53 protein-coding genes, 1 pseudogene and 1 riboswitch (1 of these 55 only partly in view) are annotated in these 56,526 nt (G+C 71.4%); of the genes and pseudogenes, 23 read left to right on the forward strand and 31 right to left on the reverse strand.

The features are described 5' to 3' along the window. Positions 1–163: 163 nt before the first annotated feature. The 4 genes from ABCR83_RS16415 to ABCR83_RS16430 are packed head-to-tail and all read right to left on the reverse strand — an operon-like array spanning position 164 to position 2,365. Positions 164–595, reverse strand: coding sequence for a GNAT family N-acetyltransferase (locus ABCR83_RS16415; RefSeq protein WP_462695756.1), 432 nt, complete (start codon positions 593–595; stop codon positions 164–166). Continuing rightward, positions 582–1,004 carry a cupin domain-containing protein gene (locus ABCR83_RS16420; protein WP_462695757.1) on the reverse strand — a complete coding sequence of 141 codons (423 nt, stop codon included), beginning with the start codon at positions 1,002–1,004 and terminating at the stop codon, positions 582–584. Before ABCR83_RS16420 ends, ABCR83_RS16415 begins: the two co-directional genes overlap by 14 nt. Positions 1,005–1,019: 15 nt before the next feature. Further along, a complete protein-coding gene (locus ABCR83_RS16425; RefSeq protein WP_462695758.1) occupies positions 1,020–1,856 on the reverse strand; it encodes an alpha/beta fold hydrolase in 837 nt (278 codons plus the stop codon). Positions 1,857–1,885: 29 nt separating this feature from the next. Continuing rightward, positions 1,886–2,365, reverse strand: coding sequence for a DUF2269 family protein (locus ABCR83_RS16430; protein ID WP_462695759.1), 480 nt, complete (start codon positions 2,363–2,365; stop codon positions 1,886–1,888). Positions 2,366–2,533: 168 nt separating this feature from the next. On the opposite strand from ABCR83_RS16430, the gene ABCR83_RS16435 reads away from it, so the two are divergent. The 3 genes from ABCR83_RS16435 to ABCR83_RS16445 all read left to right on the forward strand — a co-directional run bounded on the left by ABCR83_RS16435 (position 2,534) and on the right by ABCR83_RS16445 (position 5,711). Beyond that, complete coding sequence (locus ABCR83_RS16435) at positions 2,534–2,989, forward strand: MarR family winged helix-turn-helix transcriptional regulator (protein ID WP_462695760.1); 456 nt, start codon at positions 2,534–2,536, stop codon at positions 2,987–2,989. A 140-nt stretch (positions 2,990–3,129) separates the two neighbouring features. Continuing rightward, positions 3,130–3,930 carry a carbon-nitrogen hydrolase family protein gene (locus ABCR83_RS16440; RefSeq protein WP_462695761.1) on the forward strand — a complete coding sequence of 267 codons (801 nt, stop codon included), beginning with the start codon at positions 3,130–3,132 and terminating at the stop codon, positions 3,928–3,930. Positions 3,931–3,995: 65 nt separating this feature from the next. Further along, entirely contained in the window at positions 3,996–5,711 is a 1,716-nt protein-coding gene (locus ABCR83_RS16445) for a flavin monoamine oxidase family protein (protein WP_462695762.1), read from the forward strand. Positions 5,712–5,718: 7 nt separating this feature from the next. Here ABCR83_RS16445 and ABCR83_RS16450 read toward each other — a convergent pair whose 3' ends face one another. Together ABCR83_RS16450 and ABCR83_RS16455 are read right to left on the reverse strand one after the other, a co-directional pair. Beyond that, entirely contained in the window at positions 5,719–6,411 is a 693-nt protein-coding gene (locus ABCR83_RS16450) for a DUF5995 family protein (protein ID WP_462695763.1), read from the reverse strand. Between the two features lie 104 nt (positions 6,412–6,515). Next, a complete protein-coding gene (locus tag ABCR83_RS16455) occupies positions 6,516–7,919 on the reverse strand; it encodes a uracil-xanthine permease family protein (RefSeq protein ID WP_462695764.1) in 1,404 nt (467 codons plus the stop codon). Between the two features lie 221 nt (positions 7,920–8,140). Between ABCR83_RS16455 and ABCR83_RS16460 the strand changes: the two genes are divergently transcribed. Continuing rightward, the gene (locus ABCR83_RS16460; protein WP_462695765.1) at positions 8,141–8,872 is read left to right on the forward strand and encodes a hypothetical protein; all 732 of its coding nucleotides are present in this window, start codon (positions 8,141–8,143) and stop codon (positions 8,870–8,872) included. 94 nt (positions 8,873–8,966) lie between these two features. On the opposite strand, the gene ABCR83_RS16465 is transcribed toward ABCR83_RS16460, so the two are convergent. After that, the gene (locus ABCR83_RS16465) at positions 8,967–10,160 is read right to left on the reverse strand and encodes an MFS transporter (protein ID WP_462695766.1); all 1,194 of its coding nucleotides are present in this window, start codon (positions 10,158–10,160) and stop codon (positions 8,967–8,969) included. Between the two features lie 166 nt (positions 10,161–10,326). Beyond that, positions 10,327–10,457, forward strand: a riboswitch (FMN riboswitch). Between the two features lie 169 nt (positions 10,458–10,626). Here ABCR83_RS16465 and ribD point away from each other — a divergent pair. The 10 genes from ribD to ABCR83_RS16515 all read left to right on the forward strand — a co-directional run bounded on the left by ribD (position 10,627) and on the right by ABCR83_RS16515 (position 19,219). After that, positions 10,627–11,727 (forward strand): bifunctional diaminohydroxyphosphoribosylaminopyrimidine deaminase/5-amino-6-(5-phosphoribosylamino)uracil reductase RibD, encoded by a 1,101-nt coding sequence (gene ribD, locus ABCR83_RS16470; protein WP_462695767.1) that lies wholly within the window; start codon positions 10,627–10,629, stop codon positions 11,725–11,727. A 2-nt stretch (positions 11,728–11,729) separates the two neighbouring features. Continuing rightward, complete coding sequence (locus ABCR83_RS16475; protein ID WP_462695768.1) at positions 11,730–12,326, forward strand: riboflavin synthase; 597 nt, start codon at positions 11,730–11,732, stop codon at positions 12,324–12,326. Next, positions 12,323–12,991, forward strand: a complete 669-nt coding sequence (gene pnuC / locus ABCR83_RS16480; protein ID WP_462695769.1) for a nicotinamide riboside transporter PnuC — start codon at positions 12,323–12,325, stop codon at positions 12,989–12,991. The genes ABCR83_RS16475 and pnuC overlap by 4 nt, the downstream gene beginning before the upstream one ends. A 49-nt stretch (positions 12,992–13,040) precedes the next feature. Beyond that, positions 13,041–14,321 (forward strand): bifunctional 3,4-dihydroxy-2-butanone-4-phosphate synthase/GTP cyclohydrolase II, encoded by a 1,281-nt coding sequence (locus ABCR83_RS16485; protein WP_462695770.1) that lies wholly within the window; start codon positions 13,041–13,043, stop codon positions 14,319–14,321. 39 nt (positions 14,322–14,360) lie between these two features. Continuing rightward, positions 14,361–14,846 carry a 6,7-dimethyl-8-ribityllumazine synthase gene (gene ribH / locus ABCR83_RS16490; protein WP_462695771.1) on the forward strand — a complete coding sequence of 162 codons (486 nt, stop codon included), beginning with the start codon at positions 14,361–14,363 and terminating at the stop codon, positions 14,844–14,846. A 59-nt stretch (positions 14,847–14,905) separates the two neighbouring features. Then, positions 14,906–15,175: a phosphoribosyl-ATP diphosphatase gene (locus ABCR83_RS16495; RefSeq protein WP_462695772.1), complete on the forward strand. Its 270-nt coding sequence runs from the start codon at positions 14,906–14,908 to the stop codon at positions 15,173–15,175. A gap of 61 nt (positions 15,176–15,236) precedes the next feature. Continuing rightward, positions 15,237–16,085: an ATP phosphoribosyltransferase gene (gene hisG, locus ABCR83_RS16500; RefSeq protein WP_462695773.1), complete on the forward strand. Its 849-nt coding sequence runs from the start codon at positions 15,237–15,239 to the stop codon at positions 16,083–16,085. A 39-nt stretch (positions 16,086–16,124) separates the two neighbouring features. Continuing rightward, a complete protein-coding gene (locus ABCR83_RS16505; RefSeq protein WP_462695774.1) occupies positions 16,125–16,571 on the forward strand; it encodes a PH domain-containing protein in 447 nt (148 codons plus the stop codon). Between the two features lie 201 nt (positions 16,572–16,772). Continuing rightward, positions 16,773–18,110, forward strand: coding sequence for a hemolysin family protein (locus ABCR83_RS16510; protein WP_462695834.1), 1,338 nt, complete (start codon positions 16,773–16,775; stop codon positions 18,108–18,110). After that, a complete protein-coding gene (locus ABCR83_RS16515) occupies positions 18,107–19,219 on the forward strand; it encodes a hemolysin family protein (RefSeq protein WP_462695775.1) in 1,113 nt (370 codons plus the stop codon). The genes ABCR83_RS16510 and ABCR83_RS16515 overlap by 4 nt, the downstream gene beginning before the upstream one ends. A 131-nt stretch (positions 19,220–19,350) precedes the next feature. Here the strand turns inward: ABCR83_RS16515 and ABCR83_RS16520 are convergent, their stop codons facing one another. Further along, positions 19,351–21,216: an AAA family ATPase gene (locus ABCR83_RS16520; protein WP_462695776.1), complete on the reverse strand. Its 1,866-nt coding sequence runs from the start codon at positions 21,214–21,216 to the stop codon at positions 19,351–19,353. Positions 21,217–21,707: 491 nt separating this feature from the next. Continuing rightward, the gene (locus tag ABCR83_RS16525) at positions 21,708–22,322 is read right to left on the reverse strand and encodes a uridine kinase family protein (RefSeq protein ID WP_462695777.1); all 615 of its coding nucleotides are present in this window, start codon (positions 22,320–22,322) and stop codon (positions 21,708–21,710) included. Positions 22,323–22,474: 152 nt separating this feature from the next. On the opposite strand from ABCR83_RS16525, the gene ABCR83_RS16530 reads away from it, so the two are divergent. The 5 genes from ABCR83_RS16530 (at position 22,475) to ABCR83_RS16550 (ending at position 30,306) form a co-directional block, all read left to right on the forward strand. Further along, positions 22,475–23,830, forward strand: coding sequence for a peptidase C39 family protein (locus ABCR83_RS16530; protein ID WP_462695778.1), 1,356 nt, complete (start codon positions 22,475–22,477; stop codon positions 23,828–23,830). 505 nt (positions 23,831–24,335) lie between these two features. Next, positions 24,336–25,322: a hypothetical protein gene (locus ABCR83_RS16535; RefSeq protein WP_462695779.1), complete on the forward strand. Its 987-nt coding sequence runs from the start codon at positions 24,336–24,338 to the stop codon at positions 25,320–25,322. Positions 25,323–25,410: 88 nt separating this feature from the next. Continuing rightward, the gene (locus ABCR83_RS16540; RefSeq protein WP_462695780.1) at positions 25,411–26,943 is read left to right on the forward strand and encodes an amino acid permease; all 1,533 of its coding nucleotides are present in this window, start codon (positions 25,411–25,413) and stop codon (positions 26,941–26,943) included. A gap of 370 nt (positions 26,944–27,313) precedes the next feature. After that, positions 27,314–28,102, forward strand: coding sequence for an SAM-dependent methyltransferase (locus tag ABCR83_RS16545; RefSeq protein ID WP_462695781.1), 789 nt, complete (start codon positions 27,314–27,316; stop codon positions 28,100–28,102). Then, positions 28,099–30,306, forward strand: a complete 2,208-nt coding sequence (locus ABCR83_RS16550) for a putative bifunctional diguanylate cyclase/phosphodiesterase (RefSeq protein ID WP_462695782.1) — start codon at positions 28,099–28,101, stop codon at positions 30,304–30,306. The genes ABCR83_RS16545 and ABCR83_RS16550 overlap by 4 nt, the downstream gene beginning before the upstream one ends. A gap of 20 nt (positions 30,307–30,326) precedes the next feature. Here the strand turns inward: ABCR83_RS16550 and ABCR83_RS16555 are convergent, their stop codons facing one another. The 5 genes and pseudogenes from ABCR83_RS16555 to ABCR83_RS16575 all read right to left on the reverse strand — a co-directional run. Then, positions 30,327–30,707 (reverse strand): DUF779 domain-containing protein, encoded by a 381-nt coding sequence (locus ABCR83_RS16555; protein WP_462695783.1) that lies wholly within the window; start codon positions 30,705–30,707, stop codon positions 30,327–30,329. A gap of 107 nt (positions 30,708–30,814) precedes the next feature. After that, the gene (locus ABCR83_RS16560) at positions 30,815–31,549 is read right to left on the reverse strand and encodes a DUF4097 family beta strand repeat-containing protein (protein WP_462695784.1); all 735 of its coding nucleotides are present in this window, start codon (positions 31,547–31,549) and stop codon (positions 30,815–30,817) included. 157 nt (positions 31,550–31,706) lie between these two features. Continuing rightward, positions 31,707–32,369 (reverse strand): class F sortase, encoded by a 663-nt coding sequence (locus ABCR83_RS16565; protein ID WP_462695785.1) that lies wholly within the window; start codon positions 32,367–32,369, stop codon positions 31,707–31,709. Between the two features lie 19 nt (positions 32,370–32,388). After that, positions 32,389–33,015 (reverse strand): hypothetical protein, encoded by a 627-nt coding sequence (locus tag ABCR83_RS16570; RefSeq protein WP_462695786.1) that lies wholly within the window; start codon positions 33,013–33,015, stop codon positions 32,389–32,391. Between the two features lie 513 nt (positions 33,016–33,528). Further along, positions 33,529–33,768 (reverse strand): annotated as a pseudogene (locus tag ABCR83_RS16575) (MFS transporter); the annotation flags it as partial. 12 nt (positions 33,769–33,780) lie between these two features. Here ABCR83_RS16575 and ABCR83_RS16580 point away from each other — a divergent pair. The 4 genes from ABCR83_RS16580 to ABCR83_RS16595 all read left to right on the forward strand — a co-directional run bounded on the left by ABCR83_RS16580 (position 33,781) and on the right by ABCR83_RS16595 (position 35,856). Beyond that, positions 33,781–34,125: an MmyB family transcriptional regulator gene (locus tag ABCR83_RS16580; RefSeq protein WP_462695787.1), complete on the forward strand. Its 345-nt coding sequence runs from the start codon at positions 33,781–33,783 to the stop codon at positions 34,123–34,125. 13 nt (positions 34,126–34,138) lie between these two features. After that, positions 34,139–34,384 carry a type II toxin-antitoxin system Phd/YefM family antitoxin gene (locus tag ABCR83_RS16585; protein WP_462695788.1) on the forward strand — a complete coding sequence of 82 codons (246 nt, stop codon included), beginning with the start codon at positions 34,139–34,141 and terminating at the stop codon, positions 34,382–34,384. Then, positions 34,381–34,827: a PIN domain-containing protein gene (locus ABCR83_RS16590; protein WP_462695789.1), complete on the forward strand. Its 447-nt coding sequence runs from the start codon at positions 34,381–34,383 to the stop codon at positions 34,825–34,827. The genes ABCR83_RS16585 and ABCR83_RS16590 overlap by 4 nt, the downstream gene beginning before the upstream one ends. A 372-nt stretch (positions 34,828–35,199) precedes the next feature. Beyond that, positions 35,200–35,856 (forward strand): phosphatase PAP2 family protein, encoded by a 657-nt coding sequence (locus ABCR83_RS16595; protein ID WP_462695790.1) that lies wholly within the window; start codon positions 35,200–35,202, stop codon positions 35,854–35,856. Positions 35,857–35,863: 7 nt separating this feature from the next. Here the strand turns inward: ABCR83_RS16595 and ABCR83_RS16600 are convergent, their stop codons facing one another. The 17 genes in view from ABCR83_RS16600 to ABCR83_RS16680 are tightly spaced (at most 17 nt apart) and all read right to left on the reverse strand, a layout consistent with a single transcriptional unit that may run on beyond the window. Next, entirely contained in the window at positions 35,864–37,189 is a 1,326-nt protein-coding gene (locus ABCR83_RS16600) for a glutamate-1-semialdehyde 2,1-aminomutase (RefSeq protein WP_462695791.1), read from the reverse strand. A gap of 7 nt (positions 37,190–37,196) precedes the next feature. Continuing rightward, a complete protein-coding gene (rfbC, locus tag ABCR83_RS16605; protein WP_462695792.1) occupies positions 37,197–37,748 on the reverse strand; it encodes a dTDP-4-dehydrorhamnose 3,5-epimerase in 552 nt (183 codons plus the stop codon). Next, on the reverse strand, positions 37,745–38,935 hold the full coding sequence (locus tag ABCR83_RS16610; RefSeq protein WP_462695793.1) for a polysaccharide pyruvyl transferase family protein: 1,191 nt from the start codon (positions 38,933–38,935) through the stop codon (positions 37,745–37,747). The genes rfbC and ABCR83_RS16610 overlap by 4 nt, the downstream gene beginning before the upstream one ends. Then, entirely contained in the window at positions 38,932–39,879 is a 948-nt protein-coding gene (locus ABCR83_RS16615) for a glycosyltransferase family 2 protein (RefSeq protein WP_462695794.1), read from the reverse strand. The genes ABCR83_RS16610 and ABCR83_RS16615 overlap by 4 nt, the downstream gene beginning before the upstream one ends. Continuing rightward, a complete protein-coding gene (locus ABCR83_RS16620; protein WP_462695795.1) occupies positions 39,876–41,165 on the reverse strand; it encodes a hypothetical protein in 1,290 nt (429 codons plus the stop codon). The genes ABCR83_RS16615 and ABCR83_RS16620 overlap by 4 nt, the downstream gene beginning before the upstream one ends. 5 nt (positions 41,166–41,170) lie before the next feature. Beyond that, the gene (locus ABCR83_RS16625; protein WP_462695796.1) at positions 41,171–42,493 is read right to left on the reverse strand and encodes a DUF4910 domain-containing protein; all 1,323 of its coding nucleotides are present in this window, start codon (positions 42,491–42,493) and stop codon (positions 41,171–41,173) included. Further along, the gene (locus tag ABCR83_RS16630) at positions 42,481–43,515 is read right to left on the reverse strand and encodes an NAD-dependent epimerase/dehydratase family protein (protein WP_462695797.1); all 1,035 of its coding nucleotides are present in this window, start codon (positions 43,513–43,515) and stop codon (positions 42,481–42,483) included. Before ABCR83_RS16630 ends, ABCR83_RS16625 begins: the two co-directional genes overlap by 13 nt. Before the next feature lie 3 nt (positions 43,516–43,518). Continuing rightward, complete coding sequence (locus tag ABCR83_RS16635; RefSeq protein ID WP_462695798.1) at positions 43,519–44,166, reverse strand: PIG-L deacetylase family protein; 648 nt, start codon at positions 44,164–44,166, stop codon at positions 43,519–43,521. Continuing rightward, positions 44,163–44,957 (reverse strand): glycosyltransferase family protein, encoded by a 795-nt coding sequence (locus ABCR83_RS16640; RefSeq protein ID WP_462695799.1) that lies wholly within the window; start codon positions 44,955–44,957, stop codon positions 44,163–44,165. The genes ABCR83_RS16635 and ABCR83_RS16640 overlap by 4 nt, the downstream gene beginning before the upstream one ends. After that, positions 44,954–46,189, reverse strand: coding sequence for a class I SAM-dependent methyltransferase (locus ABCR83_RS16645; protein ID WP_462695800.1), 1,236 nt, complete (start codon positions 46,187–46,189; stop codon positions 44,954–44,956). The genes ABCR83_RS16640 and ABCR83_RS16645 overlap by 4 nt, the downstream gene beginning before the upstream one ends. Beyond that, a complete protein-coding gene (locus ABCR83_RS16650) occupies positions 46,186–47,430 on the reverse strand; it encodes a glycosyltransferase (protein WP_462695801.1) in 1,245 nt (414 codons plus the stop codon). The genes ABCR83_RS16645 and ABCR83_RS16650 overlap by 4 nt, the downstream gene beginning before the upstream one ends. Positions 47,431–47,432: 2 nt before the next feature. Then, a complete protein-coding gene (locus ABCR83_RS16655; protein WP_462695802.1) occupies positions 47,433–48,662 on the reverse strand; it encodes an O-antigen ligase domain-containing protein in 1,230 nt (409 codons plus the stop codon). 1 nt (position 48,663) lies between these two features. Beyond that, positions 48,664–50,196: a right-handed parallel beta-helix repeat-containing protein gene (locus ABCR83_RS16660; RefSeq protein WP_462695803.1), complete on the reverse strand. Its 1,533-nt coding sequence runs from the start codon at positions 50,194–50,196 to the stop codon at positions 48,664–48,666. Between the two features lie 8 nt (positions 50,197–50,204). Next, positions 50,205–52,163: a heparinase II/III family protein gene (locus tag ABCR83_RS16665; protein ID WP_462695804.1), complete on the reverse strand. Its 1,959-nt coding sequence runs from the start codon at positions 52,161–52,163 to the stop codon at positions 50,205–50,207. Beyond that, positions 52,160–54,331 carry a bi-domain-containing oxidoreductase gene (locus tag ABCR83_RS16670; RefSeq protein WP_462695805.1) on the reverse strand — a complete coding sequence of 724 codons (2,172 nt, stop codon included), beginning with the start codon at positions 54,329–54,331 and terminating at the stop codon, positions 52,160–52,162. Before ABCR83_RS16670 ends, ABCR83_RS16665 begins: the two co-directional genes overlap by 4 nt. Positions 54,332–54,348: 17 nt before the next feature. Beyond that, entirely contained in the window at positions 54,349–56,283 is a 1,935-nt protein-coding gene (gene asnB / locus ABCR83_RS16675) for an asparagine synthase (glutamine-hydrolyzing) (protein WP_462695806.1), read from the reverse strand. A 3-nt stretch (positions 56,284–56,286) separates the two neighbouring features. After that, positions 56,287–56,526: the 3' portion of a Wzz/FepE/Etk N-terminal domain-containing protein gene (locus tag ABCR83_RS16680; RefSeq protein WP_462695807.1), read on the reverse strand. 1,290 nt of this gene lie beyond the right edge of the window; 240 of the gene's 1,530 nt are visible here — the last part of the coding sequence; its start codon lies beyond the right edge, outside the window; the stop codon is at positions 56,287–56,289.

The following is a 56,526-nucleotide window of genomic DNA, read 5'->3' on the forward strand; positions in this document are numbered from 1 at the left end:
AGGCCGCCGGGCTGGCGGTGACAGTCTGCGGAGCCGGTGTAAGACCTCAACGGAGAACTCCGGGCGGGCAGTCGGCAATGAAGCAGAAACCCTCACGGCGCGAGCCGTGAGAATCCCCTCCTTCAGGAGGGGGGAGAAGTCAAATCCGGCATCCGGTGACCCGTCAGTCCAGCCCCTTGGCGAAGTGGAAGGCGACGATGTCCAGGCGCTCCCGCAGGTAGAAGCGGTGCGCGTGGGTGCGATGGGTGCCGGAATCCAGGTGCAGGGAGTGGCAGCCGTGTTCCCGGGCCTTGCTCTCCAGATAGGAGAGGAGGTGATGTCCGACTCCGCTGGAGCGGGAGTTCTCGGCTGTCACCAGGTCGTCGACATAGAGTTGGCGGATTGCGCTGGTGTTGACGATCATGCGCCAGCCGGCCACCCCTATGCACACATCGTCCTCATCGTAGGCCGCCGTGAAGTGCAGCCCCTGTGCGTGGCCCTCGGCGTAGATCTCGCGGAAGAGCTCCTCCGTGAGGTGCGGACGCAGCTGGCGGAGGACGGGCAGCACTTCGGCCGCCAGGCGCACATCATTTGGCTCAAGATCAATGGTCTTCATGGCGATCACCCAACCAGGCGCCTTCCCCGCACGCCAGTGCTTTGCCGCTGGGCGCCGCGTAGCCGGGTACGGACGGCCAGCGGACGGTCAGCACCACCGACTGTTCCTCCGCGAACCAGGAGTGGTCGACTCCGTGGCCCCACACGACGTAATCGCCCTGCTGTGTCAGGAGGACGCTGCGGTCGGGGAGCTCGACGCGGAAGCGGCCGCTGATGAGCACGAGCAGGGCCGTTCGTTCCTCGCCCCGCACCCACTGGGTGCGCTCGTCGCCGGGCGGATGAACGCCCCATTTGATCTCCACGGCCTCGCTGTGGCGAGGATCGCCGGCGTCCTTGAAGTGCCCGAGGAGCCATCCTCGGTCGAGTGCGGCGTCCCTGCCCGCATTGCCGGTATAGGTGCTGTCGTTCATGAGCCGTGGCACCCCTCAGTCAACCGCGCGCAGGAATTCTCCCAGCGCGGCCATGAGCTCCGCAGGCGCATCCTCCTGTACCAAATGCCCCGCGCCGGCGATCGGTTCGAAGGATGCGCCCGGAATCCGGGAGACGAGCTCGCGCCCGCGCTCGACCGGGATCCAGGCATCGTCCGTTCCCCAGCAGACCCGCACCGGCATCGAGATCTCGCCGTACCGCCCCTGGATCTCATCCGTGTACCGCTGGTCCGCCTGCGCGATCTGCCGGTAGAACGCGGGCTGTCCGCTGTCGCCCAGCCAGGGCTCGACAAGCCGGTCCAGCACCGCGGGGTGCAACCCCCGATGGCTCGCCGAACCGACATACTCACGCACCAGCGCACCATGCAGTGCGGGCGGCAACTGCTCGAAAACGGCGGAGTGTTCGCCGACCAGCCGGAAGAAGGGCGAGCCCCAGGGCGCCAATGCCACCGGATCGACCAGGGCCAGCGCCCGGTACGCGGCGCCATGCAGCAGATGCGCGCGCAGCGCCACCGCACCGCCGAAGTCATGGGCGACCACCAGGGGTTCGGCGAGCCGCCAGTGGGCGAGCAGCTCGGTGAAGACGCGGCCCTGGGCGGCCAGGGAGACGTCCTGGCCGTCGAACTTCGCCGATGCCCCATAGCCCGGCATGTCCCAGACATACACCTGGTGATCACGGGCCAGCGACCGGGCGACCGCCCGCCAGACGTACGAGGAGAAGGGCGTGCCATGCAGCAGCACGACCGGAGGGCGGTCGGTGGGCTCGCCGAGACGGTCCCAGCGGACCTCGCCCGACGTACTGGCGAAGGACTGGGTCAGCTGCCACTCACTCATGGGTGGGGTTCCTCCGATCGTGCCCGGGCTCAGGCCCCCGTGGTCGACCCAGGGCGAACGATCATCAAAACAGTCACAATCACCCAAGTCAATGCAAAGAGTCCGGTGGTCATCGGCAGCCGTGACAGCCTCGCGGCCACCGCTCCCACACCGGCCGGGTTGTTGTCGCGCTCGTCCAGTGCGTCCATGATCGCGTCCTGGGTGAACACCGAGAACGCCAGCAGCACCGCCGCGATCGCGGTCAGCGCCATCGAGATGATCAGCCAGGTCTGGCCCAGGTCGCCCATCAGCTGGGCGGTGGCCACCCCGAAGGCGGGGACCGCGACGGAACCGGCGGCATAGACGCGGGTGATGCGGTGCAGCAGCCGCACCGCCACGATGGCCGTACCGTCGGCATCCGGGGCCAGGGCCTGCCGGGCGTAGCGCGGGAAGAGGCTGGCGACGACCGTGGCGGGGCCTATCAGAATGATCGCCGCCAGGACATGGAGGCTGAGCATGAGCTTGGTCATGGGCGCGTACCGCTCCCGTCAGTTTCAGTCCGGCTTAAACAAGCGGGACGCTAGCATCCGGGTGCGGCGGGCCGGACACGGGGCCCGCCGATCGCGCTGCGGTACGACATGGGAGCGGGTGGCACGGACTTGGCCGGGGACGAGGGGAGTTCTCCTCCCTTTGCGCTGATGCTGATCGGAGCCGGGCGGATGGCGCAGGACGAGGTCAACCGGGCCTTCGCCCCGCAGGGGCACTCGCTCCGGCTCATGGGCGCATTGGGGCATCTCACCCATGAACCCGGCTTGTCCTACAGCGAGTTGGGCCGCCGGGCCGGAGTGACGGCGCAGAGCATGCAGGCCACCGTCCGGCAACTGGAGAAGCTGGGGGCAGTGGCCCGCTCCACCCCCGCCGGGCGGGGGCGGACGGCCGTACTCCAGGTCACCGACCACGGCCGGCGGATGCTGGCCGACATGCGGCGCACCCTCGCCGAGTCGGAGGGGGCGCTGCTGGCCGGTTTGTCGGCCGATGAGCGTGCCGCCCTGACCTCGGCGCTGAAGCGCCTCTTCGTCAACCTCGGCTTCGGAGGCGGCGCCGATGCGCCCCCGCGCAATGAATCACCGCAAAGGCGGCGGAAAGCGCAATGATTCGACCGGTTACGCGCAACATCGGCGCCTTGTCGAGCCGAGATCGCGGGCCGTACCGTCAAGGCGTTTAACGAAATCTTGCCCGAAAGCTCATCTTCTGCCCGCTCCCGGTTGAAAACCCCGGTTGGAAAAGAGGCCCCATGACGCCGCTGCGTATTGCGCTGTACCAAGGCCCCAGTGGTGTTCCGGCCTCCACCGCCGCCAGCCTGGACGCACTCGCCGCCGCAGCGCGGCGGGCCGCCGAGGGCGGGGCGCGGGTGTTGCTCACCAATGAGCTGTATCTGACCGGGTATGCGCTGGGCGCATCGGTCCGGGAGCGTGCCGAGCGGGCCGATGGCCCGAGCGCCGAGGCCGTCGCCCGGATCGCCGCCGGGCAGGGACTCGCCATCGCCTATGGATATCCGGAGCGCGACGGCGCGGTGCTCTTCAATTCGACCCAGCTCATCGGCCCGGACGGCGAGCGCCTCGCCCACTACCGCAAGACCCATCTCTTCGGTGAGTACGAGACCACCCACTTCACCCCCGGTCGGCAGCCGGTGGTGCAGGCCGACTTCGACGGTGTCCGGCTTGGCCTGCTGACCTGCTACGACATCGAGTTCCCGGAGCCCGTACGGGCACATGCGCTAGCCGGTACCGAGGTACTGCTGGTGCCGACCGCGCTGATGCGGCCGTATGAGATCGTGCCGCAGACGGTCGTCCCGGCGCGGGCCTGGGAGAGCCAGCTCTATATCGCCTATGCCAACCGGTGTGGCGTCGAGGGGGAGTTCACCTTCGCCGGACTGTCCTGCCTCGCCGCGCCCGATGGGACGGTACGGGCGCGGGCGGGCCATGGCGAAGACCTGATCATCGCCGACGCCGACCCCGGACTGCTCAAGGCATCCCGCGCCGAGAACACCTATCTGAGCGATCGCCGCCCCGAGCTGTACACCTCGCTCGTCTGAGCGCGTGCTCCCGAGGGGCGCCCGCCCACCCCCCAACACCCCCTGTCAGTAGGAGAGTCCAGCCGATGACGTCCACGGTGCCCACCGCCGTCCACGACGAGCAGGTTCAACAGGACGAGCCGCCGATCACCATGTTCGGCCCGGACTTCCCGTTCGCCTATGACGACTTCCTCGCCCACCCGGCGGGCCTCGGACAGATACCGGCCACCGAGCACGGCACCGAGGTCGCCATCATCGGCGGTGGGCTGTCCGGCGTCATCGCCGCGTATGAGCTGATGAAGATGGGGCTCAAGCCGGTCGTCTATGAGGCGGACCAGATCGGCGGGCGGCTGCGGACCGTGGGATTCGAGGGAACCGAGGGCGAGTTGACGGCCGAGATGGGCGCCATGCGCTTCCCGCCGTCCTCGACCGCCCTGCAGCACTATATCGATCTGGTGGGGTTGACGACCCGGCCGTTCCCCAACCCGCTGTCCTCGGCCACTCCCTCCACGGTCGTGGACCTCAAGGGGGAGTCCCACTACGCCGAGACCATCGACGATCTGCCGCAGGTCTACCGTGATGTGGCGGCCGCCTGGAACGCCTGCCTGGAGGAGGGCGCGGACTTCTCGGAGATGAACCGCGCCATGCGGGAGCGCGATGTGCCGCGCATCCGCGAGATCTGGGCCAAGCTGGTCGAGAAGCTGGACAACCAGACCTTCTATGGCTTCCTGTGCGATTCACCGGCTTTCGCCTCCTTCCGGCACCGGGAGATCTTCGGTCAGGTCGGCTTTGGCACGGGTGGCTGGGACACCGACTTCCCCAACTCCATCCTGGAGATCCTGCGCGTCGTCTACACCGAGGCGGACGATCACCACCGGGGGATCGAGGGCGGCAGCCAGCAGCTGCCGCTGCGGCTGTGGGAGCGCGAGCCACGGAAGACCGTCCACTGGGCGCCGGGCACCTCGCTGGCATCGCTGCACGGCGGTGACCCGCGCCCGGCCGTGACCCGTCTGCACCGCACGGCGGGCAATCGCATCACCGTGACCGACGCGTCCGGTGATATCCGCACCTACCGGGCGGCGGTCTTCACGGCGCAGTCCTGGATGCTGCTGTCGAAGATCCAGTGCGATGACGAGCTGTTCCCCATCGACCACTGGACGGCGGTGGAGCGCACGCACTACATGGAGTCCTCCAAACTCTTTGTGCCGGTGGACCGGCCGTTCTGGCTGGACAAGGCCGTCGACGACAGCGGGGAGCCGACCGGGCGGGATGTGATGAGCATGACGCTCACCGACCGGATGACGCGCGGCACTTATCTGCTGGACGACGGGCCGGACAAGCCCGCCGTCATCTGCCTCTCGTACACCTGGTGCGACGACAGCCTCAAGTGGCTGCCGTTGTCGGCGAACGAGCGCATGGAGGTCATGCTCAAGTCGCTTGGCGAGATCTACCCCCATGTCGACATCCGGAAGCACATCATCGGCAACCCGGTCACCATCTCCTGGGAGAACGAGCCTTACTTCATGGGCGCGTTCAAGGCGAATCTGCCCGGCCACTACCGCTATCAGCGCCGCCTGTTCACCCACTTCATGCAGGACCGCCTGCCGGAGGACAAGCGCGGCATCTTCCTCGCGGGCGACGACATCTCCTGGACGGCGGGCTGGGCCGAGGGCGCCGTGCAGACCGCGCTCAATGCCGTGTGGGGCGTGATGCACCACTTTGGCGGTGGGACCGATGCCGTGAACCCCGGCCCGGGCGATGTCTACGACGAGATCGCCCCCGTGGCGCTTCCGGAGGACTGACGGCGGTTCAGCCCAGCGGGGTGAGGAGACAGCGCCCCACCATCCCGACGCCCGCGTCGATGTGGTCCGTGAACTCCTCGGCCAGATCGGGTAGTTCGCGCATCGCCCAGAGTGTACGGAAGGCGGCCCATGCGGCGCCCCGGGCCGCCTCCAGGGTCCATGAACCCAGCAGATGGGTCAGTGGATCGGCCACATCCAGCAGCTCCGGGCCCGGTATCAGCTCCTCGCGGATCCGCTCCTCCAGACAGATGAGCAGCTCGCCGATCCGGTCGAAGTCGCCCTCCAGCTCGGGCGGTTCGGCGCCGAGGGCCCGGCAGGTGTCGGCGAGGGCGAGCGGGAGGTCGTGGCCGATGTGTGCGTTGATGCCCGCCAGCGCGAACTGCACGGGCCGCACGGCCGGGTGGCCGCGCAGCTGGAACAGCGGCCGCCAGCAGGCAGGCGTCGGCTGCCCCCCGGCCGCCCGGTCGACGGCCTTCAGATAGCGGCCGGCGAACAGGACGTCCAGCTCGGTGGTCGCCAGCCGGTCGTGGAACCGGCCGGCCGCCACCCGCCGCCCCACCTCCTCGGTGACCGCCAGATAGAGCCGGTTGAAGACCGCCACCCCATCGCGCGGGGGCAGCTCGGCCTCCAGGCCCCGCATCCGCGCCAATACCCAGTCGATGCCGGCGGGAGCCGCCGGCTGTGCTCGCACCGTCGTCATATACGGAGAGTGACATACGGGCACGGAGTGTGGGCGAATCGGGGGACTGATTAACCGGAACGGGTGATAAGGCGGGTGATAGGACCGCCAGGAGCCCTGGGACCCTAGGAGCCGGGCGAGTTGGCGGCGTCGCCCGCCGAGCCGTCATACCCGCTCGTCCCCTCGTCCAGCAGCGGCTCCTGCTGCTTGAGGTGCGCCGGGGCCAGGGCGCGCAGCACGTGGTAGCCGGTGAGGACCACCAGGGTGCCCAGCGCGATGCCGCTCAATTCGAAGTTCTTGCTGATTTTGAGGCTGACGCCGCCGACGCCGATGATGATGCCCGCCGCGATCGGCACCAGGTTCAGCGGGTTGCGCAGATCCACCTTGTTGTGCACCCAGATCTGCGCGCCGAGCAGGCCGATCATGCCGTACAGGATCACGGTGATGCCGCCCAGCACTCCGCCCGGCACGGCCGCGACGACCGCGCCGAACTTGGGGCAGACGCCGAAGAGCAGGGCGAATCCGGCCGCCGCCCAGTAGGCGGCGGTCGAGTACACCCGGGTGGCCGCCATGACGCCGATGTTCTCGGAGTAGGTGGTGTTGGCCGGTCCGCCGACCGCGGTGGAGAGCATGGTCGCCGCGCCGTCGGCGGAGATCGCGGTGCCCAGCTGGTCGTCCAGCGGGTCGCCGGTCATCTCGCCGACCGCCTTGACATGGCCCGCGTTCTCGGCGATCAGCGCGATGACCACCGGCAACGCCACCAGCGCCGCCGACCAGCCGAAGCTCGGGGTGTGCAGCGAGGGCAGGCCGATCCAGTCGGCCTCGGCGACCCCGGAGAGGTCGAGCCGCCAGTGGTCGGTGGCCCGGGCACCGCCGTGCACCGAGTGGATCTTGCCGAAGACCCGGTCGAAGACCCAGGAAACCGCATAGCCGAAGAGCAGCCCGAGGAAGATCGCCACCCGGGACCAGAAGCCCCGCAGACAGACCACGGCGAGCCCGGTGACGAGCATGGTGAGCAGCGCCGTCCACTGGTCCTGCGGCCAGTAGGTGGCGGCCGTGACCGGAGCCAGATTGAAGCCGATCAGCATGACCACCGCGCCGGTCACCACGGGCGGCATCGCGGCGTGGATGATCCGCGCGCCGAACCTCCGTACCGCCAGTCCGCTCAGCAGCAGCGCGCCGCCGACCACGAAGATCGCGCCGGTGACGGCCGCGCTGTCGCCGCCCTGGGCCCGGATGATCGCGGCGACGCCGACGAAGGAGAGGCTGCACCCCAGGTAGCTGGGGATCCGGCCGCGGGTGGCGAGCAGGAAGAGGATCGTGGCGACCCCGGACATCATGATGGCGAGGTTGGGATCCAGGCCCATCAGGACGGGAGCGACAAAAGAGGCGCCGAACATGGCGACCACATGCTGGGCGCCAAGGCCCGCGGTGCGCGGCCAGGAGAGCCGTTCATCCGGTCTGACGACCGCCCCGGGGGCGGGAGTGCGCCCGTCGCCGTGCAGGGTCCAGCGCACGCCCAGGCCCATGTTTGCTCCCAAAAGTGCTCGATGTGGTGATCCGCATTGATGTTAAGGGGAGATATGGGGTGCCTCCCGTGGCGGTGGGCTCCCGCGCCGCACGCGGCCTGCTGCTGCGATCGGCCCAATTAACGCCCCGTAAGACTGTATGGCCGTGACCGCCGGCTGATCGCCCGTCAGCACGAGGTATGGGTCTCGATGTCCGATTTCCTGCAAACCAGGAGACATACATGCGTAAGCTCGTCGGCCGCACTGCGGCTGCCGCGATCGTTGCTGCGGGCGTCATCGTTCCGGCCGCCGGGGTGGCTCAGGCCGCGCCGCCTTCGCCGTCTGCGGGTCAGGCGACGAACTGGGACGGCGACCACGACCGTGATGGCCGGGACCACGGGGACCGTGGCCGGGACAAGGGCCGGGACCGGGACAAGGGCCGGGACCGTGGCCGTGACTGCGACCGGGGCCGGGACCGTGACCGGGACTGCGACCGCGGCCGGGACGACTGTGACCGCGGCCGCTGGCGTGACCGCGATGACTGCGACCACGGCCGCTGGAACCGCGAAGAGGACTGCGGCTGGGAACGCTGGAACATCTTCGGCATCCTCCGCCTGGGCCACCACCACAACAACTGGGGCTGGGGTGGCTGGGGCGGTGGCTGGGGCCACGAGGGCCGTGAAGGCCACGAGGGTCGCTGGGGCCGTGAGGACTGCGACCATGGCGGCTGGGGCCGCTGGGGCCGTGGCGATGACTGCGACCGTGGCCGTCACGAGGGGCGCTGGGGTCGCGATGACTGCGACCGCGGCCGCCACGAGGGCGGTTGGGGCCGTGACGAGGGCGACCGTGGCTGGAAGGACCGTGGCCGTGACTGCGACCGCGACCGGAACGAGGGCTGGGGTCACCACGGTGGTGGCCACTGCCGCCACATTGAGCGCCACACCGAGTTCAACCTGTTCGGTATCGCTCTCTGAGCCGACGGTTCTCGTCTGACCCCCCCTTCCACCGCGGGCCGCGTGTCCGGGCTGTGTGCCCGTCACGCGGCCCGCGGTGGCATGTCCGGACGGGTCAGGGCCTGGGGACGGAGACGGGCCGCGGGCCCTCGGCGCGGCGGGCCGGGACGCGCAGCACGCCGGCCGCCACCGTCAGGCCCATGGCCAGTACCGTCACCAGACCGAAGGAGACGGTGAGCGAAGTGGCATGGGAGATCTGCCCGATGGCCGACGGGGCGATCAGGCTCGAGGTGTAAGTGATCGTCGCGACCCCGGCGATGGCCTGGCTGGGCGCCGGGCCGCTGCGGGCGGCCGCGGCGAAGGCGAGCGGGACGACCACGGCGATCCCCAGCCCGATGAGGCTGAAACCGGCGATGGCCTGCGCCGGGCCCGGGGCGGTGATCACCAGCAGCCCGCCGGCGGTGGCCAGCACGCCACCCGTCCGTACGGTCCGTACCGGGCCGAAGCGCCGGACCGCGGCGTCGCCGGCGAACCGGGCCAGGGCCATCGTGCAGGAGAACGCCGTGGTGCAGGCCGCCGCGAGGCCGGCGTCGGAGCCCATGACATCGCGGAGGTAGACCGCCGACCAGTCCAGGCTCGCCCCCTCCGCGAAGACGGCGCAGAAGCCGACGGCACCGATGACCAGAGCGGACCGCGGGGGCAGGGCGAAGCGTGGCGGCGGGTTCTCCTCGGCCGCCGTGCGCAGATCCAGCACCCAGTGGCAGGCCACCGCGCCCAGCAGGACCAGGACGGCGGCCGCGACCGTCAGATGGACGCGAGCATCGGCCCCCGCGTGCGCGGCCACCGTGCCGGCCGCCGCACCCACCAGCGCTCCCGCGCTCCACATCCCGTGCAGACCGGACATGATCGAACGGCCGAGGCGTTCCTCGGTCTCCACGCCCAGCGCATTCATCGCGACATCGGCCATCCCGGACGCGGCCCCGTACACCGCGAGCGCGGCACAGAGGACGGCCAGGCCGGGGGAGAGGGCGGGCAGGGCGAGGGACGCGCACCACAGGGCGAGCAGCCCGCGCAGCGCGGCCCGGGAACCGAAGCGGTGACTGATCCGGCCCGCCAGCGGCATCGCGCACGAGGCGCCGACCGCGGGGAAGGCGAGGGCGAGGCCCAACCCCCCGGTGCCGAGGCCCAGATGCTCCTGGATCCAGGGGATGCGGGTGGCGAAGTTGCCGGAGACCGCGCCATGAACGCCGAAGACGGCGGCCACGGCGAACCGCGCCCGGCGCACCCGCTGCTCGGCGGAACCCCCCATGCAGACTGCCCCCTCCCGCTCCGGCCGCTCCCTGCAACCAACGTGAGCTGCCCCACCTTGTCAAGTCCCCGTGGACACCGCGCCGTCCCCCGACGTACCCTCGGTGCCGTCGCACCTGCCAACTCGGCAGGTCAGACGCCATGTACCAGCAAGAGATCAACTCACGCAGCGCACTCCGGGGTCGGTGAAACTCCGAACCGGCGGTTACAGTCCGCGACCCGTCCGCAGCCAGCGGCCGGTTGACCAGGTGAAATTCCTGGACCGACGGTCAAAGTCCGGATGGAAGGCAGTGCGCGGCGGGCATCACATCGGCACCACAGCCGCCGGTTCCGGCGACCGCTCCCGAGAGCGGTCCATAGCGCGGCGTCGGTGGGATCCCCCTGGGGGTCCGACGGTGTAGTGCACCCGCTTTCCTGTCGATTCGACAGCCCCGGAGTCCATGCCCCGAAGAGGCAGGAGGACCCCGGTGGCCACCGCGACCGAAACAGACGCGATGCGACGCGCCATCGCGCTTGCCGCTCGCTCGCTCGGTGCGACCAGTCCCAACCCCGTCGTCGGCTGCGTCATCCTCGACGCACACGGCCGCACCGCCGGAGCGGGCCGGCACCGGCGGGCCGGCGGGCCGCACGCCGAGGTCGAGGCGCTGCGCGCGGCCGCGACGGCCGGCCGGGAGGTGCGGGGCGGCACCGCGGTCGTCACCCTCGAACCCTGTGACCACACCGGCCGCACCGGGCCCTGTTCCCGGGCGCTCCTCGACGCGGGCATCGCCCGCGTCGTCTATGCCGTCGCCGACCCGAACCCCACCGCGACCGGGGGAGCGCGGACCCTCGCCGCGGCCGGTGTGGACACCGAGGGCGGCCTCCTCGCCGAGGAGGCCGCGGCCGGCAACGCCGCCTGGCTCACCTCCATGGCGCGCGGGCGCCCGTTCGTGGTCTGGAAGTACGCCGCCACCCTCGACGGGCGCAGCGCCGCCGCCGACGGCAGCAGCCGTTGGATCACCTCCGCCGAGTCCCGCGCCGATGCGCACCGGCTGCGTGCCGAGGCCGACGCCGTCGTGGTCGGCTCCGGCACCCTGCGCACCGACGACCCGCACCTCGCGGCGCGCGGCATCGACGGGGCCACCCAGCCGCTGCGGGTCGTCATGGACACCACCGCCTCGATCCGGCCGACGGCCAGGGTCCTCGACGACGCGGCGCCGACGCTGATCGCCGTCGGGCCGGACGCGGACACCCGTCACCTGCCGGGAGCCGGCATCGCCCGACTGCCCCTGGACCGGGGGCACATCGCCGTCCCGGCGCTGCTCGCCGAGCTGTATGCGCGAGACGTCCGCTCCGTCCTGCTGGAAGGCGGGCCCATGCTCGCCGGTGCCTTTCTCGCGGCCGGTGCCGTCGACCGGGTCGTCGGCTATCTCGCGCCCGCACTGCTCGGAGCCGGGCCCGCCGCCCTGGGCGACGCCGGAATCGGCACCATCGCCCGGGCGCTGCGCCTGCACGTCACCGACGTCGCCAGGCTCGGCCCGGACCTACGGATCACCGCCACCGCCACCCCTGCTCCCGAGGAGAACTGACAGTGTTCACCGGAATCATCGAAGAACTCGGTGAGATCGTCGCCGTCGAAAACCTCGGTGACGCCTCCCGGTTCCGGCTGCGCGGCCCGGTCGTCACGGACGGCGCCAAGCACGGTGACTCGATCGCGGTCAATGGCGTCTGCCTGACCGTTGTCACCACCGCCGACGGCGAGTTCACCGCCGATGTCATGGCCGAGACCCTCAAGCGCTCCAGCCTGGGCGCGCTCGTCCCCGGCTCCCGCGTCAACCTGGAACGCCCCATGGCACTCGGCGGCCGCCTCGGCGGCCACCTGGTCCAGGGGCATGTGGACGGCACCGGCACCATCGTCGACCGGGTGCCCGCCGAGCACTGGGAGATCGTGACGATCTCGCTCCCCGCCGAGCTCGGCCGCTATGTCGTGGACAAGGGCTCCATCACCGTCGACGGCATCAGCCTGACCGTGGTGGAGGCGGGGGACGACTACTTCACCGTCAGCCTCATCCCCACCACGCTCGCCCTGACCACCCTGGGCGTCAAACAGCCCGGTGACCCGGTCAACCTCGAGATGGATGTGATCGCCAAGTATGTCGAGCGGATGCTCGCCAGGGGGGAAGAGTGAACGCCGTGGACTGGCTCGGCAGCGAGGCCTTCTCGGTCTTCGGCCAGCAGATGATCTGGTCCGACGTCATCGGCAACAGCTGCGGCCTGGTGGCCCTGGCCCTGGGCTGGCGCCGCTCCATATGGACCTGGCCCACGCAGTTCCTGTCCGGCGCCATCCTTGTCGTCGCCTATGCCTCTGCCCAGCTCAGCGGTGGTGTGGGCAAGCAACTCCTGGTCATCGGAGTTTCGTTGTGGGGCTGGCGGCAGTGGCAGCGCAGGGGGCGGGAAAGCGAGGGCGGCGCCGTCGCCGTCCGCTTCGCCACCGGGCGCGAGCGGGTGCTGCTGCTGGCCGGCACCGCCGTCGGCACGCTGGCCGTCGGCGCCCTGTTCAAGGCCCTGCCCGAGTTGTCCTGGAACCCCTGGCCGGACGCCTACATCTTCGTCGGCACGCTCGCCGCGATGGTCGCCCAGGCCCGTGGGCTCGTCGAGTTCTGGTTCGCCTGGCTGCTCGTCGACGTGGTCGGGATGCCGCTCGCCTTCTCCAGCGGCCTCGCCTTCTCCGGCCTGGTCTATGTCCTCTACCTCGGCCTCGTCCTGTGGGGCATGCGCGACTGGTGGCTGCGCTCCCGGGCCGGTGCCCGGTCCGCGCCGGCCCCGGAGCCCTCGCTCGCGTCGGCCTCATGAGCCCCGCTGCAGCGCCCCGGCCGTCCCGACAACCCGAAGGAGACACCCCATGACCGCCCCGCAGAGCCGGCCCGTGACCGGGGAAGCGGCCCTCGACCCGGTCGAGCGCGCCATCGCCGACATCGCGGCCGGCCGGCCGGTCGTCGTGGTGGACGACGAGAGCCGGGAGAACGAGGGCGACCTTGTCGTCGCCGCCGAGCTGGCCACCACCGAGATCCTCGCGTTCATGATGAGCGAGTGCCGTGGTCTGATCTGCATGCCGATGGAGGCGGAGGACATCGACCGCCTCGAGCTGCCGCAGATGGTCGAGAAGAACACCGAGACGATGCGCACCGCCTTCACCGTCTCCGTGGACGCCACCGCCGCACACGGCATCGACACCGGCATCTCCGCCGCCGACCGCGCCACCACCATCCGGCTGCTGGCCGCCGCCGACAGCGTGCCCGGCGACTTCGTCCGCCCCGGGCACGTCTTCCCGCTGCGGGCCAAGCCCGGCGGCGTCCTGGTCCGCCCCGGCCACACCGAGGCCGGCTGTGACCTGGCCCGGCTCGCGGGACTGCGGCCGGCCGCCGCGATCGTGGAGATCGCCGGCGAGGACGGCCATATGCTGCGGCTGCCCGAACTGATCCCGTTCGCCCGGCGGCACGGTCTGTCGATCATCTCCATCGAGGACCTGATCGCCTATCTGAGATCCTCCGAACCCACCGTCCGTCGCGAGGCCAGCACCCGACTGCCCACCGCCTTCGGGGAGTTCCGCGCCCATGGCTACCGTTCCATCCGGGACGGCGTCGAGCACATCGCGCTGGTCGCAGGCGACCTCGGCGACGGCGAGGACGTCCTGGTGCGCGTCCACTCCGAATGCCTGACCGGCGACGTCTTCGGCTCGCTGCGCTGCGACTGCGGCCCGCAGCTGCAGGCCTCCCTGGAACGGATCGCCACCGAGGGCCGCGGGGCCGTCCTCTATCTGCGCGGCCACGAGGGCCGCGGCATCGGCCTGCTGTCCAAGCTGCGGGCGTATGAGCTGCAGGAGAACGGCCACGACACGCTGGACGCCAACCTCGAGCTGGGCCTGCCCGCCGACGCCCGCGACTACGCCGCCGGAGCGCAGATCCTCACCGACCTCGGGGTCCGCTCGGTCCGGCTGATGACCAACAACCCCGACAAGACCATGGCCCTGGAACGGCACGGTCTCAAGATCACCGGCCGGGAGCCGATGCCCGCCCCGGCCGGCGAGCACAATCTGCGGTACCTGCGCACCAAGCGGGACCGGATGGGGCACGACCTGCCCTGGCTGGACGCCGAGCAGGTGTCCGCCTGCGACAACCAGTGAGCCGGCCGGGCCAACGGCACGAGCAACCCGAGGAGAGCAATGAGCGGCAAGGGCGCGCCCCAGCTGAGTGTGAAGAACTGTCAGGACCTGCGGGTGGCCGTGATCGCCGCGCAGTGGCACCAGAAGGTCATGGACGGCCTGGTCGACGGTGCCCTGCGCGCCCTGCACGAGCTCGGCATCGACGAGCCGACGCTGCTGCGCGTCCCGGGCAGCTTTGAGCTCCCCGTCGTCGCCAAGGTGCTGGCCGGCCGGGGCTATGACGCGATCGTCGCCCTGGGCGTCGTCATCCGCGGCGGCACCCCGCACTTCGACTATGTGTGCCAGGGCGTGACCCAGGGACTGACCCAGGTCGGTGTCAGCACCGGAGTCCCCATCGGCTTCGGCGTTCTGACCTGCGACACCGAGGAACAGGCCGTGGACCGGGCCGGTCTGGAGGGCTCCACCGAGGACAAGGGGCACGAGGCGGTCTCCGCCGCCATCGCCACGGCGGTGATCCTGCGCTCGGTCTCGGAACCCTGGCACTGACCCCGAGGCCGACCCTGGGCGGCAGCGGCCTCCGGCCGCGGGCGTAGGGTGGGACCACCATGTCCAAGAAGACGTTCGAGGAGCTGTTCGACGAGCTCCAGCAGAAGGCCTCCGGCGACCCCGCCACCTCCCGTACCGCGGAACTGGTCGGCAAGGGGGTCCATGCCATCGGCAAGAAGGTCGTCGAGGAGGCCGCCGAAGTGTGGATGGCCGCCGAGTACGAGGGCGCCGAGGCCACCGCGGAGGAGATCTCCCAGCTCCTCTACCACCTTCAGGTGATGATGGTCGCCCGGGGCATCTCGCTGGACGACGTCTACGCCCACCTCTGATCCGCCCGTCCGCACCCCGCACCACAACCCCCAAGCACACAAGCACAAAGGAACCGACCTCATGCTGCGCATCGCCGTCCCCAACAAGGGTTCCCTCTCCGAGCCTGCGTCGGAGATGCTCCATGAGGCCGGTTACCGGCAGCGCAAGGACCGCCGGGAGCTGGTCCTGGTGGACGCCGCCAACGGCGTCGAATTCTTCTTCCTGCGCCCCCGCGACATCGCGGTGTACGTGGGCTCCGGCAAGCTCGACATCGGCATCACCGGCCGCGACCTGCTGCTCGACTCGGGCTCCCAGGCCGAGGAGATCATGCGGCTCGGCTTCGCCGGATCGACGTTCCGCTACGCCACCCGCCCCGGCACGGCCAAGGACGTCGGCGAGTTCGGCGGCATGACGATCGCCACCTCCTTCGCCGGCCTGGTCACCAAGCACCTGGCCGACAACGGTGTGGACGCCGAGGTGGTCCACCTGGACGGGGCCGTCGAGACCGCGATCCAGCTCGGCGTCGCCGAGATCATCGCCGATGTCGTCGAAACCGGCACCACCCTGCGCAACGCCGGCCTCGAGGTGATCGGCGAGCCGATCCTGGAGTCCGAGGCCATCGTCATCCGCCGCGCCGGAGCCCCGGCCGACGACCCCAAGGTGCGCCAGTTCCTCCGCCGGATGCAGGGCGTCCTGGTCGCCCGGCGCTACGTGATGATGGACTACGACATCCGCGCCGAGCAGGTGGAGCGCGCCGTCGCGCTCACCCCCGGACTGGAGTCGCCGACCGTCTCCCCGCTGCACCACGAGGGCTGGGTCGCGGTCCGCTCGATGGTCCCGGCCGAGGACGCCCAGCGCATCATGGACGAGCTCTACGACCTCGGTGCCCGCGCCATCCTGACCACCGGCATTCACGCCTGCCGCCTCTGACCCGCTTCCGGCCCGCCGACTCGCGAAAGAACGTAGGACGTGTCCAGCCTCCCCCCGCTGCCGGTCACCTTCCGCCCCATCCGCACCCGGGTGGTGCTGCTGGGCATCGGCGGCGCGCTGCTCGCCGTGCTCACTACGGTGTCCTTCCTGCAGAAGGCCTTCACCACCGGTGACCAGGTCACCTTCATCGGCGCCGGACTGCTGGGCCTCGGTGTTCTGACGCTGCTCAGCCGCCCCAAGGTGGTCGCCGCTCCGGAGGGCGTCACCGTCGTCAATCTGACGACGGTGCGGAGGCTGGAGTGGGCCCAGATCGTGCGGGTCAATCTGCGCCCCGGCGACTCCTGGGTGCACCTCGACCTCTCCGACGGCACCTCGCTGCCCGTCATGGGCATCCAGACCGGCTTCGCCAAGCAGCAGGCCATCGCCGCCGCCCGGGCGCTGAGCGCACTCGTCCAGGAGCATGGCACCGCCCGGTCCGCGACCTGAGGGCGGGCGCTCGCCCCCGTTCCGGATTCCTTGATTACTCTGTTGCCCACGGGCACCCACCCGCCCGGCCCCGCCGCACCATCCGCCGCGTCCCGCGCGGCCCCGCGGGGCACCTGCGAACCGAGGAGTGAATCCCTCCGGGATGGACGGATCGTCCGGTAGTACCTGCGCCGCCCCGCATCGTGAGGCGGCGTCATGAGCATCACCGTTTCTCTTCTGCTGCTTGCCGCGGCACTGCTCCTGATCCTCGCCAACGGCTTCTTCGTGGCCGCCGAGTTCGGCCTGGTGACCGTCGAGAGGCCGGAGGCCGAACGGGCCGCGGCGGACGGCGACCACCGCGCCCGGACCGTCGTCGAGGCCCTGCGCGAGCTCTCCTTCCAGCTCTCCGGCACCCAACTGGGCATCACCATCACCTCCTTGGTGGTCGGCATGCTCGCGGAGCCGGCCCTCGGCCGGCTGCTCACCGGCCCCTTCGGCGCGGCCGGACTGCCGGCCGGTGCCGCCCCCGGCGCGGCCGTGGTGACCGGCATGCTGCTGGCCTCGGCGGTGCAGATGGTCATCGGCGAGCTGGTGCCCAAGAACTGGGCGGTGTCCCGGCCCCTGCAGGTGGCGCGCTTCGTCGCCCGCCCGCAGAGCCTGTTCGCCCACCTCTTCCGCCCCGTGATCACCCTGCTCGACGCGGTCGCCAACCGGCTGGTGCGGGCCCTGGGCGTGGAACCCGCCGAGGAGCTGGCCTCGGCCCGCACCCCCGGCGAACTCGTCTCGCTCGCCCGGCACTCGGCGCGGGCCGGCGCCCTGGAACAGGACACCGCCGACCTGTTCGTACGGACCCTCTCGCTGGGGGAGCTGACCGCCCAGCATGTGATGACCCCCCGGGTGAAGGTCAGCGCCCTGCAGGCGGACGCGACCGCCGAGGACGTCCTCAACCTCACCCGGGCCACCGGCCTGTCGCGCTTCCCCGTCTACCACGAGCGGCTGGACGAGGTCGTCGGCATGGTCCACCTCAAGGACGCCCTGGCGGTACCCCGCCAGGAACGGCTGCGCACGCGCGTCGGGCGGATCGCGGTGCCGCCCATGCTCGTCCCCGAGACCCTGCCCGTGCAGCCGCTGCTGGAACAGCTGCGCAGCGAGCAGCCGATAGCCGTGGTCGTCGACGAATACGGGGGCACGGCCGGGGTGGTGACCCTGGAGGACATCGTCGAGGAGCTGGTTGGCGAGGTCCGCGATGAGCACGACCACGCGGACGCGGACCGCCCGGACCTGGCCCCGGTCTCCTGCGAGGACGGGCGCCTGGCGTGGGAAGCCGACGGCGGCTGCCGCGTCGACGCCCTGCTCCGCATCGGCCTGCAGGTTCCCGACGGCCCCTACGAGACCGTCGCCGGTCTCGTCGCCGGCCTGCTGGGGCGCATCCCGGTCTCCGGGGACGCCGCGGAACTGCCCGGCTGGCGGCTGTCGGTGCGCCAGGTCGGGCACCACCGGGCCGAACGGGTCCGGATCGTACGGACCGGTGGGGCCAAGGGGCAGGGAGAGGCCCGATGAGCGTGCTCCAGCTTCTCTTCGCCGCCCTGCTGGTACTGGCCAACGGCTTCTTTGTGGGCGCCGAGTTCGCGCTGGTGTCGGTGCGGCGCAGCCAGATCGAACCGCGCGCGGCCGCGGGCTCCAGCCGGGCCCGTACGGTGCTGACCGGGCTGGAGAACCTGCCGCAGATGATGGCGGCGGCCCAGTTCGGCATCACGATCTGCTCCCTGACGCTGGGGGCGGTCGCCGAACCGACCGTGGCCCGACTGCTGGAACCGCTGTTCCTCGCCGCACGGCTGCCCGAGGGGCTCATCCACCCACTGGGCTATGTGATCGCCCTGGCCCTGGTGATCTTCCTGCACCTGGTCATCGGGGAGATGGTCCCGAAGAACCTGGCCATGTCCGCCCCCGACCGGGCGGCGCTGTGGCTGGGGCCCGGGCTGGTCGCCTTCGCACGGCTGTGCCACCCGGTGACCCGGCTGCTGGGCGCGTGTGCCCATGGAGTGCTGCGGCTGTTCCGGGTCGAGCCCAAGGACGAGGTCGAGGCGGTGTTCACCAGCGAGCAGCTCACCCATCTGGTGGAGGACTCCCGGCAGGCCGGACTGCTGGCACCGGCCGAGCAGGAACGCCTGGAGGACGCGCTGGAGCTGGGCAGCCGCCCGGTCACGGACGTGCTGCTGGACCCGGCGGCACTGGTGACGGTCGAGCCGTCGGTCACCCCCCGGCAGGTCGAGGAGCTGACCGTACGGACGGGCTTCTCCCGCTTCCCGGTGTGCGCTCCCGGCGGTGCCTTCATGGGCTACCTGCATGTGAAGGACGTCCTGGACCTGGAGGACCGGGACCGGGCCGTGCCCCAGCGGATCTGGCGGCGGGTGGAGACCCTGCGGGCCGAGCTGCCGCTCGATGACGCCCTGACGGTGATGCGGCGGGCGGCCGCGCATCTGGCGGCGGTCACCGATGCGTCGGGGCGGGTGCTGGGGCTGGTCGCGCTGGAGGATGTGTTGGAGATGCTGGTCGGGGAGGTGCGGGATCCGGCGCACCGGGGGGCCGGAGCGGTGCTGTCCCCGCTCCCCGGGCGGGTGTCGGACCCCCGGGTTCCGCGGGAGGAGGGCGCGCTGGCCGCGGGGTGAGGCCCCGTTTCTTCCGGGGGCTGCGCCCCCGGACCCCCGCAATGCGGCTTCGCCGCACCACGCGGCGGAGCCGCACATCGGACTCAGCCTCAAACGCCGGACGGGCTGAATGGCGCGCCCGGGCACGGCATTCAGCCCGTCGGCGGGTCCTGGGCGTCGCGCAGCTTCGGCCTGCGGCCCGACAGAACCTCGCCGTATGCCTGCATCAGGTCCGGCAGCCGCAGGGTGGCGAGGTCGTCACGGCCGGGCGTGCCCGGGTAGCCCGACAGCCGCAGATCCCGGTAGGCGCAGCTCTTCTCGTAGAGGGTGCGCAGGAAGCGGCCGTTGCCCAGCTCGTCGATCCAGCCCTGGTCGACCACATGGCCGCTGATGCTGCGCAGCTCCTCGAGCGCCTCCTCGTCCCAGGTGTCGTCGTTCTCCGCGGCCAGCACCTCGCCGATGGCGGTGAGTTCGAGCGGGCGGTAGCTGGGGAAGTCCACCCGGCTGGTGAAGCGGGAGCCCAGGCCCGGGTTGGCGGCGAGGAGGCGGTCCATGCCCTCGGGGTAGCCGGCCAGGATCACCACCAGCCGGTCCCGGTTGTCCTCGGCGCGTTTGAGCAGCACCTGCAGTGCCTCGTCGCCGTATGCGTCGCCCTTGCTGTAGCCGGCATTGGACAGGCTGTACGCCTCGTCGACGAAGAGCACCCCGCCGAGCGCGGAGTCGATCAGCTCGTTCGCCTTGACCGCCGTCTGCCCCAGGAACTCGCCCACCAGGTCGGCCCGCTGGGCCTCGATCAGATGGTCGCCGCCGAGCAGGCCCAGGGCGTAGAAGACGCGTCCCAGGATCCGGGCGACCGTGGTCTTTCCGGTGCCCGAGGGGCCGGAGAAGACGAAGTGCCGTTTGGGCGGCTGGACCGGCAGGCCCTGACCGGCCCGCAGCCGGGCCATGTGCAGCTGCGCGGACAGCGCCCGCACCTGCCGTTTGACCGGCTCCAGGCCGACCATGCGCTCCAGCTCGGCGAGCGCCTTCGCCAGCAGCACCGGGTCGGAGGGGCCGGGCGGCGGCTGGGGGACGGGCTGGGCCGGGACGCGGATCTTCTCCCGGACGTTGTCGGCCAGACCGGGGGCGGGGCCGATGAGTTCGGTGCCGGTAAGGACGTCCGAGGGCTGCGTCTCCTGGTCGCCCGCCGGCTGGGTGCCCTCCTGGCCCGGGCCGGCGAGGGCCGGCAGGGTCAGGTCCGGGTGGTCGTCCAGGCCGTCCCCGTCCGCGATGGCGGTCAGCCGCGCCGAGGTGTCCATGAAGGTGGGGTCGACGCGGTGCACGGCGCGGTAGAGGGGGAGGGCGGCGGCGCTGCGCCCGGTGCCCTCGTGGGCGCGGGCCAGCCAGTAGCGCAGCTCCTTGCGCTGCGGCTGCTCGCTGCGGCAGCGCATCAGCGCGGTGGCCAGCAGCGGCTCGGCCTGCCCGTACATCTCCAGCCGCACCCGGGCCATGCCGCCGAACAGCCCCGCCTCGATGCCGAGCAGGGTGTCGTCCAGTAAGGGGTCGGTGTGCCGGACGAGTTGTTCCCAGTCCTTGACCAGGTAGGCGCGGCAGGCGTGCAGAAAGCGCACCTGTGGGTCGGTCTCGATGGGCGGGCAGTCGGCGAGTGCCCGGTCCAGTTCGGGCACATGACGGCCGTCGAGCCAGTGCGAGGCATGGGCGAGCAGCAGATCGCGGCGGCTCTCCAGCACCGGCTGTACCCACCAGCCAAGCCAGTACCAGGAGTTCAGGGGCCGCCGGTGGCGGGTGCGCTGCTGGCCGAAGCGATCGCGGTGCCGGTGCATGCGCAGCAGGGCGGTGGAGGTCTCGGCGCGCAGCGCGTGCAGGCCGAGCCAGGCGTCGGCCATCCCCGGGTCGACTCGCACCGCCGTCCGGAACTCCTCCTCGGCCTGCGCATAGGCGCCCATGGTGTAGGCGTCCACGGCGCGCAGCCAGGCGAGGTCAGCCGGGGCGGGCGGGCCCTGAGTGCCGAAGTCCATCACATCCCCCACAAACCTGCCCCGTAGCGTGCCGCCGGGCGAGTGCCCGGCCGCTCCTTTCCGAACCGCTCTTCTGTGGACGGGAGTTGATCAGAGCGCAGTCGACGCCCCCGGCGGGGTGCGCCGCCTCGCATCGTACCTGCGCAATCGGCGTCGGCCGTAGGGTGCCGTACCGCTGTTCGCGGCTCCACGGCGATACCGGGCGCCTCGGAAAGCGCCCCGCAGAGTGGTCACTGTGGGTGACCCGGGGCGGGGCCGGCGCGGAGCAAAGCTCATAAAGCGCCCGGCCGGGACAGTACGAGGCCCCCGGTCACGGGGGAACAACCGGGGGCCTCGCGTCTGGACAAGCGGCCTTTGCCGACCGCTCATTCAGAACGTAAGTCCTGTAAGCCCCCGGGGTCAAGCGGAGTTGGGGCGCTCGACGGCGATCGTTCGGGCGCCGGACGCCGCCGTCCGGTACACCGGCTACGGAGCGTAGGGATAAGGGGTGTTCAGGCCGTCCCATGAGGCCCGGGCAGCAACTTGTATCCCCCGGGGCACTGTTGCACCAGGATTGCGGCATGCGGACGTGAGGGATCCGTTGTGAAGTGGTCGCGTTCCGCTCGCTTCCAGCCGTTCCAGAAATCGGTCTGCCCGGGGCCGTCGCGGAGTTGACCCCTTTCCCAGGAGCGCTCATGGGGCAACTCCATCCACATCAGGCACGCAAGGTGGGGTCGTAGCGCCCGGCGCCCGGCGCCCACGCCCTCCAGAAGGACCACGGGAGCCGCCGCCAGCCGGCGTTCCTCCCCGAACCGGCGGGCCGCCCAGTCGTAGGCCCGGTAGTGAGCCGCCCGGCCCCCGGAGAGCGGGGCCAGGATCCACTCGCTCACCCGGCCGGTCCACTCAAACAACTCCTCGTGCGTGGCGAGGTCGTCGAGATGCAGCACGGGCGCGCCGCCCAGCGCCCCGGCCAGCCGCTCGCCGAAGGTGGTCTTGCCGGATCCGGCATGCCCGTCCACGGCCACCAGCCGTACGGGCCCCACGGAGGGGGAGAGCGTCGGCAGCCACCGGGCGAGGGCGTCCAGGGCACCGGTGCCGGGAGGGTACGGGGGGAACGGTTCACTCACCGGGCCACCTTAGGCGGCCTCCGGCGGACGCGCCGCGCTGCACATCACTGGCGTGCGGAGTGCCGGACCGGGGATAGTGGTCCGGCCGGACCGAGCTGCCCGTTGTTGTTCCCTGATCCGTTCACCGTGCTGCCGACCGAGGGATCCACGCCATGTCCAGCACTCCCCGCCGCACCGTGCTCGCCTCCGCTCTCGCGGTGGCCGCCGCCGCCCCGGTCTCCCGGGCGTCCGCCGCCTTCGCGGTCGGCGGCCGCCCCGCACCGCCCCACGGCTCCGTCGACTACCACGCCTGGACCACCCTCGCCGACTGGCGGAGCGGCACCGCGAGCGGGACCCGGGCCCTCGCGGGCCGGCGCCCCGGGCTGGCCATCGGCCGTCCCGTCGGCACCTTCGAGTACACCGACCCGCACACCCGCACCACCTCCTCGTGGGAGTACGCCACCTGGGTGTCACCGGTGCGCACCCTGCCCGCCCCGGCGACCGAGGTCATCGCCTCCTGGAACGCCCGCACCCCGGCCGGGACCTGGCTCCAGGTGGAGGTGCGCGGCACCTACACCGACCACACCCGCACCCCGTGGTACGTCCTCGGCCGCTGGACGTCCGGTGACGCGGACGGCGACATCCGGCGCACCTCCGTCGACGGGCAGGGCGACAAGAAGAGCAGCGTCTCCACGGACACCCTCGCCGTCGACCCCGCGAGCGGGCTGCGGCTGGCCTCGTACGCGCTGCGGCTCAGCCTCTTCCGCAGACCCGGCACCCGGCTCACCCCGTTGGTCCGGCGGCTGGGCGCGATGGGCTCCGACATCCCCGACCGCTTCACCGTGCCCGCCTCGCGGCCGGGGGAGGGGGCGGGGTGCCGACTGGTGGTGCCGCGGTACTCCCAGGAGATCCACAAGGGCCAGTACCCGCAGTACGACAACGGCGGTGAGGCGTGGTGCAGTCCGACCTCCTCGCAGATGGCCGTCGAGTACTGGGGCCGCCGCCCCACCGCGGCGGACCTCGCCTGGGTCGACCCCTCGTACGCCGACCCCCAGGTCTGTCACGCGGCCCGCTTCACCTATGACCACCAGTACCGGGGCTGCGGCAACTGGCCCTTCAACGCCGCGTACGCCGCCACCTACCACGATCTGCAGGGCGTGGTCACCCGGCTCCGTTCGCTGGGCGACGCCGAGCGGCTCATCCGGGCCGGGATCCCCGTGATCACCTCCCAGTCCTTCCTGGCCTCGGAGCTCGACGGGGCGGGCTATGGCACGGCGGGGCACCTGATGTGCGTGGTCGGCTTCACCGGGAGCGGGGACGTGATCGTCAACGACCCGGCGAGCGCGTCGGATGCAGTGGTCCAACGCGTGTACAAAAGGCGACAGTTCGAAAATATCTGGCTGAGGACCAAGCGTCATGATGCGCAGGGCCGGGTCAGGAGCGGCTCGGGCGGGGTGTGTTACCTCTACTTCCCCGTCGACCTCTCGCCGGTACGACAGCGCGCCCTGCGGAGGTTGGGAATCCGCTGAGCGGACGGAACCTGACCGCGGCCGGCCACGGGAATGCGGTCAGGCGTTCCTCGATTGTCATGTTCCCTTATCGAAAAGGGCATTGAGTTCTGCTCGGGCAGACCCTAGAGTCCGCACTGCCATGTCAACCACTGGTTGAAGTAGTGAGGTCGGGGCGTTGACGGCACCGTCAAATCTGTCGCGCAGATATTGATTTGGTCACGGTGACAACATCGCACGGATGTATGTATAAGCTGTGGCCCCGCACCGAGGTTGACGAGGACCCGTCACTCGGTAGAGGCGGCTCGTCCGGTAATTGCCCCGCGAATAAAGCGCATTGGGGCACATGCCCATGTCGAAAAGCCGGGCCGTCGGCCCGGCGGTCCGTCGTCCTCACCATGGTGCGCATCGATCACCTGCTCGTCCGGACGGCTTTCCAGGCTGCTCAGGCGGGGCGAACCACCCTGTACTTCGCACCATTTGGACCGTTCGGCAGCCGACAGTGAGGCAGGAAGGGGCGCGCGGTATGGAGCGTCGAAGATTTGGCCTGGGGGCCAGACGCGCACGGTCGCCCGAACCCGCCGAGGTGACCCTGGACCGGCATCCGGCCCGCGGCGACCTCCCGTTGCGCGCGGCGATGGAGGATGCCGGGATGGGCCGCTGGGAGGGCCTGCGCGACCTGCTGGCCTCCACCGGCCGGGACTGGGACCGGCGGATCTTCCGGCTGCAGGTGCTCGCCCGGGCCGGTGCGAACCTGCGCTTCGCCGAGACCTGGGCCCGGGCCGAACCGGGGTCCGCCGACGCACTGGCGCTGATGGCCCATGTGCAGGCGGTGCGCTCCATGATCGCCGGACGGGCCGACGGCCGGGAGCTGATGGAGGAGGCATGGCGCAGCTGTGTGGCCGCCGCCGAGGCGGAGCCCGCGGACCCCTCGCCCTGGGTCGTGCTGCTCGCCCTGCTGCGCGTCCACGCCCCCAACCGGCAGCTGCTGCAGCAGGTCTGGGAGGAGGTGACGGCCCGCGATCCCTACAACCGGGAGGCCCACCACGAGGTGCTGACCTACCTCTTCGACCGGAACCACGGCACCGGCGGGGAGATGTTCCACTGGGCGCAGGAACGGGCCGAGACGGCTCCGCGCGGCCTGCCGCTCGCGGTGCTCCCCCTGGTGGCGCTCGCCGAGTCGCACCGGCACCGGATGGAGACCGACGGGGGAATCTACGGCCTGACCATCCACCCCTGGAATGAATGCCCCCATATCGACCGGGTGTTGGACGGCTGGTGGCGGTTCCGCCCCCCGCGGCCGCACGCCCAGTTCGCGGACGACGCCAACTACCTTGCCCACGCCCTTGGTTTCGCCGGACGGCACGCCGAGGCGCACGAGGTGTTCACGGCGATCGGCCCCTACGCCCTCGATGCGCCCTGGTCCTACTGCGGAGAACCGCGCGAGCTGTTCCTGCGGCACCGCACCTGGGCGGCGCGCGCCGTCGCGTCCAACCCGCCCCGGCCCGGCTGAACCCGCTCCGGCCCGGGCCGGCCCCGCCTTGTCCACCTGTCCTGCCCCCGTCCCCCTCAGCGGACCTTTGATCAAGGAAGAGGATTCCGTGCCACTCGATGTCCCCGGCGTCTCCGACGAGGAACGCCTCGCCCAGCTCGGCTACCGGCAGACCCTGGCCCGCAGCATGAGCGGGTTCGCCAACTTCGCGGTCTCGTTCACGATCATTTCGGTTCTGTCCGGTTGCATGACGATGTACAAGTACGGGATGACCACCGGCGGCCCCGCCATGATCTCCTGGGGGTGGATCGGGGTCGGCCTGATGACCCTGTTCGTGGGCCTGGCCATGGCCGAGGTCTGCTCCTCCTACCCGACCAGTGCCGGGCTGTACTTCTGGGCCCACAAGATGGCCCCGGAGCGCAGCCGGGCGGCCTGGGCCTGGTTCACCGGCTGGTTCAACGTCCTCGGCCAGATCGCGGTGACCGCCGGCGTCGACTTCGGCGCCGCCTCCTTCCTCAATGCCTACCTCGACCTGCAATTCGACTTCTCGGCCACCCCCGGCCACACCATCACCCTGTTCGGCATCATCCTGCTGCTGCACGCCGCGCTGAACACCTTCGGCGTGCGGATCGTCGCCGTGCTCAACAGCGTCAGCGTGTGGTGGCACGTCGTCGGCGTGCTGGTCATCGTCGGCGCCCTGGCGATCGTGCCCGACCACCACCAGTCGGCTTCCTTTGTCTTCACCAAGTTCGTCAACCAGTCCGGCTGGCACTCCGGGTTCTATGTCGGCCTGCTGTCGCTGCTCATGGCCCAGTACACGTTCACCGGCTATGACGCCTCCGCGCATATGACCGAGGAGACCAACGACGCCTCCACCGCCGGCCCCCGGGGCATCGTCCGTTCCATCTGGACGTCCTGGATCGCCGGCTTCGTCCTGCTGATCGGCATGACCTTCGCCATCCAGAACTACGGCGGCTCGGTCGACTCGGACACCGGCGTGCCCCCGGCCCAGATCCTGCTCGACGCGCTCGGCGTGGCCGGCGGCAAGGCCCTGCTCCTGGTGATCATCGGTGCCCAGCTGTTCTGCGGCATGGCGTCCGTCACCGCCAACTCCCGGATGATCTACGCCTTTTCCCGGGACGGAGCGCTGCCGTTCTCCCGCGTCTGGCACCAGATCAACCCGGGCACCCGCACCCCCACCAACGCGGTGTGGCTCGCGGCCGGCGGAGCGTTCGTCCTCGGTCTGCCCTACCTGATCAATGACACCGCCTATGCGGCCGTCACCAGCATCGCCACCATCGGCCTCTATATCGCCTATGTCATCCCCACCTTCCTGCGGCTGCGCCTCGGCGAGCGGTTCGAGCGCGGGCCCTGGCACCTGGGCCGCTGGTCCAAGGTGATCGGGGTCATCGCGGTGAGCTGGGTGGTGATCATCACCGTGCTGTTCATGCTGCCGCAGGTCTCCCCGGTCACCATGGAGAACTTCAACTACGCGCCCGTCGCGGTGGCGGTGGTGCTCGGCTTCGCCGGTCTGTGGTGGCTGGTCTCCGCCCGCAGGTGGTTCCTCAATCCCAACCACCCCAAGAACGCCCCCGTGCACGAGGGCGGCGCGGTCGGCCGGCCCGATCCGCTCCGTTCGTAGGTCTCGCGGCCTCCCTCCGTCATGCGGACGGGGGAGCAGTCCAGCGCCTGACGCCACGACAGGGACCGCACTCCCGGAGTGCGGTCCCTGTCGTGCGTCCGCGCGCCGGGGCGAACCGGGACGCGCCCCTTGCGCGGAAGACGGCCCTCCATGATCATTTCCTGTAGTCACCAACGATCGGATGACAGAGACGCATCTCACGTGGGCAAGCGGTTTTGAACTTCCTTGAATGGCACACCTGCTGGAGGCGGGGGTGATCGGCGGCCCTATGCGGACGACCGGTATCCACTTCCTTCTATCATTCGAACGAACGATCAGTAGCCTCTGCTCGGACCCCTCAACACCCCCTGAGATGAGCTGGAGAGACAGCGTGACGGAGCGTCCCGGCTGGGCCCCCCAGGGCATCGATCTGTCCGCGCCCAGCGTGTCCCGCATCTACGACTACTACCTGGGTGGCTCGCACCACACCGAAGCCGACCGAACGGCCGGGCGGCGGGCCGTCGAGGCGTTTCCGGAGCTGCCGGGGATCATGCGGGCCAACCGCGCCTTCCTGCGCCGCGCCGTACGCTTCGCCGTGGACCAAGGGGTCACCCAGTTCCTCGACATCGGCTCCGGCATCCCCGCCGCGGGCAATGTCCACGAGGTGGCCCAGGACGCCGACCCGCACGCCCGGGTCGTCTATGTGGACCACGACCCGGTCGCCGTCGAGCGCAGCCGGGCCGTCCTCGTCGGCGACGACCGCGCGGCCGTCCTGGCCGCCGACCTCCGCTCGCCGCGGGACATCCTGCACAGCCGGCCGGCCCGCGAGCTCCTCGACCTGGACCGGCCCGTCGCCCTGCTGCTCGTCGCCGTCCTGCACTTCCTCCGGGAACAGGACCGACCCCACCGCGCCGTGGCCGAGTTGCGGGACGCCCTCGCCCCCGGCAGTCTCCTCGTCCTCACCCATGCGACCCCCGGCGAGCAGCCGCTGGACCTCTACCGCGACATCGGCTCCCCGCTGTGCCCCCGCTCCCGGCCGGAGGTGGCCCGGTTCTTCGACGGCTTCACCATGGTCGCCCCGGGCCTGGTGCCCATCCCGGACTGGCGGCCGGGCGCGGACAGTCCGGACGGGTCCGGCGCCGGCTTCGCCGGTGTGGCCGGTGTGGGACGCAAGCCGTGACCAGCAGGCCGGACGGACGAACCCGGTACGGGACGGCCGCCCCGCTCCCGCGCCCGCACGGGAGCGAGCACCGGGCCGCATCCGACGACGAGCGGATCCGGCACTTCGCCGCGCTCTGGGGCCGGGCGCTGCACCCCGCCACCACAACCCCCCTGACCCGCGCCGAATTCGAGCACCACCTGGCACCCCTCGCCGGACGTCTCCGCGACGCGCTGCACTCCCGGCCCTTCGACCCGCGGCCCGCCGCCGAGGTGGGCGCCGCCCTGGTCCGCGGCCACTGCACCGACCCCGACGCCCTGCCGCTGATCCTCGGCGTCATCGACACCTACCTGGTGCTCCACTGCCCCTCCGACGGCACCCTGACCGCCGACGAGAGCCGCGGCCGCTGCACCCGGCTCCAGCACACCCTCGCCGCGGGCTTCGCCCACGCCCTGCGGGACCGCACCCTCGCCGAACAAGAGGCCGTCTCCCGGGCCGCGCTGGCCACCCAGGCCCGCACCGAGCAGGCCCTGCACACCAGCGAGGCCCGGTTCCGTGCCGTGTTCGAAGGAGCCGCCATCGGAGTCGGCATCGCCGACGTCGACGGCCACATCACCGATGTCAATGACGCGCTCATCCGGATGTTCGGCCACCTCGACAACCCGGTGGCCGGCCGCAACGTCGGAGAACTGGTGCACCCCGACGACTCACCCGAGGTCTGGGGCCTGTACGCCGAACTGGTCCGCGGCGACCGCGACCACTACCGGGTGGAGAAGCCCTACCACCGCGGCGACGGCAGCGTCCTGTGGACCGACCTGACCGTCTCCCTGCTGCGGGACGCGTCCGGCCGCCCCCAGTACCAGATCGCGCTCATGCAGGACATCACCGAGCGCCGGCTGCTGCACGAGCGGCTGCGCCACCAGGCCACCCACGACGACCTGACCGGGCTCCCCAACCGCGCCCTGTTCTTCGAACGCCTCGACCGGGCCCTCGAACCCCGCACCGGCGACGCCCACTTCGGCCTGTGCTACCTCGACCTGGACGACTTCAAGGCGGTCAACGACAGCCTCGGCCACACCGTCGGCGACCAGCTGCTGGTCGCCGTCGCCGAACGGCTGCGGGCCTGCGCCACCGGCCCCCGGGAGCTCGTCGCCCGCCTCGGCGGCGACGAGTTCGTGGCCCTCATCACCGGCCCCACCGCACAGCGCGAGGTCACCGCCCTCGCCCGCCGGATGCTCACCGCCCTCGCCGACCCCGTCCACCTCGACGGCCGCCAGCTGTCCGTACGGGCCAGCATCGGCATCGTCGGCGGACCGGCCGGCGAACTCGGCGCGGCCGAGGTGCTGCGCAGCGCCGACATCACCATGTACCGCGCCAAGGCGGCGGGCGGCAACCGCTATGAACTGGCCGACGCCGACAGCGACGCCCGCGCCATCGTCCGCCATGACCTCACCAACTGCCTGCCCGGCGCCCTGGAGAACGGCGAGTTCTTCATCGAGTACCAGCCACTGGTCCGGCTCTCCGACGGCACCGTGCGCGGAGCCGAGGCGCTCGTCCGCTGGCTGCACCCGGTGCACGGCGTCCTCGGCCCCGACCAGTTCATCCCGCTCGCCGAGAGCACCGGCCTGATCGTGCCGCTCGGCCGCTGGGTGCTGGAGGAGGCCGCCCGGCAGGCCCGCGCCTGGCGCACCGAGGGCACCTGCCGCGTTCCCCTGCGGGTCAACGTCAACCTCTCGCCCGCACAGCTCCGTTACCCCTCCCTGGTCGACGACATCGTCGCCGTCCTGGACAACGCCGGCCTGGACCCCTCGGCGCTGTGCCTGGAGGTCACCGAGAACGCCCTCATCGGCGCCGACGAGGAGGAGCTGCGCCCACTGCGCCAACTCGCCGACCTGGGCGTGGACATCGCCCTCGACGACTTCGGCACCGGCTACTCCAACCTCTCCTATCTGCGCCGGCTGCCCGTCAGCACCCTCAAGCTCGACCGCTCCTTCACCCGCGGTATGCAGTGCGCGCCCGCCGACCCCGTCGATGTGAAGATCGTCGAAGGCATTGTCTCGCTCGCCCACACGCTCGACCTGTCGGTGACGGTGGAGGGCGTGGAGACCGGCACCCAGGCCGACCACCTGCGGATACTGGGCTGTGAAACGGCACAGGGCTGGTACTACGCCCGTCCCGGACCGCCCGAGCGCCTGCACACGCTGTCGCTCGCCGACGCATCCTGAGGGCCGGGCCGCGGGGCCGCTCAGCCCAGCCGCCGGGCCTCCTCGTCGGTCAGCAGCCGCGAGCGGATCAGGAAGCGCACCCCCTCCGGGGCCTCCAGGGAGAACCCGCTGCCACGCCCCGGCACGACGTCCACCGTGAGGTGGGTGTGCCGCCAGAGCTCGAACTGGTCGGCCGACATCCAGAACCCGACCGTCTCCGGCATCCCGTCCACGGCTAGTTCGGCGAGCAGGACATCGGAGCCACCGGTACGGAACTCGCCCCGCGGGTAGCACATGGGCGAGCTGCCGTCGCAGCAGCCGCCGGACTGGTGGAACATCAACGGGCCGTGTCTGCCGCGCAGTTCGCGGATCAGCTCGGCCGCCTGCTGGGTGAGGGCGATGCGGGACACTGCTCCGCTCATGGACGGCTCCCGGGATCCGTCGGGGGTACGGACTTCAGGGTGAAGCCGGGCGTCCGAGCCGGGCAAGTGCCTATCCGGGCAAGCCGGGCGGCCTGCCGGCGGGCCGGTCAGGAGGGCTTGACGGTGATGGCGCCATTGCTGGTGGACAGGTCGATCCGGTGATCCCCGGACGGGTCGTCGGCGATGCCGATGTTCTTGTTCGCGTTGCTGGTGTCCGCGGACACCTGGTACCGGCCGGCCGGTACCGTGACGCCGATCGCGCCGTTGGAGGTCTTCGCCCGGATGTCCTGGGCCTTGGCCGGGCTGAGGCTGATCTCGCCATTGGTGGTCTCGGCCTTGATGCCGGTGCCCGTCAGCCCGCGTCCCTTGACCCGCCCGTTGGTGGTGCGCACCTCCACCGCCCCGCTGACGCCGTCCAGGTCGATGGCGCCATTGGTGGTACGCACCTTGACCGCTCCCACCTTGGACAAGGTGATCGCGCCATTGGAGGTGGAGCCGGTCACCGGGATCCCGGCCGGTACGTTGAGCGAGTAGCTCACCCAGCAGTGGTTGCCGCAGCCGCCGAGCACCAGGACGCCGTTCTCGACGCGATGGGTCGGTCCTTCCGGCCGGTCGCCCTTGTAATTGACCGTACGGTTGAGGGACACCCTGGTGGGGCCGTCCATGCCGCGCAGGGTGACCGCGCCGCCGTTGCCGTCCAGCCGCACGGAGGTGATCTTCTGCGACACCGTGGCGTCGTCCTCGAAGCTCTTGTCGGACGACAGGGCATCGCACGCGGTCAGTGTGCCGAGGGTGATCCCGGCCAACGCGACGGCCCCCAGGAAGCGCGGCTGCTTGCGCATGAATGTTCTCCAGATGTACGGAAGTCACTGGTCCCGGCCCTTGGGACGCTGCCACGCTATGGCAGCTGCCTGGGCACGACCATGGGGTAAACCCCCGGCTTCCGCGGTATCTGATGTCACCCTCCGGCCTCATATGCCCGGAGTCGTGACGCGGACGTCAGGCGCGGCCGGCACCGGTGAGATACGCGGACACCACCACATTGGCGGTGTACTGGTGCTGGTCGCGGTTGTAGTCGCCGCCGCAGGTGATCAAGCGCAGCTCGGCGCGGTTGGTGTCCTGCGGCCCGTAGACCTTGTCGTCGTCGAAGTGGTCGTTGGCGACGACCGAGACGTTGTCGACGGTGAACTCCGCGGTGGAGCCGTCCGAACGGGAGACGCTGATCTTCTCGCCCCGTTTGACATTGCTCAGCTCGTAGAAGACGGCCGGGCCGGTGGTGGTGTCCACATGGCCGACGAGGACGGCCGCGCCGGAGCTTCCGGGCTGCGGGCCGTCCTGGTACCAGGAGACGGCGTTGGCCCGCTCGTACGGGGGCGCCTCGGGGCCGCCCTGCGCATCGAGGCCATGGCCTTCGATGGGGGCCTGCAGGCCCATGGCCTTGATGGCCAGCGCCTGGGGGCCGGCCCCCGGCAACGGATCGTGTGCCGGGGGCAGGCCGTGCGCAGGAGAGCGGTCCTGGGACGCGACATCACCGGTCTTCGGAGCCCTGGCTATGGGCTCCTCGGCGATGTCATGGCCCCGTAGCCACAGGGCCAGCAGCAATGCCACCCAGGCCACTCCTGTCAGCAGGCGGCCGTAACCACCTGTGCGCGGTTCTGACATGATGCCGCTTCGCTTCCCGTCAGCGCTTGGCCGCGTTGGCGCGGCGGCGGGACCAGATCAGCCCACCGGCGATACCCGCCGTGGCACCTGCGAGCAGGATCGCGGCGGTGTCGGGGGACGAGGACTCCGCCGCGGCCAGCTGCGCGGTGGCGCCACCGCCCGCGTGGGCGTGACCGTGCGGTCTGCCGTGCTCGTGGCGGTCGTCCCGCCCGTGGTCACGGCCGTGCTCGCGGCCCTCGTCGTGGTCACGGCCGTGCTCACGACCTTCGTCGTGGTCACGCCCGTGCTCGCGGCCCTCGTCGTGGTCACGGCCGTGCTCACGACCCTCGTCGTGGTCACGCCCGTGGTCCTCGCGGCCTTCGTCACGGCCCTCGCGGTGGTCGCCGCGGTCCTCGCGACCCTCGTCACGGCCGTTGTCACGGCCCTCGCGGTCGCAGTCGCGACCCTCGTGGTCCTCGCGGCCTTCGCGATGGTCGCGCCCTTCGTCACGGTCACAGTCCTCGCGGTCGCCGTGCTTGGCGACGATCCGGCTCTCGGACTTGACGGTGCCTGCGGCCGGAGCCGAGTTGAGGGCGTAGGCGGCCGGAGCCGCGCAGACGGCCACGGCCGTCAGAGTGCCGCATACAGCGGTACGGATTGACTTCATTGGTGTACCTCCTTGATCCGAGGTTCACCCGGGAATCCGAAGGGAGCATCCGGAGGGTAGTCGTATTGCTCCATTCGGTAATCAAGCTGAGCCGTACGGATGGGGTCCGGGTCAACTTCTCGGTCGTCGACGGCCGAGTTCATTGACCGTCCCGCCCCCGGCGGCGTATATGCGCTCGGCGCCCGCGGTGCGGCGCGTGGTGGTCAGGGCAAGGAGGACGATGGCCAGGCCGCAGGCGGTGATGATCCAGTACGCCGGTTCCACCGCCCGGGCAAACCCCGTACCGGGGCGGTGCAGCCCGGTGGTGAGCACCGCGCCGAGCACCGCAACGCCCAGCGCCTGGCCGAACTGGCGGCTGGTGGAGACGATCGCCGCGGCCACCCCCGCCTGCTCCTTGGGCATGCCGGACATGGCGGCGTTGGTGACGGGCGTGTTGGCCAACCCCACACCGATGCCGATGAGGAGGTATGCGGCGAAGAGCGGCGCCTCGGTGGTGAGCGCGCCGCGGACGGCGAGCAGCGCACCGCCCACCATCGGGCCCACAGCCATCGCCACGCCCATCACCGCCCCCCACACGCCGATCGCCCGGGCGCGCTCGCGCGGCTCGTCGAAGGTGTTGGTGATGATGGACATGGCCACCGGGTTGAGCATCGAGGCACCCACTGCCTGGACGACACGGAAGGCGATGAGCCACGGCAGACCGGGCGCCAGTCCGCACAGCAGCGATCCGAGGGTGAACAGGCCCAGGCCGGTCTGTGGGACGCTGTGGCCCGCGGCGTCGTCGCTCATCTGCGCACCGCGATCGTCGTGCATCCGGGTGCCCTGGACATCCATGAGGTCGTCGGCGAACTCACCGATCGCAGCGCCGAGTTCGCCGCCCTGTGGCAGCGCCACGAGGTACGGGCACGCACCGACGGGCGCAAGGTGTACCGCCACCCGACGGCGGGACGGATGACGCTGACCTATGAGGCGTTCGAAGTGGCCCGCAGCGACGGTCAGCGGTTGGTCGTCTACCAGGCACCGCCGGATACCGCCGACCATGAAGCGCTGCTGTCCCTGTCGGCCGGGCCGAGTGGCCGGGATGCCGGGCTTGATCCGGTCGACGGGTAGTACTCTGTAGTACATGGAAGCCACGGCCAGGGAGTTCAACCAGAACTCCTCTCGGATTCTCGCTGCCGCAGAACGCGGTGAAACGATCACGGTCACCAAGAACGGCCGCCCCGTCGCCGTGCTGCGCCCCTACCGGGGGCCCGAGACCCCTCCCTACCCGACCGGCCCCATGGACGACATCGAGATTCCCCAGCTTGACCTGGGCGGCGACCTCACCGACGACGAGATCGACGAGATCCTCGGGGGGATGGGATCGTGAACCGGGTCGCCATCGCGGACACCAACGCGTTCTTCCGGCTCCTCGACCCGAAAGCCACCGGTCACGCCGACCACAAAGCGGCTTTTTCGTCCATCAGCCACCTGATCGTCTGCCCCCTGGTGCTGGCGGAACTCGACTACCTGATCACCGCGCGATCAGGCGCGCGGCAGGCCTTGGCGGCAGCCCGGTTCATCGAGGCCAACACGGCGACGCGCCGCTTCGAGGTGCCGGACGTGCGGCCGCATCTCAGTGCTGCGATCGCGGTGGCGGAAGGTTACAAGGACGCCGACGGCGGCAAGGGTATCGGACTGACCGATGCCATGAACGTCGCCCTCGCCGCCGCCTACGGCTCGGACTTGATGTTCACCACGGACAAGCACTTCCGCATGGTGCGTCCACTGACCGGGCACACCGCGTTTCGTCTCCTGCCCGACGATCTGTAGACCGGGTCTGCCGTGATGCTCGTTCGACGTGCGCACGGTTTCCTGGCGTGACGCCTCGCCCAGGTCGCAACGTTCGCTCCGGGAAGCCGACTTGGGGCTCGACCACGGCGGTGTGCGCGATCGCATTGTTGGCTAGGGTGGCAAGCGGAAACCGATCCTCGGACACGACGGGGGCTCGTTGGTGGGGGAGTTGGTGCCGGCAGAAGCCGAACGCCTCCGCTCGGCCGGAGCGGGCCTGGAAGCCGGCCCGGCCCGGTTCGCGCTTGATGTGTTGACGGGCCGCACCCTCACCCCGCCTCGGGAAGCCAAGATCCGGAACACCAACTGCCGATCACGGCAAGCCACCGCAGGTCGACCGGACTCGGCGGACGTATGACCGACCGGCCGGCGCCCGCGGTGCTGCCCCCGTCGCTGCGCGCGCGGCTCGGGCTGATCGCGGCGCTCGCCACGCTGCTGGTCGTCGTGCTCGGGGTCCTGTACACCGGCCACGACAAGCCCGGCAGGGTGGACATATGGCTCCAGCCGGCGGTGGACGGTGTGCGGCCGCCGTGGCGGTCCGTCGCTCTGGCCCTGGACTTCTGGGGGGAGCCCACCGGAGCGGCGGCGCTGGTCGTGGTCACCGTGACGGGCTGCCTGCTGCTTCGGCGTCCTCGCGCGGCGGTGCTCACCGTCGTCGGCGTCGGTCTGACCGTGGGGACGACGACGGTGCTCAAGCACCTGGCGGGACGCACCATCCACCACGGATACCTGTCCTACCCGAGCGGGCACACCGCCTTCGCCACCGCGCTCGCCCTCGTGGTGGCGCTGCTCGCGACCGGCCGGCTCGGCCTCGGCAGGACGGCCGGCACGTTGCTCGTGCTCGCCGCGGCGCTGGTTGCCGGCGCCGCCATGGGCTGGGCGCAGGTCGCCCTGGACGCGCACTACCCGACCGACGTCCTCGGCGGCTGGTGCACCGCGCTGGCGGTGATACCGGCGACCGCGTGGCTGGTCGACCGGACGGCCGACGCCGGATGGCGGGAAAGGCGCTGACGTCACGTCATGCCAAGCGGCGGAACACGGGTTTCACAGGCCGCCCGGCCAGCCAGGGGGCGGGGTCGGCGGCGTCCAGTGCCTTCCGGTATACCGCACATGCCTGGGCCACCACCTCGACGGTGCGGTCGATGTCGGCGTCGCCGAGCGCGCTGCTCACCACGAACGACGGGGCCAGCACCCCGCCCGCGAGGAGTCGGCGCAGGAACAGGGTGCGGTACGGCTGCGACGGCTGCCGGTTCTCGTCGAGGGTGGCGAAGACCAGGTTGCTGGCCCGGCCCCGGACGACGACGTGGTCACCGACGCCTATGCTCGCCGCGGCGTCGCGGACACCGGCGGCCAACCGCTCGCCGAGCGCGTGCAGTTGAGCGGTGATGCCCTCCTCGGCGTAGGTGGTCTGCACGGCCATCGCGGCGGCCAGCGAGTGCGTTTCGGCACCGTGCGTGGTGGACAGCAGGAACACCCGGTCGCCGGAGTGACGCAGCCCGCCCCGCTCCATCAGGTCGCGGCGCCCGGCCAGCGCGGAGACGGCGAACCCGTTGCCCAGCGCCTTGCCGAACGTGGAGAGGTCGGGGACGACGCCGTACAGGCCCTGGGCGCCCGCCTCGGACCAGCGGAAGCCGGTGATCATCTCATCGAAGATCAGTACGCAGCCGTGCCGGTCGGCCAGCTCGCGCAGGCCGGCGAGGTACCCGGGCGGAGGCTCGGTGTGGCCGGCGGGTTCGAGGATCAGGCAGGCGATTTCGTCCTGGTGGCGGGTGAGCAGCTCCTCCGTGGCGGCCAGGTCCCCGTAGGGGAACGCCACGGTGAGCTCGGTGATCGCCTCCGGGATGCCGGCGGACATCGGCGTGGTGCCGATGAACCAGTCGTCGACGGAGAAGAACGGATGGTCGGCGCAGATGGCCACCCGCGGGCGCCCGGTGACGGCGCGGGCGAGTCGCACCGCGGCGGTGGTGACGTCGGAGCCGTTCTTCGCGAACTTCACCATCTCGGCGGTCGGCACCGTGGCCAGGAAACGTTCCGCGGCCTCGACCTCCACGATGGACGGCCGCACGAAGTTGCTGCCGCGGTCGAGTTCCCGCCGCACCGCCTCGAGCACGCGGGGGTGGGCGTGGCCGAGGCTGACCGACCGCAGGCCGGAGCCGTACTCGACATAGCGGTTGCCGTCGATGTCCCACACGTGGGCACCGTGGCCGTGGCTGATGACCGGGGCCAGGTTCTCGGGGTACTGGTCGTCGCCCTTGGCGTAGGTGTGCGCGCCGCCGGGGATCATGGCGTGCAGCCGCTCGTTCGCCGCCCGGGACCGGGGCAGCAGGAACTCTTCGGTGTCCACGGTGACTTCAGCTCTCCTTCTGCTTCAGGACCTCGGCGAGGCTCGGTGCCTCTCGGTCCCGCCGGGATGTCGATCTGACAGGCAGCGGCCAGGGGATGGCGAGTTCCGGGTCGTCGAAGGCGATCGTCACGTCCTCGGCCGGATCGTGCGGGCGGTCGATCCGGTACGAGGTGTCGGCGGTCTCGGTCAGCGCCTGGAAGCCGTGCGCGCACCCCGCCGGGATGTACAGGGTCGCCTGCGTCTCGCCGGACAGCTCGAAGGAGGCCACGTTGCGGTAGGTCGGCGAGTCCGGCCGTAGATCGACGACGACGTCGAAGATTCTCCCGTACGAGCACCGCACCAGCTTGGCCTCACCTGCGCCGGAGCGCAGGTGCAGACCGCGCAGCACGCCCCGGAGCGAGCGGGACACGCTGTCCTGGACGAAGGCGTCCGGGTCGAGGCCCACCGAGCGGATCACCTCGGCGTCGAAGGTACGGCAGAAGAAGCCGCGCTCGTCGGCGTACGGCGTCGGCTCGAACAGGTACGCACCGGCGATAGCCGGGACTTCGGTCGCTTTCATGGAGCCTCCCGCATGGAGAACAAGGCCGCGGTCAAGTCGGTGAATTGGTGGTCCAGTTGCCGGGCGGCGATCATGTTCCGCTCGGTGAGGGTCTGCCGCAGCTCCGCCGATCGCCGCTCCAGCGATCGGAACTGCTCGAGCAGCCGGTCGGCGTCGACCTCGCGGGCCGGGTGGCAGTACGCGCCCAGCCCCATCCGGTCCATGAGCGCGTCGCTCTTCGCCGCGTAGCTGAGTGCGAGCGTCGGCGTGCCGGCCTTCAGCGCGCAGACCAGGTTGTGGTACCGGGTCGCCACCACGGTGTCGGCGGCCGCCATTTCCTTCATCAGGTCGGCCAGCGAGGCCGCCTCGGCGGCGGTGACCAGCGGCGAGTCCACCGCGTCGAGGATCGCGGCGACCACCGGCGCGTCGCACGCGTCGCCGGTGACCAGCCGGACCGGCCTGCCGTGCTCGACCAGCGTGCGGACGAATCGAGTTGTCCCCTCGAGGTAGCGCCGGTGGATCTCCTCGGCCCGGGCGCGGTCGTCGTTGCCGCCGTGGAAGTCCATGACGCCGACGCAGACCAGGCCCGGGGTCGCGCTCGCCCGCGGCGTCGGCAGGGCGAAGGCGAGGTCCGGGTAGACCTCGTCGTGCGCGGTGTCCACGCCCATCGCCCGCATCGCGTCGCGGGACAGGGCGTCCCGGTACGACCGGTACGCGGCCAGCCGCGCCGACCAGCGCACCAGGACCCGGGTCGGCCGGTTGCCGATCGCGGCGGCGCCGACGCCGACCAGCGCGACCCGGGTGCCGAACAGCCGGCCGGAGGCGCAGAGCAGGAACAGCGCGTACGGGAAGCCCCACGGCCGCAGCGGCAGCGTGGCCTCCAGGACGCCCATGCCCGGCACGATCACCACATCGTGCTGGCGCACCCAGGCGGCGGTGCGGACGGCGTCGACGAGTTTGCCCAGCCCCTTGGCCGCGATCGCGCCCGCACGCGACGCGGTCCGGTACTCCCCGCGGTACCAGTGCAGCCGCGTCGCGGGGATCCGGTACCGGGCCGCGACGACCTCGGGTCCGCCGCACAGCGCGTCCACGACCGCCTCCGGGTGCTCGGCGCGGAGGTAGCCGAGCACGGCCTCGAGCGACCCGTCGTTGCCGAGGTTGCCGGAGCCGAGCAGGCCGAACACCCCGACGCGCACCGGGGTCCTCACGCCCGCCGCCCTTCACGCCCGGCCACCAAGTCGTCGACGGAGACGGCGAGCCGGCCCGGGTCGACCGGGGCGCGGTCCTCGACCCGCTCGCCGGCGCCCGGCCGGACCCGGCTGGCCATCCACGCGGCCAGGTGGCGGTGGCACGCGCGCCGGTCGGCCGCGGACAACGGCGCCCGCCGGATCGCCGCGACGAAGCCCCAGACGTACTCGGCGAGCAGCCGGGGCGTCGGGTGCAGCGGGCCCGCCCGGCGTGGGTCCAGGTTGACGCACCGGGAGCGCTTGGACGGGTTCGCCCGCTCGGCGCGGGTGGGGTGGTCGCGGCGGAAGTACAAAAGCTCCGGCACCTGGTGGAAGGGCCCGTGCAGGCCGATCTCGGCGACGAACGTGCGGTCCGCGTGGTGGTAGCTGTCGTGCGGCTTCACCCGGCGCAGCACGTCGGCCCGCATCACGCCGTAGAAGTCGTCGCCGCCGGGCTCGAACAGCATGCTGCGGAAGCGCTCCGGCGCGTGCGGCGAGCCGGTGGCGAGCGTGTACTCGTACGGGACCTTCACCTGGCCGTCGCCGTCGATGACCGCCTGGTCGGCGTGCGCGAGGATGACGTCCGGCCGCTCGTCCAGCGCCGTTACGCAGCGCCGCAGCAGATCCCGGGCGTACAGGTCGTCGTGCGAGGCCCACTTGAACAGCTCGCCGTGGCACTCGGTGAACACATAGTTGTGGTTCGGCGCGGCGCCGATGTTGCGGGGCAGCCGGAGGTACCGGATGCGCGAGTCCTTCCCGGCGTACCGGCGGCAGATGTCCCGGGTCCCGTCGGTCGAGGCGTTGTCGGAGATGACCAGCTCGAAGTCCTCGTAGGTCTGGCCGAGCAGGGCGTCGAGCGACTCGGCCAGGTACTCCTCGCCGTTGTACACGGGCAGGCCGATGCTCAGCCGGGGATGGGCGGTCATGACGTCCTCACTTCGGGGATGGGGGTGTGGTGGCGCTCGCGCAGGGCGGACCGCAGTTGCAGCCACCACACGGCCGAGCCGCAGACGGTCGCGGCGGCGACGCCCCAGGCCGAGCCGGCCGTGCCGGCCACGGCCGCCCCGCCGAGCCCGCCGCCGACGTAGCAGGCGGAGGCGAACAGTTGGCAGCGCAGGCTGCGCCGGGCCGCGGCGAGCGCGCGCAGCCCGGCCGCCGCGCCGCTGCCGAGGCCGGCGCCCGCGACGCCGAGCGTGGCCGGCACGATGAGCTGGGAGGCGGAGTGCCAGACGTCGCCGAGGACGAGCTCGCCGAGCCGGTCCGGCATCAGCAGCAGCGCCGCGCCCCACAGCAGGGCGGCGCCGGCCTGCCCGCCGCCCAGCAGGAGGCAGAACCTGCCGAGCCGGTGCGGGTCCTGCCTCAGCACCCGGGCCGCCTCGGCCACGGTGACCAGCGACAGCCCCATCAGCAGGGCGAGGAAGGGGCCGAGCAGCAGCTCGGCGCCCCGGACTGCCCCCACCGCGCCGACCCCGGCGATCGCGCCGAGCCCGTACGCCCGCAGCTGGCCGGCGCCGCTGAGGCTGACGTTCTCGATCAGGTACCGGCTGCCCAGGTCGCGCTGCTCGCGAATCCACCCGCGGGCCTCGGTCACCCGCGGCCGGATGCCGGACTGGAGGAAGCCGTACCCGGCGGCCAGCGCGGCGGCGGCGCCCCAGGCCAGCACGAAGGCGGCCACGGTGCCCACGTGGGCCGCCACGATCATGGCCGGGACGAGTGCGACGCCCTGCACGAGGTCGTTGGTGAACGCCTTCCGCCCGGTGCCGGCGGCGAAGAACGCGAACCGCCGGGAGTCCTGGAGCAGCAGGGCCGGCAGGGCGACGCCGAGGCCGGCGAACGCCGGCCCCACCTGACCGCCGAGACCGAGCCCGACCAGCAGGCATCCGGCGCCGAGGGTGGAGCCGATGACGAGCGCGGCCCCCGAGGACCGGGACGCCGCCGCACGCCAGAGGGTGTCCGGCATGCCGCTGAACCGCACCATGAGCGGGTCGGTGGCCAGCCCGCGGGAGATGTTGAGCACCACGCCGTACGTCAGCCAGGCCAGGCTGAACACGCCGAACGCGGCCACCCCCAGCGAGCGGGCCACGAAGACCCCCACCGCGAAGTTGGTCATGCTGGAGACCGCCTGGTCGGCCAGCCCCCAGGACAGCCGGCCGAGCACGCCCCGCTTGGCGGTCGTCGCCGTCGGCGCCGTCTTCTCCCTCTCGGTGGTCATCGGTGTCATGCCTTGAGCAGCCCGGCGCCGTGCAGGGCGTCGGCCGCGGCGGCGACGGTGTCGAACGGCAGCCCGGACCGCTCGGCGACGTCCAGCAGACTGTGCTCGCCGTCGGAGAGGCTGAGCACCCAGAGCATGGCCAACTGGGCCTGCTTCGCGTCGCTGCGGCCGCCGAGCGAGTCGTACAACCCCCGCCGCCCCAGCTGTGGTTCGCCGTAGGGGCTGAGATTGACGTACCGCCGGTTGCGGTCGAGGACGGCGAACGCCTCGCGGCAGACGGCGAGCGTGTCCGCCATCGCCTCCGGGGAGACAAAGTCCGGGTTGTCCGCCGAGGTGTGGTACTCGGGGTAACCGGCGTACGGGGTCCGGCTGAGCGAGCCCACGCCGAGGTCGAACCCGGGTGAGCAGAACTGCCGCTCGTCGTAGCCGTACGGAGTGAACTCGGCGACGTGGTGCGGGCGTTCGGAGGTGGCCAGCACGTGCCGCATCACCCGGTCGATCTCCGCGTCGCCGCGCCTGCTCTGTTTGTACGTCAGTCGGCCCGGGTCTCCCGCGCAGGCCAGCACCAGCCCGTGCTTGACCTTTCCCCCAGCTCTCGGCTCCGCTCGAGCAGGGGATGCCCCAATCACGCGCTCGGCATTGCGGGCGAGCCAGGTGATCGCCCCGATGGTGCCGGGCGCGAAGATGAACCGGTAGGTGTAGTACGGCGTTTGCTCCGCCAGCGCCCGGGCCAGGTAGGTCGCCACCGCGATGCCGGCCAGGTTGTCGTTGGCCAGCGACGGGTGGCAGACATGGCAGGAGACGATCACCTCGTCGGCGACCTGCCCGGGGATCACGTGCTCGGCGTAGGTGAGGTGGCCGTCGGCGAGTGTGGAGTCGATGCGCACCTCGTACTCGCCGTCCGGCAGCGCGTCCAGGGTCTCCTGGGCCAGGCAGAACCCCCATTCCGGCTTGTAGTAGCTGGTGCGGTACGGCACCCAGGACGGGTGGTCCGGCAGGGTGTGCAGGTGCGCGCGCAGCTCGGCCAGCGGCATGGTCGCCGACACCGGCACGCTGTAGCCGAGCACGTGCAGGCTGGACGCGGCGAAGTCGACGACCCGGTTGCCCGCGGTGTCGGCGATGTACGCGTCCCGGATGTTCCACTCCTGCGGCACCGTCCAGTCGAGCACCTGCGTCCCGGTCGGCACCTCATGCACCTGCAGCGGGACATACTCGCCGACGACCTCCAGGGTGGCGCGCACCCCGTCGCCGGTGATGCTCCGGCAGAGCGGGTACAGCCGCTCCACCAGCGCGTACATCTCTTCGCCCGCCGTGGTCACCGGCGCCACCGCAGGGTGTCGTCGACGGCACCGGCGCCGGACGCCGCGCGCAGGACGGCGAGCCGGGTGAAGCGTCGCTCGAAGTCCTCCCGGGTCAGCCCGAACTTGCGGTAGGCGTCGGCGAGTTCGACCACGCCCCGCTTCACCGTCCACTCGCAGTCGAAGCCGGGTATCGCGGCGCGGAACCGGGAGAAGTCCACCCGGTACGACCGCGGATCGGCACCGGTCTCCCCGGTGATCACCACCTTCGCGCCGGACACCGCCTCGGCGACCTGCTCGGCGATCTCGGCGACCGTCACGTTGTTGGTCTCGCTGCCGATGTTGAACGCCCGGTCGTGCACGGCTTCGCGCGGTGCGGTCAGCGCGGCCGTGAAGGCCCGCGCGATGTCGGCGGCGTGCACCAGCGGGCGCCAGGGGGTGCCGTCGGAGAGCACCAGCACCTCGCCGGACAGGAGCGCGTGGCCCACCAGGTTGTTCAGCACGATGTCGGCGCGCAGCCGGGGCGAGTAGCCGAAGGCGGTGGCGTTGCGCATGAACACCGGGCTGAATTCGCCGTCGGCCAGCGCGTGCAGGTCGTCCTCCACCCGCACCTTGGACTCCGCGTACGGCGTCACCGGGCGCAGCGGGGCGTCCTCGGTCACCAAGTTCGACAAGTCGGGGTCGCCTGCGGCGCCGTAGACGGAGCAGGTCGACGCGTACAGGAAGCGCCGCACTCCGGCGTCGCGGGCCAGCCGGGCAAGGCGTACGGACGCGTGGTGGTTGATGTCGTAGGTGAGGTCCGGCGCCAGTGAGCCCAGCGGGTCGTTGGAGAGCGCGGCCAGGTGGATCACGGCGTCCACCCCGGCCACGTGGTCGGCCGTGACGTCGCGCAGGTCCACCCGGTGCCCGGACGGGTCCGCGGGCGTCGGTCCGAGGACGCAGTCCGCGAACAAGCCGGCGTCCAGACCGACGACTTCGTGCCCGGCGGCCGCGAGGATCGGGGCCATCACGGTGCCCAGGTAGCCCTGGTGCCCGGTCAGCAGTACGCGCAAGGTTCAATCCCCCAGATCGAGAGTGAGTTTGGTGACGGCGAACGCCTCGGCGTAGCGCGCGTGGCATTCGATGCCGCGGATGCGTGCGAGACCGAGGAAGGCCTCCCGGTCGTACCAGGGCCGGTGCCGCTGCGAGGGGTAGTGCTCCTGCAACAGCCGCACCTTCTGTTCGGCGATCTCCGGCGACAGCGGCTGGTACGCCGCCGGACGGCCGAGATCGCCGTCCCACTTGACGATCTCGTAGCCGAGCACGAGGTGGTCGCGGAACGCGGTGGTCATCAGCTGCGCCAGGCCGCGGTGGTCCTGGTGCGCGTCGTCGGTGCGCGGCGCGAGGATCAGATCCGGCTCGGTCCGCGCGCGCAGCTCCTCGACAGCGGCCTTGGCCTCGTCCCAGTGCGTGGGCATCCGGCCATCCGGCAACTTGAGTACGGTCAGCCGCAGTTCGGCGCCCGGGCAGAAGGCGGCGAGGGCGGCCTGCTCCTCCTGCTCCCGCTCGCTGCCACCGCCCGAGAGCACCAGCGCGTCGACGCGGATGCCCGGCCGCGCGAGGCACAGCGCCAGCAGCGTGCCGCCGGCGCCGATGGCGATGTCGTCGCAGTGCGCGCCCACCGCGACGATCCGGTCCAGACGCCCGGCCCCGAGGCGGATCACGCGCTCACCCCCGCGCCGTCCCGTTCCCACACGGCCCATGGGCGGTCGCCCCGGGCGTAGGCGGCGTCGAGCGCGGCCCGTTCCTTCACGGTGTCGGTCGGCTTCCAGAAGCCGCGGTGCTGGTGCGCCACCAGCCGTCCCTGCTTGGCCAGTTGGGCGCATCCGTCGGCGACCAGGTCCCCGTTCTCCGGTATGTGGTCGAAGACCTCCTGGCGGAGCACGAAGTAGCCGCCGTTCTCCCACAGCGGCAGTTCGCTCACCGCGGTGATGCCGCCCACCAGGCCGTCCTCGCCCAACTCGACGCAGTGGAAGGATGATTGGGGCGGAACGACCATCATCGACGCGCCCGCGTCGCGCTGCGCGAACCGGTCGATCATCTCCGGCAGCGGGGCGTCGGTGAGCACGTCGGCGTAGTTGGCGAGGAACATCTCCTCGCCGTCCAGGTGCTGCCGCACGCGGCGCAGCCGCTCCCCGATCGGCGACTCGATGCCGGTCTGCACGAACGTGATCGTCCAGGAGGAGATGTCGGTGGACAGCAGCTCGGTCCGCCCGCCCCGCAGCACGAAGTCGTTGGACGTCGTCTCCTCGTAGTTGAGGAAGAAGTCCTTGATGTGGTGCGCCCCGTACCCGAGGCACAGGATGAACTCCGTGTGCCCGAAGTGCGCGTAGTAGCGCATGACGTGCCAGATCAGCGGCCGTGGGCCGACCATCGCCATCGGCTTGGGCACGTCGTCCGCGGCACCGCTCCGCATCCGCATCCCGTAACCGCCGCAGAACAGAACGACCTTCATCGCTTGACCTCGACAATGCTCAGTTCCGGGATGGGGAAGACCAGCCGGCCGCCCCAGTCGTGGACGAAGGACAGCTGCTCGACCAGCTCGTCCCGGAGGTTCCACGGGAGGACGAGGACGTAGTCCGGTCTGTCGGCGGCTATCCGCTCGGGCGGCAGGACGGGGATGCGGGTGCCCGGGGTGAACCTGCCGTGCTTGTAGGGGTTGCGGTCGACCGTGTACGGGAGCAGGTCGGGCCGGATGCCGCAGTGGTTGAGCAGGGTGTTGCCCTTGCCCGGGGCGCCGTAGCCCACCACCGTCTCGCCGCGCTCGGCCGCCTCGATAAGGAACCGCAGGAGGTCCCGGCGCACCTTGGCCACCCGGGCGGAGAACTCGGTGTAGCCGGACAGCTCCTGCAGCCCGGCGGCCTTCTCCCGGTCCAGCACGTCGGCCACCTGCCGACTGGGCTCGCCGGCCACCTCGGCCGGCCGGGCCCACAGCCGGATGGAGCCGCCGTGCGTGGGCAGCAACTCGACGTCCACGAGCGCGAGTCCGCCGCTCGCCAGCGCCCGGATCGCGGACGCGACCGTGTAGTACTGGAAGTGCTCGTGGTAGATCGTGTCGTACTGGTTCTTCTCGATCAGGGTCAGCAGGTGCTGCACCTCGATGGAGACCCAGCCGTCGTCGGCGACCAGGGCGCGCAGCCCCTGGGTGAACCCGACCACGTCGGGGATGTGCGCGTACACGTTGTTGGCGACGACCAGGTCCGCCGGGCCGTGCTCGGCGCGGACGGCCGTGCCGGTGGCCGGGGTCAGGAACTCCGTGAGCGTGGGCACACCCGCGTCCCGCGCCGCGGCACCGACGTTCACCGACGGCTCGACGCCGAGGCAGCGGATCCCGCGCTCCACCACGTGCTTCAGCAAGTACCCGTCGTTGCTCGCGACTTCGACCACGAAGGCGTCGGGGCCGAGATCCGTCCGCTGTACGGCGTCGGCGACGAACGTGCGCGCGTGCTCCACCCAGGAGCTCGAGTAGGAGGAGAAGTACGCGTACTGCGTGAACGTTTCCTCCGGCGTGATCAGCGGAGGGATCTGCGCGAGCCAGCAGTCGGTGCAGACCCGCAGGTGCAGCGGGTACGCCGGTTCCGGCTGGTCCAGTTGGTCCGCGGCGAGAAAGCTCTCGCACGGCGGGGTCGCCCCCAGATCGACGACGCTCGCCAGCGTCGCCGAGCCGCAGAGTCGGCATCGTGTCATCTACTTCCCCCATCCCTGCCCGCGCGGATGCCCCGCCGCGAGCCAGCGTTTCCGTTCCGACCCGCGATCGCGGTGCGGTACCCCTCCACCAGGCGCTCCAGCCCGACGGCCGGGCTGAACTCCTGCTCGTAACGGCGCCGGGCCGCCTGTCCCATCTCCCGGTTGCGGTCCTGCCCGTCCGTGATCCGGCGCAGGCAGGACGCGAGCGAGGCGGGGTCGCCCGGCCGGTGCAGCAGCCCGGTCACCCCGTCCTCGACGAGTTCGACGAAGGCGCCGTGACCGGCGGCGACGGCCGGGACCCCGGCCGCCATCGCCTCGGCGGCCACCAGGCCGAACGTCTCCAAGGACATCGAGGGAGCCACCACGGCGACCGACCGTGCGACGGCCTGCCCGCACTCCGCCGGGTCCAGCAGTCCGGCGTACCGCACGTCGTCCCGGCCCGCCGCCCAGGCGGTCACCTCCCGCTCCAGAGGCCCCGCGCCGGCGAGCACGAGCGGCACGCCCACGCCGCCGCTCGCCGCGATCCGGTCCCACGCGGCCATGAGCAGCCGCACGCCCTTGGACTCCGTGAGCCGGCCGAGAAAGAGCAGATGCTCGCCGGTGCCCGTCCGGCAGGCGCCCGGGTCGGGCACGAAGTTGTGCTTCACCGCCAGCCGTTCGGCCGGCATGCCGGACCGCACCAGGATGTCGCGCTGCGCCGCGGAGATGCAGAAGAACCGCTCCACGCCGGACCACCACCGCCGCCGGTTGACCGACAGGCTGACCGCGAGCGGCACCGTCGCCAGGCGGGAGTTCCGGTAGCAGCCGTGCCGGACGGCGGGCAGCGAGGCCGCCGACCCGACGCACTCGGTGCACAGCCGGCCGTCCCGGTGCAGCGTGCCGGGCGGGCAGACCTGGGTGTAGTTGTGCAGCGTGGCGACGGCGGGCACACCGGCGTCCGCGCAGGCGGCGAGCACCGCGGGCGACAGGAGCGGGAAGACGTTGTGGACGTGCACCACGTCAGGACGCCCGGTGCGGAGCCGGGCGGCGAGCTCCGTGCGGACCGCCGGGTTCCACGGCACGAGGAGCGGCACCGCGGCCTTGGCGAGAAGGGACCGGGCGGCGATGTCGTCGCTGCGCCGCTCGAATACGTCGACCCGGTGGCCGGCCGCGCGCAGCAGCGCCACCTCCTCGTCGACGACTCTGTTCTCCCCGCTCGGCTGCGCCGACGAGTAGCGGTTGTGCACCACAAGGACGTGCATGGTCAGCTCATCTCCGATTTCCGGGCCCATCGCGGGACGTGTCGTCGAGGGGCTTCGGCCGTCGAGAGGGGCTCGGCCGCGACGGGTGCCGCCAACAGCGAGGCGGCCAGGGCCAGATGCAGCAGATACGCCGAGGCGTCGCCCAGCCCGGCCTCGGTGTACGACGAGATCGCGCAGTAGCTGATCAGGAAGATCGCGCAGGCCCTCGGCAGCGACGGCGGCCGCAGCAACGCGACGCCGGCGAGCACGATCATGAACGCCGCCACGAGGGCGGTGCCGGTCAGACCCTGCTCGTTGTAAACGGCCAGCCAGCTGTTGTCGATCGGCAGTCCGCCGAACGACTTGTCGCCCAGGCCCACGCCGAACAGCTGCTCCGTGGTCGTCCGGGGCGCTGTCAGCAGGGCGTCCCAGACCTTGGCCCGGCCGGTGAGGTTGGAGAAGTTCTCCTTGTCCTGCCCGCGCAGGAACCACGCCTCCAGCACGGAGCTGAACGCCACCGCGGCCACCGTGGCGCACACCACCGTCCAGGCGAAGAACCGGCGGGCGGCGGCGCTGGTCAGGACGAGCGAGCCGATCGCCAGCACCAGCCCGATGAGCAGGCCGAGCGTGGCCGTCCGGGTGTGGGTCATCGCGAGCAGGACGAGTGACGGCACGATGACCAGCGCCGCACTGGCCCCGGTGGTCCGGCGGCCCAGCAGGAGCAGCACGGTGAGCCCGATGATCACCGCGGCGTACTGTCCGATCTGCGGCGGGGTGAGCGGCCACAACGCGCCGACCAGCCGCCCGCCGTAGTACTCGGGCATGGCCGTGCCCGGTGAGGCGGCCAGGCCCGCGGCCACCAGCACGAGCACCGCGAAGTACATCCGGATGTGGTAGCGGACGAACGTCAGGCTGCCGTCCCACCAGCGGCTGAGCAGCCACAGTGTGCCGACGAAGAGGGCCAGCCGGGAGCAGCGGAACAGCGCGCCGCCCCCCAGGTTCACGCTGGAGATCACGCTCGGCACCAGCAGCAGGGTGAGCAGGAACACGAAGGCGCTGGGCCGGATGCGCAGCCGGGGATTGAGCGCGAGCGCCAGCGCGAACGCGGCGCCCAGCGCGCCCATGGTGGCCAGCTGGATGAGGGAGCGAGGCAGCGGGATGACGGTCTTCGCCCCCGCGGAACCAAGCGTGTTGAGGGCCAGCAGCGCCCAGACGATCCCGACGGCCTTCGGTGTGCCGGCGTCCCCGGTCATCTCAACCACCGGCCTGTGGGGCGAAGGTGCTGCCCGCGTCCTGCTGGTACGACGTGCCCTGCCACTGGCGGGAGTCGAGCTTCTGGCCCGGGTCGCCCGCGACGAAGGTCCACGGTCCGCGGTAGAAGTTGTCGTGCCAGCGGTTGAGCTGCTTGTGGGCGATCGCCTCGGCCACCCGCTTGCCCTTGTACGGCGACCAGTCCGGATAGGTGCCGTAGTTGGCGAGGACCGCCATGCGGCCGCACTCCGCCGTGCACTTGACGACGGACGTGTCCAGCACGAAGCGGTTGCCGTGGATGTCCACCCGCTGGGTCTTCCACCGGCAGTCGGCGTAGAGCGGTGCGTCGGCGATCGCCGGCCGCGCGCAGCGGCCGGTGTCCTTCACCAGCAACGTGCAGTAACCGGTCGAGGTGTTGGCCGGGCTGTTGCAGAACCGGTCGGCGTTCTCCCACAGGGTGATCCCGGACCAGTTGTTCTCCAGCACGTTCCGGTAGATCTCGATCTTGTCCGTGCGGGCCCGGATCCGTGGTTCGCCGCCGGCCTCGGACACGTAGACCGCCGCGTACGGGAAGTCGTCGCCGCGCTCGGCGTCCTTGCGGCCCTCGACCCAGTTGTTCCGCCGGATCGTGTTGTTCCGGATGACCGCGTTGTAGCTGGTCTCGTACATCAGCGCGGCACCGTCGTTGGCCTCCAGCACGTTGTCCTCGATGCGGAAGTCGTTGTTGTTGTTGTCCGCCCACAACCCGGCTCCACGGTTGTCGTGCACCCAATTGCCGCGGATGTCGGCGCCGTTGACGGCCCAGAACTTGATGCCTCCGGTACAGCCGCAGCCCGGCCGCTGCCGCTCCCAGTCGTCGGTGTTGTTGCCCACGATCTCGCTGCCCTCGACCACCAGGCCGCGGATGGAGTCGCCGGTCTTGTACGCGTTCATTCCGTACTGCCCGTTGTCGCGCAGGCAGCTGGCACGGACCTGCTGGCGGGCACCGGCCATCAGCCCGGCGCCAGAGTTGTACTGGATCGCCGCGTGCTCGATCACCCACCCGTCGGCCATGTCGTGGTTGACCACGCCCTCGTTGTTCGGCGCGACGAACCCCTGCACGGTCAGGTGGCTGATGGTGACGTCGGGGGCGGTACCGCCGAACGCGTACTGGTTGACCTTCCGGCCGTCGAGCACCGCACCCGGCGCTCCGAGGTAGCGGTTCCCCCGCTTGGCCATGACCTGGGCGAAGCGGTCCGGCTCGAGTCTGTGTGTGCCGGGCCGGAGCCAGAACGTGGTGCCCGGGGGGCTGTTCCTGGTCTTCGCGGCCAGGTCGTCGACCACCGCGGGGTCGACCGTCACCGCGCCCGCCGGCGCCTTCGCCGGCCCGGCCTCGGGCTTGGCGCACACGTGGGCCACGGACGTGGCGGGCGCCCCGGACGCGGCGGGCTTGTCGGTCGGCTCCGCCGAGTCGTCCGGCGTGCTCGTACAGCCGGTCGCCGCCAGCAGGATCAGCGCCGCCGCCGGCGCCCCCCAGTACCGCCTCTTGATCCCCACGCGCCCCCCTAGCCGCGGAACCTGAGCACGGTGGTGAACCCCTGCGCGCCGTCGGCGAAGCCGGTGCCGACCAGCGTGGTGGCGGGTTCCTTGCGGCCGAAGCCGGGGGAGTACCAGCCCAGCGGCGGGTGGGTCTCGCCGCGATGCGCCCGCCAGTTCAGCTGCCCGGGCAGGTCGAGCACCGCGGAGCGGTCCTCGCCGTCCCGGGTCCAGGTGAGCACTGCCCGGTTCCCCGCCAGGTCCGCGGTGATGGCCGGGCCGAGGTGGAACGCCAGGCACATGGCCCGGCGCGGGCCGCGCACCTCGTCGACCACCCGCAACTCCTGGCTAGCGGCGGTCAGTTCCACCCGGCGGCGGTGCACCGAGTGCTGGTAGCCGTCGTGCTCGGCGCTCCAGCGGGCCACACCCTCACCGGATGTGTCCGCGACCAGGACGCGGCTGCGGGCATGCCGGGTCCACAGGAACGGGCCGCCGGAGACGGACTGGTCACCGCCGTCCAGTTGCAGGGTGTTGTGGCCGAGGGTCGACCGGAAGTACTGCCGCCACTCGGGCTGCCCGTGGTAGCAGAACGTCCCCGGGTCGGCGAGCACGTCGACCCCGTCGTGCCGGACCTCCACGGACAGCGCGTCCGCGTGGGCATGCGCGGCGATGGACAGGAAGCCGTGCGGACCACCGTCGCAGCGGCACCAGATCTCCGCCGGACCGCGCAGGATGGTCATGCCCGCGTCGGCGAAGTGGCCCGGCCTGCTTGCCGGACGGCTCACAGCCGGTGTGGTTCCTTTCTTCGGGTACGGCCGGATGAGCGCGGCCAGCAGCGGGGTGCGCACATCGGTGCCGGTCACCACCGGCCACCAGTCGAGCCGGCCGAACACGGCGTCCCCGGTGGCCAGCAGCGAGCCCCAGCGGTCGGTGCCCGCGCCGTCCACGACCAGACCGTGCCCGTCGTCCGCGTCCCCCTGGCGCGGCGGCCGCAACCGGCCGTCCACGACGGCCGCGAGCGCGTCGGTCATCCGCAGCAGCACCAGCCGGACCGACGCGGGAACCGGCACGCCGGCGGCATCCGCCTCGGCCACCGCGGCCAGACCGAGCTCCAGCACGAGTCCGTGATACTCGGTGGCCAGCTCGCGGTTGAGGCCGGAGACGAAGGTGTTGCTGCGCAGATGCCGCTCCAGCGACCGCAGCGCGCCGGCCCGCCAACGAGCCGAGGAGGGGAACCACCCGAACGCACAGGCCGCTGCGAACTGCCCGGCGGCCTCGGCGATGACGTGGTTGTTCGCCGAAGACCCCCGGCTGGGGAAGGCGGCCAGCCAGCGCTGGTGGTACCAGATCTGGTTCCGCGCCGTCGGGTTGCCCTCGAACAGCCCGGCCGCGCCCGGCCAGCCGTCGAGCAGCCGGCGGATCCACACCCAGGACAGCAGCCGGATCCCCAGCTCGATGCCGCTGACCCAATGCACCCCGCGCAGCGGCGCGTTGGCCGCCCACCACAGCCGCAGGTGTTCGGCCACGCGCTCGGCGTACCGCTCGTCCCCGGTGACCGCGTAGGCGGCGGCGAGCACGGTGAGGTACTGATGCCGGGACAGCTCCCAGATCTGCTTGATGTCCCCGACCGCGTCCTCGTCGCGGTACGGCATGTCGAAGGCGTACCCCCACGGAGCCCGGCGCCCGGTCCTCGGGTCGTACCACCAGTCCGGGTCGGCCAGGTCGTCGCGGTTCACCCCGAAGTACTCGGCGTGCCCGGCCATCAGCCGGTCCGCCTCGGCGATGAGACGTTTCGCGGCGTCCGGTGGCACTGCGGCGATCGTCCCGGCGGGCAGTACCGCGGTGAACCGGGCGCCGGTCACGCTCGGGCAGTCCGGCAGCGCCGACCGCCACCACCGCCTGCGTACCGCGTCGCCCACCCGGCCGCCGACCTCCCGCGGCCCCATCCGGGACAGCCGCCGCAGGTACCAGCCCGGACTCATGGTCATCGCGGCCTCGCCAACGTGACCGGTGCACCGCCGGCCAGGCCGGCCTGCACGGCCAGGGTGGCCGACGTGGTGGCGACCAGCGACTCCAGCGGCACCGGCATCGGCCCGCCGGTCCGTACGGCCTTGACGAACGCGGCCAGTTCGGCGTTCTGGCCCTTGTCCCGGGCCTTGGGCAGCCGCGAACTGACCCACCGCTTACGGCTGTACACCGATGCACGGACGAAGTCGTCGAGCCGCAGCACCTTGCCGTCCGCGACGAGGTCCAGCGTCTCCTTGGGGAAGCCGGGCGCGCCGGTGGTGACGTAGCTGATGGTGGCGGTGGACCCGTCGGGGTAGCGGAGTACGACCTGCAGGTCCTCGTTGCCGGATGTGGCGACCGCGTACACCGAGACCGGGTCGGCCTCGAGCAGCCAGCTCGCCGTGTCGATGAAGTGCCCGCCCTCGCCGGCGAATCGCGAGCCCTCCGTGCCCTGCCGGAGGTACCAGCTGCCGTGCTGCAGCCGGCCCGCGTTGACCAGGTAGCGCAGGCTCGCCGGACCGGTCCGGGCGCCGAACCGCTGCCTGGCCTCCCGCAGCAGCGGCGCGAACCGGCGGTTGAAGCCCACCTGCAGCCGGTCGTTGCCGGACTCCTCCACCGTCGCGAGCACGCCGGCCAGCTCGTCCTCGGTGAGGGCCAGGGGCTTCTCCACGAACACCGCCTTGCCGGCCAGCAGCGCCTTCCGGGTCAGTTCGGCGTGCGAGCTGTGGCGGGTGACCACGAACACCGCGTCGACGGACGGGTCGCCGAGCACGGCGTCGAGGTCGGTGGTCGCCCCGGCGAAGCCGAACTTCCGCTTCGCGTTGGCCGCGGACAGCGCCGTCGTGGTGACGACCGTCGACAACTCGACGCCGTCGCGCTGCGCCAGGTGCGGCAGCAGCATCGACGTCGCGTAGTTCCCCGCGCCGACGAACGCCAGCCGCACCGGCCCCTTGGCGGACCGGGCCGGACTCCGCGTCACGTTCACCGCGGGAACCGCGACCGCCGGGGCCTCCGCTTCCCCCGGGCGCTCGGGGTACCGGAACAGTACGGCCACGGCCTTCAACTCGCCGTCCTTCAGGCGCCGGTACGTCTCGACGGCGTCGTCGAAGTCGGCGATGAGGGAGACCAGGGGCTCCACGTCGACGCTGCCGCGGGCGAGGAGATCGAGGAAGCATGCCAGGTTGCGGCGCTCGGTCCAGCGGACGTAGCCGACCGGGTAGTCCCGGCCCTCGAGCTCGTACTCCGGGTCGTAGCGCCCGGGGCCGTACGAGCGGGAGAACTGGACGTCGAGCTCCTTCTCGTAGTACGCGTTCCACGGCAGGTCCAGGCGGCACTTGCCGATGTCGACGACCCGGCCGCGGTCCCGGCTCAGGCGTGCGGCCAGCTCGACGGGCTGGTTGCTGCCGCCGCCGGCGGCCAGGTACACCTGGTCCACGCCGTGACCGCCGGTGAGTTCGGCGACGGCGCTCTCCACGGCCGCGGACGCGGGATCGCCGCAGGCCGTGGCGCCCAGGCGCTCGGCGAGCTCGCAGCGCGCCGGGTCGGGGTCGGCCCCGACGACACGGACTCCCGAGGCGGCCAGCAGCTGCACCACCAACTGCCCGATCAGTCCGAGGCCGATGACCAGCGCCACCTCGCCGAGCCGTGACTCGCCCTGGCGCACGCCCTGCAACGCGATCGACCCGACGGTGCCGAAGGCCGCGTGCTGCGGCGCGAGGCCGTCCGGCACCCGGGCATAGAGGTTCTTCGGCACCCAGTTCAACTCGGCGTGCAACGCGTGCTCGTTGCCGGCGCAGGCCACGACGTCGCCGACCTTCACATCGTCGATCCCGGTGCCGACCTGCTCGACCACCCCGCACAGCGAGTAGCCCAGCGGCGTGTAGGAGTCCAGCTTGCCCATCACCTTGCGGTAGGTGGCGGGCACCCCGTTGGTGGCCACGCTCTGCATGACCTTGGCCACCTGGTCCGGACGGGAACGGGCCTTGCCCAGCATCGACATGCCGGCCTCGGACACCTTCATGAGCTCGGTCCCGGTGGATATCAGCGAGTAGGCGCTGCGGACCAGCACACCGCCCGGCTTGCACCCCGGCTCCGGTACGTCGAGCACCGCCAGCTCGCCGCTCTTGTAGTTCTGCACAACCTGTTTCACCCGAACTCCTCTGATTCCTAAGCCGTCAACCGAGTGCTCTGGCCGGACCCAGAGGTCGCGCCGCGATACCAGTACTCGAGGGTCAGCACATGCCACAGATGCTTGGAGAAGTCCCGCTGCCCGGCGGCGTCCTCGGCGACGAGCCGCGCCAGCGCGTCGCGGCGCAGGAACCCGGAGTTGACGAGCACGCCGTCGTGCACCACCTCGCGCACCAGCGGTGCCAGATCCCGGCTCATCCAGGCGCGCAGCGGGGCGCTGAACAGGCCCTTGGGCCGGTACACGATCTCCCGGGGCAGGACCGAGGTGGCCGCCTCCTTGAGGACGGCCTTGCCCTGCCGTCCGACGATCTTGCGATCGCCGGGCACGGCGAACGCCGCCTTGACCACCTCGACGTCCACGTACGGCACCCGTACCTCGGTCGACGCGGCCATGCTCGACCGGTCCGTGTATGTGAGGTTCAGGCCCGGCAGGAACATCCGGGCGTCGCTCAGGCACATGCGGTTGACGAAGTCGTCGAGGTCGTTGTCCTGGTAGATGTCCGCGTGCTCGGTCAGTACGTCCTCGACCGTCCCGGCCAGGTCCGGATCGACCAGGGCGAGCAGCTCGTCCTGGTCGTACATGGTGTAGCTGCGCCGGAACGCGGTCTCCTCCGGCAGGTCGGCGAAGGAGAGGAACCGCTTCGCGAACCGCACCGACCGGTACCCCCGGCGGGCCGTGGCGACCGGCAGCCGGTCCACGGCCGCGGACAGGCCGCGCCGCAGGGGGCGCGGGACGCGCTGGTAGCGCAGCGCGATCAGGTTGGCCAGGTGCTTGCGGTAACCGGCGAACAGCTCGTCGGCGCCCATGCCCGAGAGCATCACCTTGACCCCGGCCTCCCGGGCGGCCGAGCAGATGAGGAACGTGTTGATCGCGGCGGGGTCGCCGATCGGCTCGTCCAGGTGGTACGTCATCCTCGGCAGCAGGTCGAGCACGTCCGGGGCGATCTCGATCTCGTGCAGGTCGACGCCGAACTGCTCGGCCACCTGCCGGGCATAGCGAAGGTCGTCCGGCATCGCCTCGAACTTGGCGTCCTCGGCGCGGAATCCGATCGTGTAGGCGGAGATCCCGGGTTGGTCGCGGGCCGCCAGCGCGGTCAGGTAGCTGGAGTCCAGCCCGCCGGAGAGGAAGGTCGCCACGGGGACGTCGGAGAGCATGTGGTGCCGGGTCGACTCCTCGACGACGGCGGCCAGGTCCGGCCGTTCGCCGCTCCGGGCCCGCTCCCGGCCCTCGGCGGCGATGTCCCGGAGGTGCCAGAACCGGCCGCGCTCCACCCGGCCGTCGGGCCGGCACCGCAGCCAGCTCCCCGGCGGCAGCTTCTCCGCCTCGCGGAACGCGCAGCGCGAGTCCGGCACCCAGTAGTACAGCAGCGAGGCCACCAGCGCCGCATGGTCCACCTCCAGCGACCCGTCGGTGGCGGCGGCGAGCGCCTTGAGCTCGGAGGCGAACACCAGGCCCGCACCGCGCCGGAGCAGGAACAGCGGCTTGATGCCGAGCTGGTCGCGGGCGAGCACCAGTTCACCGGTTCGCTCGTCGAAGATCCCGAACGCGAACATGCCGCGCAGCCGGGGCAGGCAGCCCGTGCCCCAGCGCCGCCAGGCCTCCAGCAGCACCTCGGTGTCGGACGTACCGCGGAAGCGCACCCCGGCGGCCGTCAACTCGGCACGCAGCTCGGGCGCGTTGTACAGCTCGCCGTTGTACGTGAGGGCGAGGCCGCCCGAGACCATCGGCTGGGCGCCGGTCCCGGACAGGTCGATGATGGCCAATCGGCGGTGCCCGAGGTGCACTTCGCCGTCACCGGCGGGGTGGCTGTAGCGGCCCGCCCCGTCCGGGCCGCGGTGGGCGAGGGTATCGGTGAGCCGGTCGGTCACGGCCTTCCCGTCCGGCCATCGGTAAGTGCCTGCGATGCCACACATGCTCTAGCGCGCCTCCTGGTCGCTGTCCGGGACCCGTGCGGCCCACATCTGCCGTCGCTCCGACCGCCGTTGGCCCGTCCCGCTCTGCCGGGACAGCAGCTCGTTGTGGCCGCGTAACGCGGTGTGCAGCCCGTCCCACAGCGTGCCGTCGGTCCGGTCGCGCGGATCGGGGTCGATCAGCACCACGCCGATCACCGGAATGCTCAGGTCCGCGAGCTGCCGTGCCACGGTGTGCAGCCATGC

The sequence above is a fragment of the Streptomyces xingningensis genome, assembly GCF_054957865.1.

What these genes read in the sequence shown, in the direction of transcription:
- ABCR83_RS16650 (WP_462695801.1), bottom strand. Translation starts at nt 47,430, where the DNA reads ATGCACGTCCTTGTGGTGCACAACCGCTACTCGTCGGCGCAGCCGAGC.
- ABCR83_RS16570 (WP_462695786.1), bottom strand. Translation starts at nt 33,015, where the DNA reads ATGAAGTCAATCCGTACCGCTGTATGCGGCACTCTGACGGCCGTGGCC.
- ABCR83_RS16535 (WP_462695779.1), top strand. Translation starts at nt 24,336, where the DNA reads ATGGAGCGTCGAAGATTTGGCCTGGGGGCCAGACGCGCACGGTCGCCC.
- ABCR83_RS16495 (WP_462695772.1), top strand. Translation starts at nt 14,906, where the DNA reads ATGTCCAAGAAGACGTTCGAGGAGCTGTTCGACGAGCTCCAGCAGAAG.
- ABCR83_RS16555 (WP_462695783.1), bottom strand. Translation starts at nt 30,707, where the DNA reads ATGAGCGGAGCAGTGTCCCGCATCGCCCTCACCCAGCAGGCGGCCGAG.
- ABCR83_RS16560 (WP_462695784.1), bottom strand. Translation starts at nt 31,549, where the DNA reads ATGCGCAAGCAGCCGCGCTTCCTGGGGGCCGTCGCGTTGGCCGGGATC.
- ABCR83_RS16420 (WP_462695757.1), bottom strand. Translation starts at nt 1,004, where the DNA reads ATGAACGACAGCACCTATACCGGCAATGCGGGCAGGGACGCCGCACTC.
- ABCR83_RS16585 (WP_462695788.1), top strand. Translation starts at nt 34,139, where the DNA reads ATGGAAGCCACGGCCAGGGAGTTCAACCAGAACTCCTCTCGGATTCTC.
- ribH (WP_462695771.1), top strand. Translation starts at nt 14,361, where the DNA reads ATGAGCGGCAAGGGCGCGCCCCAGCTGAGTGTGAAGAACTGTCAGGAC.
- ABCR83_RS16520 (WP_462695776.1), bottom strand. Translation starts at nt 21,216, where the DNA reads ATGGACTTCGGCACTCAGGGCCCGCCCGCCCCGGCTGACCTCGCCTGG.
- ABCR83_RS16530 (WP_462695778.1), top strand. Translation starts at nt 22,475, where the DNA reads ATGTCCAGCACTCCCCGCCGCACCGTGCTCGCCTCCGCTCTCGCGGTG.
- ABCR83_RS16565 (WP_462695785.1), bottom strand. Translation starts at nt 32,369, where the DNA reads ATGTCAGAACCGCGCACAGGTGGTTACGGCCGCCTGCTGACAGGAGTG.
- ABCR83_RS16440 (WP_462695761.1), top strand. Translation starts at nt 3,130, where the DNA reads ATGACGCCGCTGCGTATTGCGCTGTACCAAGGCCCCAGTGGTGTTCCG.
- ABCR83_RS16460 (WP_462695765.1), top strand. Translation starts at nt 8,141, where the DNA reads ATGCGTAAGCTCGTCGGCCGCACTGCGGCTGCCGCGATCGTTGCTGCG.
- ABCR83_RS16655 (WP_462695802.1), bottom strand. Translation starts at nt 48,662, where the DNA reads ATGACCGGGGACGCCGGCACACCGAAGGCCGTCGGGATCGTCTGGGCG.
- ABCR83_RS16645 (WP_462695800.1), bottom strand. Translation starts at nt 46,189, where the DNA reads ATGACACGATGCCGACTCTGCGGCTCGGCGACGCTGGCGAGCGTCGTC.
- asnB (WP_462695806.1), bottom strand. Translation starts at nt 56,283, where the DNA reads ATGTGTGGCATCGCAGGCACTTACCGATGGCCGGACGGGAAGGCCGTG.
- ABCR83_RS16425 (WP_462695758.1), bottom strand. Translation starts at nt 1,856, where the DNA reads ATGAGTGAGTGGCAGCTGACCCAGTCCTTCGCCAGTACGTCGGGCGAG.
- ABCR83_RS16485 (WP_462695770.1), top strand. Translation starts at nt 13,041, where the DNA reads ATGACCGCCCCGCAGAGCCGGCCCGTGACCGGGGAAGCGGCCCTCGAC.
- ABCR83_RS16615 (WP_462695794.1), bottom strand. Translation starts at nt 39,879, where the DNA reads ATGACCGCCCATCCCCGGCTGAGCATCGGCCTGCCCGTGTACAACGGC.
- ABCR83_RS16465 (WP_462695766.1), bottom strand. Translation starts at nt 10,160, where the DNA reads ATGGGGGGTTCCGCCGAGCAGCGGGTGCGCCGGGCGCGGTTCGCCGTG.
- ABCR83_RS16415 (WP_462695756.1), bottom strand. Translation starts at nt 595, where the DNA reads ATGAAGACCATTGATCTTGAGCCAAATGATGTGCGCCTGGCGGCCGAA.
- ABCR83_RS16455 (WP_462695764.1), bottom strand. Translation starts at nt 7,919, where the DNA reads ATGGGCCTGGGCGTGCGCTGGACCCTGCACGGCGACGGGCGCACTCCC.
- ABCR83_RS16435 (WP_462695760.1), top strand. Translation starts at nt 2,534, where the DNA reads ATGCTGATCGGAGCCGGGCGGATGGCGCAGGACGAGGTCAACCGGGCC.
- ABCR83_RS16515 (WP_462695775.1), top strand. Translation starts at nt 18,107, where the DNA reads ATGAGCGTGCTCCAGCTTCTCTTCGCCGCCCTGCTGGTACTGGCCAAC.
- ABCR83_RS16595 (WP_462695790.1), top strand. Translation starts at nt 35,200, where the DNA reads ATGACCGACCGGCCGGCGCCCGCGGTGCTGCCCCCGTCGCTGCGCGCG.
- ABCR83_RS16665 (WP_462695804.1), bottom strand. Translation starts at nt 52,163, where the DNA reads ATGACCATGAGTCCGGGCTGGTACCTGCGGCGGCTGTCCCGGATGGGG.
- ABCR83_RS16450 (WP_462695763.1), bottom strand. Translation starts at nt 6,411, where the DNA reads ATGACGACGGTGCGAGCACAGCCGGCGGCTCCCGCCGGCATCGACTGG.
- ABCR83_RS16620 (WP_462695795.1), bottom strand. Translation starts at nt 41,165, where the DNA reads ATGACCACCGAGAGGGAGAAGACGGCGCCGACGGCGACGACCGCCAAG.
- ABCR83_RS16445 (WP_462695762.1), top strand. Translation starts at nt 3,996, where the DNA reads ATGACGTCCACGGTGCCCACCGCCGTCCACGACGAGCAGGTTCAACAG.
- hisG (WP_462695773.1), top strand. Translation starts at nt 15,237, where the DNA reads ATGCTGCGCATCGCCGTCCCCAACAAGGGTTCCCTCTCCGAGCCTGCG.
- rfbC (WP_462695792.1), bottom strand. Translation starts at nt 37,748, where the DNA reads ATGAAAGCGACCGAAGTCCCGGCTATCGCCGGTGCGTACCTGTTCGAG.
- ABCR83_RS16640 (WP_462695799.1), bottom strand. Translation starts at nt 44,957, where the DNA reads ATGAAGGTCGTTCTGTTCTGCGGCGGTTACGGGATGCGGATGCGGAGC.
- ABCR83_RS16430 (WP_462695759.1), bottom strand. Translation starts at nt 2,365, where the DNA reads ATGACCAAGCTCATGCTCAGCCTCCATGTCCTGGCGGCGATCATTCTG.